Origin of the sequence: Brevundimonas sp. P7753 (assembly GCF_013386595.1) — a bacterium.
Classification (GTDB): domain Bacteria; phylum Pseudomonadota; class Alphaproteobacteria; order Caulobacterales; family Caulobacteraceae; genus Brevundimonas; species Brevundimonas bullata.
Map to the genome: position 1 here is coordinate 1 of NZ_JACARP010000083.1, position 45,239 is coordinate 45,239.

38 protein-coding genes are annotated in these 45,239 nt (G+C 67.0%); 20 read left to right on the top strand and 18 right to left on the bottom strand.

The window, feature by feature from the left end; genetic code table 11:
* Positions 1–533 (top strand): TSUP family transporter (locus HX774_RS14545; RefSeq protein WP_178827866.1); only part of this gene is annotated, 533 nt, incomplete at its 5' end.
* 6 nt (positions 534–539) lie between these two features.
* Here HX774_RS14545 and HX774_RS14550 read toward each other — a convergent pair.
* The 11 genes from HX774_RS14550 to HX774_RS14600 all read right to left on the bottom strand — a co-directional run bounded on the left by HX774_RS14550 (position 540) and on the right by HX774_RS14600 (position 11,802).
* Positions 540–2,132 (bottom strand): ATP-binding protein, encoded by a 1,593-nt coding sequence (locus HX774_RS14550; RefSeq protein WP_178827868.1) that lies wholly within the window; start codon positions 2,130–2,132, stop codon positions 540–542.
* A gap of 90 nt (positions 2,133–2,222) precedes the next feature.
* Complete coding sequence (locus HX774_RS14555) at positions 2,223–3,584, bottom strand: glutamate--cysteine ligase (RefSeq protein WP_178827870.1); 1,362 nt, start codon at positions 3,582–3,584, stop codon at positions 2,223–2,225.
* A 70-nt stretch (positions 3,585–3,654) separates the two neighbouring features.
* Positions 3,655–4,374: a 16S rRNA (uracil(1498)-N(3))-methyltransferase gene (locus HX774_RS14560; RefSeq protein WP_178827872.1), complete on the bottom strand. Its 720-nt coding sequence runs from the start codon at positions 4,372–4,374 to the stop codon at positions 3,655–3,657.
* Between the two features lie 43 nt (positions 4,375–4,417).
* A complete protein-coding gene (locus HX774_RS14565) occupies positions 4,418–5,305 on the bottom strand; it encodes a bestrophin family protein (protein WP_178827874.1) in 888 nt (295 codons plus the stop codon).
* A 43-nt stretch (positions 5,306–5,348) separates the two neighbouring features.
* Positions 5,349–5,609 (bottom strand): Txe/YoeB family addiction module toxin, encoded by a 261-nt coding sequence (locus HX774_RS14570; RefSeq protein WP_178827876.1) that lies wholly within the window; start codon positions 5,607–5,609, stop codon positions 5,349–5,351.
* On the bottom strand, positions 5,606–5,851 hold the full coding sequence (locus HX774_RS14575; protein ID WP_255500470.1) for a type II toxin-antitoxin system Phd/YefM family antitoxin: 246 nt from the start codon (positions 5,849–5,851) through the stop codon (positions 5,606–5,608). The genes HX774_RS14570 and HX774_RS14575 overlap by 4 nt, the downstream gene beginning before the upstream one ends.
* Positions 5,852–5,899: 48 nt before the next feature.
* Complete coding sequence (locus HX774_RS14580; protein WP_178827880.1) at positions 5,900–7,063, bottom strand: acyl-CoA dehydrogenase family protein; 1,164 nt, start codon at positions 7,061–7,063, stop codon at positions 5,900–5,902.
* A gap of 179 nt (positions 7,064–7,242) precedes the next feature.
* On the bottom strand, positions 7,243–9,024 hold the full coding sequence (locus HX774_RS14585) for an acyl-CoA dehydrogenase C-terminal domain-containing protein (protein ID WP_178827882.1): 1,782 nt from the start codon (positions 9,022–9,024) through the stop codon (positions 7,243–7,245).
* A gap of 2 nt (positions 9,025–9,026) precedes the next feature.
* Positions 9,027–9,512 (bottom strand): MerR family DNA-binding transcriptional regulator, encoded by a 486-nt coding sequence (locus tag HX774_RS14590; protein ID WP_114815827.1) that lies wholly within the window; start codon positions 9,510–9,512, stop codon positions 9,027–9,029.
* A gap of 150 nt (positions 9,513–9,662) precedes the next feature.
* Positions 9,663–10,073, bottom strand: coding sequence for a DoxX family protein (locus tag HX774_RS14595; protein WP_178827884.1), 411 nt, complete (start codon positions 10,071–10,073; stop codon positions 9,663–9,665).
* A gap of 268 nt (positions 10,074–10,341) precedes the next feature.
* A complete protein-coding gene (locus HX774_RS14600) occupies positions 10,342–11,802 on the bottom strand; it encodes a protein adenylyltransferase SelO family protein (protein WP_178827901.1) in 1,461 nt (486 codons plus the stop codon).
* A 210-nt stretch (positions 11,803–12,012) separates the two neighbouring features.
* Between HX774_RS14600 and nhaA the strand changes: the two genes are divergently transcribed.
* The 3 genes from nhaA (at position 12,013) to HX774_RS14615 (ending at position 17,507) form a co-directional block, all read left to right on the top strand.
* On the top strand, positions 12,013–13,224 hold the full coding sequence (gene nhaA / locus HX774_RS14605; RefSeq protein WP_178827903.1) for a Na+/H+ antiporter NhaA: 1,212 nt from the start codon (positions 12,013–12,015) through the stop codon (positions 13,222–13,224).
* A 233-nt stretch (positions 13,225–13,457) separates the two neighbouring features.
* A complete protein-coding gene (locus HX774_RS14610; RefSeq protein WP_178827905.1) occupies positions 13,458–16,109 on the top strand; it encodes a TonB-dependent receptor in 2,652 nt (883 codons plus the stop codon).
* A 132-nt stretch (positions 16,110–16,241) separates the two neighbouring features.
* A complete protein-coding gene (locus HX774_RS14615; RefSeq protein WP_178827907.1) occupies positions 16,242–17,507 on the top strand; it encodes a dicarboxylate/amino acid:cation symporter in 1,266 nt (421 codons plus the stop codon).
* A gap of 40 nt (positions 17,508–17,547) precedes the next feature.
* Here HX774_RS14615 and HX774_RS14620 read toward each other — a convergent pair whose 3' ends face one another.
* The 3 genes from HX774_RS14620 to HX774_RS14630 form a co-directional block, all read right to left on the bottom strand.
* A complete protein-coding gene (locus HX774_RS14620; RefSeq protein ID WP_178827909.1) occupies positions 17,548–17,712 on the bottom strand; it encodes a hypothetical protein in 165 nt (54 codons plus the stop codon).
* A 114-nt stretch (positions 17,713–17,826) separates the two neighbouring features.
* Complete coding sequence (locus HX774_RS14625) at positions 17,827–20,475, bottom strand: M14 family metallopeptidase (protein WP_178827911.1); 2,649 nt, start codon at positions 20,473–20,475, stop codon at positions 17,827–17,829.
* A 105-nt stretch (positions 20,476–20,580) separates the two neighbouring features.
* Positions 20,581–21,576, bottom strand: coding sequence for a TerC family protein (locus HX774_RS14630; RefSeq protein WP_178827913.1), 996 nt, complete (start codon positions 21,574–21,576; stop codon positions 20,581–20,583).
* A 572-nt stretch (positions 21,577–22,148) separates the two neighbouring features.
* On the opposite strand from HX774_RS14630, the gene HX774_RS14635 reads away from it, so the two are divergent.
* The 6 genes from HX774_RS14635 to HX774_RS14660 all read left to right on the top strand — a co-directional run bounded on the left by HX774_RS14635 (position 22,149) and on the right by HX774_RS14660 (position 30,369).
* Positions 22,149–22,706, top strand: coding sequence for an RNA polymerase sigma factor (locus HX774_RS14635; protein ID WP_255500471.1), 558 nt, complete (start codon positions 22,149–22,151; stop codon positions 22,704–22,706).
* On the top strand, positions 22,703–23,668 hold the full coding sequence (locus HX774_RS14640; RefSeq protein ID WP_178827917.1) for a FecR family protein: 966 nt from the start codon (positions 22,703–22,705) through the stop codon (positions 23,666–23,668). Before HX774_RS14635 ends, HX774_RS14640 begins: the two co-directional genes overlap by 4 nt.
* A gap of 72 nt (positions 23,669–23,740) precedes the next feature.
* A complete protein-coding gene (locus HX774_RS14645; RefSeq protein ID WP_178827919.1) occupies positions 23,741–26,821 on the top strand; it encodes a TonB-dependent receptor in 3,081 nt (1,026 codons plus the stop codon).
* Between the two features lie 195 nt (positions 26,822–27,016).
* The gene (locus HX774_RS14650) at positions 27,017–28,537 is read left to right on the top strand and encodes an alkaline phosphatase family protein (RefSeq protein ID WP_370523689.1); all 1,521 of its coding nucleotides are present in this window, start codon (positions 27,017–27,019) and stop codon (positions 28,535–28,537) included.
* Between the two features lie 735 nt (positions 28,538–29,272).
* On the top strand, positions 29,273–30,076 hold the full coding sequence (locus HX774_RS14655; protein WP_178827924.1) for a TnsA endonuclease N-terminal domain-containing protein: 804 nt from the start codon (positions 29,273–29,275) through the stop codon (positions 30,074–30,076).
* Positions 30,073–30,369 (top strand): hypothetical protein, encoded by a 297-nt coding sequence (locus tag HX774_RS14660; protein ID WP_178827926.1) that lies wholly within the window; start codon positions 30,073–30,075, stop codon positions 30,367–30,369. The genes HX774_RS14655 and HX774_RS14660 overlap by 4 nt, the downstream gene beginning before the upstream one ends.
* Here the strand turns inward: HX774_RS14660 and HX774_RS14665 are convergent.
* The 3 genes from HX774_RS14665 to HX774_RS14675 form a co-directional block, all read right to left on the bottom strand.
* Positions 30,366–31,538, bottom strand: a complete 1,173-nt coding sequence (locus tag HX774_RS14665; protein WP_178827928.1) for a hypothetical protein — start codon at positions 31,536–31,538, stop codon at positions 30,366–30,368. The genes HX774_RS14660 and HX774_RS14665 overlap by 4 nt on opposite strands.
* A 45-nt stretch (positions 31,539–31,583) precedes the next feature.
* Positions 31,584–32,081: a hypothetical protein gene (locus HX774_RS14670; RefSeq protein ID WP_178827930.1), complete on the bottom strand. Its 498-nt coding sequence runs from the start codon at positions 32,079–32,081 to the stop codon at positions 31,584–31,586.
* Positions 32,082–32,339: 258 nt separating this feature from the next.
* Entirely contained in the window at positions 32,340–32,609 is a 270-nt protein-coding gene (locus HX774_RS14675; RefSeq protein WP_178827932.1) for a hypothetical protein, read from the bottom strand.
* 187 nt (positions 32,610–32,796) lie between these two features.
* Here HX774_RS14675 and HX774_RS14680 point away from each other — a divergent pair, with 187 nt between their 5' ends.
* The 6 genes from HX774_RS14680 to HX774_RS14705 all read left to right on the top strand — a co-directional run bounded on the left by HX774_RS14680 (position 32,797) and on the right by HX774_RS14705 (position 40,719).
* Positions 32,797–36,717 (top strand): ATP-binding protein, encoded by a 3,921-nt coding sequence (locus HX774_RS14680; protein ID WP_178827934.1) that lies wholly within the window; start codon positions 32,797–32,799, stop codon positions 36,715–36,717.
* A gap of 347 nt (positions 36,718–37,064) precedes the next feature.
* Positions 37,065–37,412 (top strand): PadR family transcriptional regulator, encoded by a 348-nt coding sequence (locus HX774_RS14685; RefSeq protein ID WP_178827936.1) that lies wholly within the window; start codon positions 37,065–37,067, stop codon positions 37,410–37,412.
* A 23-nt stretch (positions 37,413–37,435) separates the two neighbouring features.
* Entirely contained in the window at positions 37,436–38,563 is a 1,128-nt protein-coding gene (locus tag HX774_RS14690; protein WP_178827938.1) for a hypothetical protein, read from the top strand.
* A gap of 66 nt (positions 38,564–38,629) precedes the next feature.
* Entirely contained in the window at positions 38,630–39,748 is a 1,119-nt protein-coding gene (locus HX774_RS14695; protein WP_178827940.1) for a bifunctional transcriptional activator/DNA repair enzyme AdaA, read from the top strand.
* A complete protein-coding gene (locus HX774_RS14700; protein WP_178827942.1) occupies positions 39,729–40,280 on the top strand; it encodes a methylated-DNA--[protein]-cysteine S-methyltransferase in 552 nt (183 codons plus the stop codon). The genes HX774_RS14695 and HX774_RS14700 overlap by 20 nt, the downstream gene beginning before the upstream one ends.
* A gap of 37 nt (positions 40,281–40,317) precedes the next feature.
* Positions 40,318–40,719, top strand: coding sequence for a host attachment protein (locus tag HX774_RS14705; RefSeq protein WP_178827952.1), 402 nt, complete (start codon positions 40,318–40,320; stop codon positions 40,717–40,719).
* 2 nt (positions 40,720–40,721) lie between these two features.
* Here HX774_RS14705 and ilvA read toward each other — a convergent pair whose 3' ends face one another.
* On the bottom strand, positions 40,722–42,239 hold the full coding sequence (ilvA, locus tag HX774_RS14710; protein WP_178827954.1) for a threonine ammonia-lyase, biosynthetic: 1,518 nt from the start codon (positions 42,237–42,239) through the stop codon (positions 40,722–40,724).
* A 175-nt stretch (positions 42,240–42,414) separates the two neighbouring features.
* Between ilvA and HX774_RS14715 the strand changes: the two genes are divergently transcribed.
* The 4 genes from HX774_RS14715 to HX774_RS14730 all read left to right on the top strand — a co-directional run.
* Positions 42,415–42,750 carry a GIY-YIG nuclease family protein gene (locus HX774_RS14715; protein WP_178827956.1) on the top strand — a complete coding sequence of 112 codons (336 nt, stop codon included), beginning with the start codon at positions 42,415–42,417 and terminating at the stop codon, positions 42,748–42,750.
* A gap of 110 nt (positions 42,751–42,860) precedes the next feature.
* Positions 42,861–43,946 (top strand): quinolinate synthase NadA, encoded by a 1,086-nt coding sequence (gene nadA / locus HX774_RS14720; RefSeq protein ID WP_255500472.1) that lies wholly within the window; start codon positions 42,861–42,863, stop codon positions 43,944–43,946.
* Between the two features lie 12 nt (positions 43,947–43,958).
* A complete protein-coding gene (locus HX774_RS14725; protein ID WP_255500473.1) occupies positions 43,959–44,852 on the top strand; it encodes a metalloprotease in 894 nt (297 codons plus the stop codon).
* A gap of 4 nt (positions 44,853–44,856) precedes the next feature.
* Positions 44,857–45,239 (top strand): FAD-dependent oxidoreductase (locus HX774_RS14730; protein ID WP_178827960.1); only part of this gene is annotated, 383 nt, incomplete at its 3' end.

Below are 45,239 nucleotides of genomic sequence, written 5' to 3' on the forward strand. Positions count from 1 at the left end.
GGGCGGGGCTGGGGGCCTTCGCCGTGACCCTGGTGGACTCGCGCTGGCTGATGATTCTGCTGCCGGTGCTGCTGATCGGCATCGCTCTGTATTTCCTGTTCGGTCCCAAGGCCTCGGACGAGGACGCCCATGCCCGGCTGACGCCGCTGGCCTATGCCTTTGTGGCGGGCGGGATCGGCTTCTACGACGGCTTCTTCGGGCCGGGGACGGGGTCGTTCTTTGCGCTCAGCCTGGTCATGCTGCTGGGCATGGGGCTGACGCGGGCCACGGCCCACACCAAGGCGCTGAACCTGATGAGCAATGTGGTCGGCATCGTGGTGCTGGCGGTCGGTGGACACGTGGTCTGGACCCTGGCCGGGATCATGGCCGTGGGCCAGTTCGTCGGCGGGCGGATGGGCTCGCACGCCGCCATGCGGTTCGGGCCGCGCCTGATCCGACCCCTGCTGGTGATCATCTCCCTGGCCATCACCGCGCGCCTCTTGTCCGACCCGGCCAATCCGCTGCGGGTCATGGTGACGGGCTGGCTCAGCTAGCGCGGCTCAGCTCGGCGTCAGCATGGCCAGGGTGGTCAGCAGGTCGCGGGCGGTGACGGGCTTGGCCAGGTGCAGGTCGGCGCCGGCGTCGCGGGCGGCGTCGCGATGCTCGGCCATGGCGTTGGCGCTCAGCATCAGGATCGGGGTGCGTGGCACGCCCGGTCGGGCGGCCTCCAGCGCACGAATGGCCCGCGTGGCGGTCAGGCCGTCCATGCAGGGCATCTGCATATCCATCAGCACCACGTCGAAGGTTCCGGCCTCAAAGGCGGCGACGGCCTGGGCGCCGTCATCGACGGTGACGATCTCCTGCACATGGCCGGCCAGGATCAACTGGACGACGCGCTGGTTGACCGGGTGGTCCTCGGCCAGAAGCACGCGCAACAGGCGCGACGGCTGCGGCCCGGCGGCGAGGGCGGCCACGTCGCGGGCGTCATAGTCCCGCAGGCTCTGGGCGCGGGGCAGGGGCAGTTCGACGCGGAAACGGCTTCCCACGCCCGGCGTCGAGGCGCCGGTGATGCGTCCGCCCATCATCTCGGTCAGCGAGCGGCAGATCGACAGGCCCAGGCCCGTGCCGCCGAAGCGCCGGGTGATCGAGGCGTCGGCCTGGCTGAAGCGCTGGAACAGCTGGGCGTCATGCTCGGCGTCGAAACCGACGCCGGTGTCCTCCACTTCGAAGCTCAGCAGGGTGGGGGCCCCGTCGTCCTCGGTCAGGGCGAAGCGGACGATGACCGATCCCTCGGCGGTGAACTTGACGGCGTTCGACAGCAGGTTGCCCAGGATCTGGCTGATGCGGACGCTGTCCCCGATGAAGACGCCGCGCGCATTGGGCGCCCGCTCGACATGGAAAGCCAACCCCTTGTCCTCGGCCCGCAGGCGCTGGGTGTCCAGGGGGGCGGTCAGGGCCTCATCCAGATCAAAGGGCCGCAGTTCCAGCTCCAGCTTGCCGGCCTCGATGCGCGACACGTCCAGCATGTCCGAGACCAGCCGTTCCAGCGTGACGCCCGAGGTGGCGATCAGCCCCACCATCTCCGCCTGCTCGGGGGCCAGAGGGGTGCGGGCCAGGGCGTCGATGATGCCGATGACGCCGTTCAGCGGGGTGCGGATTTCATGGCTCATGTTGGCGAGGAAGTCGGACTTGGCGCGGTTGGCGGTTTCGGCGGCGGCCTTGGCCTCGATCAGGGCCTGTTCGGCGGCGATCTTGGCGGTGACGTCGCGGGCCACGGCGTAGATGCGGTCGCCGAACTTCTGAGCCCGCCATTCCAGGGTGACGTAGTGGCCGTCGCGGTGACGATAGCGGTTGACGTGACCCCGGACCGGGGCGTCGGGACGGCGGTTTTCGACCTCGATCGCGCTGTCCAGGGTGGCGGGCAGGTCGTCGGGGTGGACCAGGCTGAGGATGGCCCGGCCGACCAGCTCATCCGGCTTGTAGCCCAGGGTCGAGGCCCAGGAGGCGCTGACCCGGACGATGACGCCTTCCAGATCGCGGATGACCAGCAGGTCCAGCGAGACGTCGAAGAAGGTCGCCAGATCGGCCGCCGGGTCGCGCTGCGGCTGCGGCTGTCCTGTCGAGGATGCGGCGGCGAACGCGACGGTGGTCATGGGGAATCCTCGAGAACTGGACGCCATGCTTAAACCCAGACGGTTAAGGCCGCCTTTGCGTCCGCCTTGCCGGGGCGGCCCGTGAAAACCCTAGTAGGCGAAGTCGCGGTAGATGCGGCTGACGTCGCCCTGCCAGTCGCCGTGGTACAGCTCCAGCAGGCGGTCGGCGGGGGTCACGCCGCTGTCGGCGATGTCTTCCAGTTCCGACAGATAGCCGCGCTCGTCGACCATGCCGCCGCTGAACCGAGCGCGGTTCTTCAGGCCCTGCTTGGCGATGTTCACAAGGTCGACGGCGATGTCGCGGACGCTGCGCCCCGCCACCTCGGCCTTGAGGCCCAGGCGGGTCACGTCGCGGCGCAGGCGCTCGTGGTCGGCGATGTCCCAATCCTTGCACAGGTCCCAGGCCGCAGCCAGCGACGGCGCGTCGTAAAGGACGCCGGCCCACAGGGCGGGCAGGGCGCAGATGCGGCTCCACGGCCCGCCGTCGGCGCCGCGCATCTCCAGATACTGTTTCAGGCGCACTTCTGGGAAGAGGGTGGTCAGGTGGTCGGCCCAGTCCTTGGCCGTGGCGCGCTCGCCGGGCAGGGCGTCCAGACCCTCGGTCATGAACGTGCGGAACGACTGGCCCGACAGGTCGACATAGGTCTCGCCGCGCTTGGCGAAATACATGGGGGTGTCCAGGGCGTAGTCGGCGTAGCGCTCGTAGCCGAAGCCGTCGGCGAAGACGAAGTCCAGCATGCCGGTGCGGTCGGGATCGGTGTCGGTCCAGACATTGGCGCGCGCCGACAGGAAGCCGTTGGGCTTGCCCTCGGTGAAGGGCGAACAGGCGAACAGGGCCGTGGCGATGGGCTGAAGCGCCAGCGAGGTGCGGAACTTCATGATCATGTCGGCTTCGGAATCGAAGTCGAGGTTGGCCTGGATGGTGCAGGTGCGCAGCATCATGTCGAGGCCCAGCGACCCCTTCTTGGGCATGTAGGCGCGCATGATGCCGTAACGGCCCTTGGGCATGACCGGCACGTCCTCGCGCCGCCACAGGGGGTCGAAACCGGCGCCGAGGAAGCCGAGGTTCAACTGGTCCGCGACCTGCTTGACCTCCATCAGGTGTTGGCCGGTCTCGTTGCAGATGTCGTGGATGTCCTTCAGCGGCGCGCCCGACAGTTCGAACTGGCCGCCCGGCTCCAGGCTGATCGAGGCGGTGAAGCCCTCGGCGTTCTTGCGCTCCAGGGCGATGACATAGCCGGCCTCTTCCACCGGCGACCAGCCGAAGCGCTGAAGGCCCGTCAGCATGGCCAGGATGCCGTTGTCGCCCTCATAGGCGGGGCGGCGCAGGGTGGACTTGTCGAAGCCGAACTTCTCGTGCTCGGCGCCGATGCGCCACTGATCCTTGGGCTTCTCGCCCTTCGACATGGCGTGGATCAGGTCGTCTCTGGAAAGCGGCGCCGTGTCGGTCATCTGTAACCCCTGCTGTCGCGGCTAGATGGGCGAGGATACGGCCCCGCTCAAGAGGGGAGGCGATAAACTTCTATCGGTCCCAGTCGCCGATGGCCGCCTGCCACAGGGTCAGGGCGGCGATGGCGGCGGTGTCGGCGCGCAGGATGCGCGGGCCCAGAGAGACGGCGGTGGTGAAGGGCAGGGCCCGCAGCCGGGCGCCTTCTTCGGGCGAAAAACCGCCCTCGGGGCCGATCAGAATCGCCCATTTATCGCCGCCCGCCGAGGTCAGGGCCGAGACGGCGGGCGCCCCGCCGGTTTCGTCGCAGAACATCAGGCGGCGTGAGGCGTCCCAACCGTCCAGCAGCGTCTCCAGCTTCACCGGATCATCGACCAGGGGCACGTCCAGACGCCCGGTCTGCTCGGCGGCCTCCTCGGCGATGGCGTCCAGCCGGTCGAGGCGAAGGCGATCGGCGTTGGTGCGGTGAGTCAGGGCCAGACGCACGCGCGCGGCCCCCAGTTCGGTCGCCTTTTCGACGATGGTTTCGACGCGGGCCTTCTTCACCACGGCGACGATCAGCTCCAGATCGGGGCCGTGGGTCTGTTCGCGCACCTGTTCCCCGGCGCGCAGGACGACGCCCTTCTTCAGCACCTCGGCGACGCTGACGCGCCATTCGCCGTGGCGGCCGTTGAAGGCCAGCAGGTCATCGCCCGCCTTCAGCCGCATCACCTGGGTCAGGTAGCGCGACTGGTCGAGGGTCGGAGCGACAGCGAGGTCGGGGGCGAGGTCGGAGGCGACGTGAAGACGTATCATGGCAGGGATCTAGCGGGCGCGCGGGCGCGCGTCACGCATTGAGCTATGTCAGCCGGTCGCGCTGGGCGGGCCAGACGGGGGGCAGGTCGGTCCAGCCCTGGGCGTGGCGCAGTTCGCGTTCCAGCATCCGGCTCATGGCGTCCAGCGGCAGGTCGTTGGGATCGTCCCCGAAGGGATCTTCCAGTTCGTCGCCCAGGGCATCCAGACCGAAGAAGGTGTAGGCGACCAGCAGGGACACCGCCAAGGTCCACCACCCCAGGGCTGGGGCCAGGGCAAAGGGCAGCATCAGGCAAAAGGCATGGGCCGTCCGGTGCAGCAGCAGGGCGTAGGCGAAGGGCAGGGGCGTGGTCTTGATCCGCTCGCACCCGGCCAAGACATGGCTCATCTCGGTCAGGCGGGCTTCCAGCACCGAGTAGCGGATCGGGTCGATCAGGCCGTCGCGCAGCAGTTCGGCGCACTGGCGACCCACGGAGGTCAGGGCGGCGTCGACAGCATGGGGCGCGGGCTCGACCGGCGTCCAGCGCGCGATTTCGCCCGCCTCGTCGCGACCCCGCAGCCGGGCGGCCAGGCCGAAGACGAAGCCGCCGACCCCGTTCAGCATGGGCGTGCGGCGGTCCTCGGGCAGCAGAACCGTTTGGCGAATGAAGGAGCGGACGGCGATGATCAACTCGCCCCACAGCTTTCGCGCCTCCCACCAGCGGTCGTAGCAGGCGTTGTTGCGGAAGCTCATGAAGATGGACAGCGCCAGCCCGATCAGGGCGAAGGGCGCCGCCGCCAGATGCACAGGCAGGTCAGGGCGCGTCCGATGCAGCAGCACCGCCGCCACTGTGATGGCGACCGTCAGGGCCAGACGCCCGACCACGCGCGGCAGGATCGACCCGTTGACGGCGAACAGGATTTGCAGCGGGCCGGGGCGGGAGCGGACGATCATGCGGCTTCCTTACCGCCCGGCCTTGCCTCGACCAAGGTCATGATCACCGACTGTAATGATACCGGCACTGGGCGATCAGCAGACTGTCTTCTGTCGCGCGATAGACCAGCCGATGTTCCTGGTCGATGCGGCGGGACCACCACCCTGCAAATTCGCCCTTCAGCGGTTCGGGCTTTCCTGTGCCCGCGAAGGGAGTGCGCAGGCATTCGCGAAGCAGGGCGTTGATCTTCTTGAGCTGTTTCCGATCCGAAGATTGCCAGTAGAGGTAATCCTCCCAGGCCTCCTCATGAAACGTCAGCTTCATTCGCTCAGATCGCGAACCTGGCCGTGCCCGGCGTCCAGTTCGGCGACGGCTTTGCGCAGGCGTTCCGCATTGGCCGGGCTGCGCAGCAGGTATTCCGTCTCCTGCCAGGAGGCGAAATCCTCAAGCGACATCAGCACGGCCGCCGGCTTGCCGCCTTCGCGAGTGATGATGGTGTAGTCATGATCCGCCGTCACCCGGTCGATGGTCGCGGCCAGGTTCTTGCGGAGCTCGGTGACGGACATGGCGTTCATGGCGACAATGTACGGATTTCCGTACATTGTCGCAAGAGGTCACAGCGTGCGCGCGATCAGCAGCTTCATGATCTCGTTGGTGCCGCCGTAGATGCGCTGGACGCGGGCGTCCTTGTAGAGCTGGGCGATCGGGTACTCGTTCATGTAGCCGTAGCCGCCGAAGAGCTGCAGCATCTCGTCGATGGTTTCACCCTGGATGTCTGTCACCCAGTATTTGGCCATGGAGGCGGTGGCGGCGTCCAGCTGGCCCTTGAGGTGCAGACCGATGCAGTGGTCGACGAAGACCTTGGCCACGGTCAGCTTGGTCTTGACCTCGGCCAGCTTGAACTGGGTGTTCTGGAAGTCGATCACCCGCTTGCCGAAGGCCTTGCGCTGCTTGACGTAGTCCAGCGTCGCCTCAAGGCCGCGCTCGGCGGCGGCCACGCCCTGGACGGCGATGTTCAGGCGTTCCTGCGGCAGTTGCTGCATCAGCTGGACGAAGCCCCGGCCCTCGCCGCCGCCGATGATGTTGTCCAGCGGGATCTTCACATCGTTGAAGAAGAGCTCGGAGGTGTCGTTGGCCTCCATGCCGATCTTGTGCAGGTTGCGGCCGCGCTCGAAGCCTTCGGCCCCGTCGGTTTCGACCACGATCAGGCTGGTGCCCTTGGCGCCCTCGGCCGGGTCGGTCTTGGCGACGACGATGATGAAGTTGGCCAGCTGGCCGTTGGTGATGAAGGTCTTGGAGCCGTTCAGGACGTAGTGGTCGCCCGACTTGATGGCGGTGGTCTTGATGCCCTGAAGGTCGGAGCCGGCGCCCGGCTCGGTCATGGCGATGGCGCCGACCAGTTCGCCCGAGGCCAGACGCGGCAGCCAGCGCGCCTTCTGCTCGGCCGTGCCGTAGTGCCAGATGTAGGGCATGACGATGGCGTTGTGCAGCGAGACGCCGAAGTGGTCCGCGCCCTTCCAGCCCAGCTGGCGCATCAGCACGACCTCGTGGCGATAGTCGCCGCCGAAGCCGCCGTCTTCCTCGGGCATGGACAGGCCCAGCAGGCCGGCGTCCCCGGCGTCGTTCCAAAGCTGGCGCGGCACGCTGGAGTTGGCGATCCACTGCTGGAACTTCTCGGGCGGGGCGTGGTCGTCGACCCATTTTCCGACGCTGTCGGAGAAGAGGACGATGTCTTCGTCCTGCATGAAGTCGGGTTCGGGCGTGTTGAGCACGTTCATGGTTTTCCTCTCCTCCCCATCCCTGATGGGGAGGGGGACCGCGAAGCGGTGGAGGGGGCTACTCCGCCGCAAAGTGTTGGAGCGCGCCGATCTTGAACGTCGGCGTCGCCCCCTCCGTCACGGCGCTGCGCGCCGCGCCACCTCCCCATTCGCAAAGCGAACAGGGAGGAAAGACAAGATCAGAAGGCCTCGGCGGGCATCTGCATCAGCAGCTCGGCGCCCGTCTTCATCTTCACCAGATGGGCGGCGGCGTCGGGCAGGATGCGCTCGACGAAGTAGCGGCCGGTCTGCAGCTTGGCAGCATAGTAGGGATCGGCGTCGCCGGCGGCGATTTTCGCCTGGGCCGACTTGGCCATCTGCGCCCACATATAGGCGAGCGCCGTCAGGCCGAAGATGTGCAGATAGTCGGTCGAGGCGGCGCCGGCGTTGTCCGGGTTGGCCATGCCGTTCTGCATCAGCCACATGGTGCCGTCCTGCAGCTTCTTCTTGGTGTCGGCCAGGCCGTCGACGAAGGGCTTGATGGCCTCGTCTTCGCCATTCTCGGCCACGAAGGCGTCGATGTCGGCGAACCAGCTCATGATGGCGCGGCCGCCGTTGGACGGCAGCTTGCGGCCCACCAGGTCCAGGGCCTGGATGCCGTTGGTGCCCTCGTAGATCATGGTGATCCGCGCATCGCGCAGATACTGCGAGGCGGGGAAGTGCTCGGTGTAGCCCGAGCCGCCGTGGACCTGCATGGCCAAGCTGGCGACATGGAAGCCCTTGTCGGTCAGATAGGCTTTCAGAACGGGCGTGATCAGGCCCATGTAGTCCTTGGCCTTGGTCGCCGTGGCCTCGTCCGAGGACTTCTGCAGGTCGGCCTGCAGGGCGGTCCACAGGATGAAGGCGCGGCCGCCTTCGACGAAGGCCTTGGACTCCATCAGCATCCGGCGCACGTCGGGGTGGACCATGATGGGGTCGGCGGGGCCGTCCGGGTTCTTGGCGCCGGTCAGGGCGCGGCCTTGCAGGCGGTCGTTGGCGAACTCGACGGCGGCCTGATAGGCGGCGTCGCCGATGGCCAGGCCTTGCAGGCCGGTGCCGAGGCGGGCCTCGTTCATGACCACGAACATGTTGTTCATGCCCCGGCCTTCTTCGCCGATCAGCCAGCCCTTGGCGTTCTCATAGGCCATGACGCAGGTGGCGTTGCCGTGGATGCCCATCTTGTGTTCCAGGCCGGCGCACTGGACGCCGTTGCGTTCGCCGACGGAGCCGTCTTCGTTCACCAGGAACTTCGGCACCACGAAGAGCGACAGGCCCTTGATGCCCGGAACCGCGCCTTCGACGCGGGCCAGGACGGTGTGGATGATGTTGTCGGCGAAGTCGTGCTCGCCGGCCGAGATCCAGATCTTCTGCCCGGTAATCGAGTAGGAGCCGTCGCCGTTGGGCACGGCCTTGGTGCGGACCATGCCCAGATCGGTGCCGCACTGCGGCTCGGTCAGGTTCATGGTGCCGGTCCATTCGCCGGTCGCCATCCTGGGCAGGTAGATCTGCTTCAGCTCGTCCGAGGCCGAGGCTTCGATGCCGTGATAGGCGCCCGCTGTCAGGCCCGGATACATGGAAAACGCCGCCGAGGCCGCCGCCGTGAACTGGCCCACGGCCATGGACACGATCGCGGGCAGGCCCTGACCGCCGTATTCCGTGCCGAAGGACAGGCTGGTCCAGCCGGCCTCGACCATCTGATGATAGGCTTCCTTCCAGCCCTTGGGCGTCGTCACGACGTCGCCTTCGATGTGGCAGCCTTCCTGATCGCCCGGACGGTTGATCGGGGCGATGACCTCCTCGGCGAACTTGCCGCCTTCAGCGACGATCTGGTCGATCAGGTCGCGCGACAGGTCGGCGTCGGCGAAGTGGTTGGCGTAGCGTTCGACCTCCAGCACGTCGTGCAGGACGAAGGACAGGTCGCGGACAGGCGCCTTGTAGGCCATGTTCAGGCTCTCGCTTTGAAGGGCTGGAAGTGGGTGTCGGGGTTGAGCCGTTCGCTCAGCAGGTTGGCGTATTCGTCCGCCCCCGGCAAAAGGTCGGGGCGGTGTTCGCCCAGCTTGGACTCCATCCAGGCGCAGGCCTCCTCGGCCGTCTGGATGGCGCCCTCGATGTCTTCGAGTTGTTGTTTCAGCGCCTCGACCTGGGCGCGGTGACGGCGCAGGGCCACGGCCATCTGATGGACGTTGTGATCCTTGCGGTCATACAGATCCAGCATCTCCTGGATCTCCTGCAAGGTGAACCCGATGCGGCGGCCCCTCAGGATCAGCTTCAGTCGGGCGCGGTCGCGGCTGTCATAGACCCGCGTCTGGCCCTTGCGGGCCGGGGTCAGCAGGCCCTTGTCCTCATAGAAGCGCAGGGCGCGCGCGGTCGCCCCGAACTCGCGGCACAGGTGCCGGATGGAATAGGTGCGGTGATCGTCAGCGGTCGCCATGCGTCATCCATAACTTGACGCGGACGTAAAGGGAAGCTTCTCGGCGCATCCCTCGACAAGTTGTGAACAGCGGGAGGCTTAAACGCAAATCGGCCGCGGAGAGCTTGCGCCCGCCGCGGCCGATCCGGGGAGGAAACCTGTGTCAGGCGATCAGTGGCGGCGGAACCAGAGCACCGGCGCCGTGATGGCGATCAGGAAGAGGTTGGTCAGGGCCAGGCCGAGGTTCATCTCCATGGCGTGCAGGATCAGCATGATGCTCTGCAGGGCCAGCAGGCCGACGCTCGACGTCAGCAGTAGGGGCCGGCCGAAGCGCCAGGAGATCAAGGGCGCCAGCATCATGACCGCCAGCACGATCTCGACCACGCCCAGGCCGCGGACGAAGCTGACGCTGGCCAGGGCGGGCCAGTGCATCAGCACGGTTAGGTTCTCCATCGACTCCGTCAGCTTGGCGTAGCCGGCGGCGATGAAGAACATCGCGATCCAGCCCTGGAAGGTCCACAGCGTCAGGTTCAGATAGTCGGATTTTGCGCGGGAATGGGGCGTCAAGGTCGTCGAGGTCATGGCCGAAACCGTTGGGGTTTAATTGGTAACAGTCGCTAGATCAGATTGCGGGGCGTGATCGTCAAGGAAGTGTAACAATCTGTGAACCGGGGTAGGCGCGACCTGCGGCGACGGCGTGGCTGAAACCACAATTCCTCGTAACCCGACGCTGATCGTCAAACGGCATTAGGCCGCGCAAAACGAGCTGTCAACGCCTGATGACATCAGTTGATGACATGAGCTGAATGTGTAGCAAATACCGCTCAGCTTGGGGGCTGAATCCGGGTTTTTAAAGCGCCCAGGCGCCGCGCGCGGAGGCGAGGCGGGCCAGCTTGGCGTGCAAGGGCGCCCAGTCGTCGCCCTGTGCGATGGCCGACCACAGGGCCTCGACCTCTTCGATCAGCATTTCCTCGGGCTCGGGCCGGGCGAACATCGGATGCTCCAGCCGCTCGGGCCGGTCCGGCTCATGCTCCAGAAGGGCGAAGCGGAAGGCGTCGAAGGCCTCGCCTTGATAGGTCTTGCCGCGCACCCCGCCCAGGGCGCGGGCCGAGGAACTGAAGCCGCCGAACCAGTCGAAGAAGAGCGGTTCCCAGCGCAGGGCCTCGCCCTTGTCGCGCAACAGGGCCAGGGTCGCGTCCAGCAGCCGCTGGTCGGCGGCTTCGCCCAGGCTCTGGACGCCCAGCCGGTTCAGGAAGGCGGCGCGCAGGTGGCGGATATAGGCGGGGCCGAAGCCGTTCAGCGCCTCGGTCAGGGCCGCGACCTGATGCTCGGCGATCAGCTTCAGGCAGCCGGCCAACTGGGTCAGGTTCCAGAACACGGCCTCGGGCTGACGCGCGAAGGCGTAGAGGCCCTGACTGTCGAAATAGGCGGCGGTGAAGGCCGGATCATAGTGGGGCAGGAAGCGCCACGGACCGTAGTCGAAGCTCTCGCCGGTCACGTTCAGATTGTCGGTGTTCAGAACCCCGTGGACGAAGCCGGCGGAAATCCATTTGGCCGTCAGTCGCGCCGAGGCTTCGACCACGGCGGCGAGGAAGCCGGGCGCGTCGCCCGGCGCGACGGACGGATGATACAGGCTGCGAGCGTGCTCCAGCAGGACTTCGATCTGATCCTTGCGGCCATGATAGGCGGCGCGCTGGAAGGTCCCGAAGCGCACGTGGCTGTGCGACAGCCGCACCATGACGGCGGAACGGGTGGGCGAGGGCTCGTCGCCACGCGTCAGCGCCTCGCCGGTCTCGACCAGGGACAGGATGCGGCAGGTCGGCACGCCCAGGCTTTCCAGCATGGCGGCGGCCAGCACCTCGCGCACCCCGCCCTTCAGCGTCAGGCGCCCGTCGGCGTGGCGTGACCAAGGCGTCTGGCCGGAGCCTTTGGTGCCGAGGTCAAGAAGGCGAGGGGGAGGGGCGTTATCGCTCGCCGCGCGTTCGCTCGCGGCTTGAGCGCCGGCTCCCTCCCGCAGTTGCGCCGCCAGAAATCCACGTCCGTCGCCGATGTCGGGGTTGTAGGCGCGGAACTGGTGGCCGTGATAGCGCATGGCGATCGGGCCGGGCTGGCCGGGCAGGGGCTGGAAGCGGCCAAGGTGGCTTAGCCACTCGTCGTCGCTCAGCGTCTCCAGCCCGACGGTCGCCGCCGCGCGGTCATTGCGGACGCGCAGGAGGGTCTGGGGAAAGTCCGCCGCCTGCACCGGATCGCCGAACTCGGGGCCGAGATCGAAGAAGCGTGGATCGGGGCGATAGGCGGGGGAGACGGGCATGAAGCGGCAGATGCGCGTTCGCCTGGAGTTTCGCAACCGCGAAGGCGGGGTTGAACCTCGGGGCGGCTTGAGTATTTTCACGCGCAGAGATCAGGTCCTGCGTCGCCATGGGCGCATCAGGGCCAGGCTGGCGCTCCGTCGGAGCGAATCCGGTCAGGCGTCCGTCGATAACCTGACGCCACGACAGTCCTTTTGATTTCGGAGACCGCCGTGGCGAGAAAATCCACCCTCGAATTCCTCAAGACCGAGGCCGGCTCGGGCGCCGCCCTGGGCGTCGCCGCCGTCGCGGCCCTCATTGTCGCCAACTCGCCCTGGGCCGGCGACTACTTCGCCTGGCTGAAGAGCGTCCACGTGCTCCAGGTCGGCCCGCTGCGGCTGGAGGAGACGACCTCCAACTGGATCAAGGAAGGCCTGATGGCGGTCTTCTTCCTCGTGGTCGGGCTGGAGATCAAATACGAGATCCTCAAGGGCGAACTGAGCAATCCCAAGAAGCTGGCCCTGCCGATCATCGCCGCCGTGGGCGGCATGGCGGTTCCCGGCCTGGTCTATCTGGCGGTCGCGGGTCTGCTGGGCGGGCCGTCGCAGGGCTGGCCCATTCCCCTGGCCACCGACATCGCCTTCGCCCTGGCCGTCTTCGCGGTGGTGGGCAAGAAGCTGCCGTCGTCGCTGCGGGTCTTCCTGCTGACCCTGGCCATCGTCGACGACCTGGGGGCCATCGCCCTGATCGCCGTCCTGTTCAGCCAGGGAGTGCAGTGGCTGCCGCTGCTGGGCGTGGCCGGTCTGCTGGCCGCCTTCGCCCTGCTGGGCCGCCGTCGTCTGGCCGGCCCCTTCTGGGTGTTGGGCTTCGGCGCGGTCTGGTATCTGACGGTGATGTCGGGCCTGTCGACCTCGCTGACGGCGGTCGCCTTCGCCATGATCGTGCCGGTCGAGCCGCGCCGCGAGACGTCGCAGAGCCCGCTGAAGGAGGCGATGCACGACCTGCACCCCTACGTGGCCTTCCTCGTCCTGCCCCTGTTCGCCTTCGCCAAGGCGGGCGTGTCCTTCGCCGGCCTGTCGCTGGAGCAGGCCTTCGCCCCCCTGGTGATCGCCATCGCCCTAGGCCTGTTCGTCGGCAAGCAGGTCGGGGTCTTCGGCGCCGCCTGGCTGGCCGCCAAGCTGGGTCTCGGCGACAAGCCCTCGGGTTCCAGCTGGCTGCAGCTCTACGGCGTCAGCCTGCTGTGCGGCATCGGCTTCACCATGAGTCTTTTCATCGGCGTTCTGGCCTTCCCCGGCGCGGTGGATTCGCCCGAGCAGATCGAGGTCAAGCTGGGCGTGATCGGCGGTTCGGTGCTTTCGGCCCTGGCCGCGGCGGTGATTCTGAACCTGGCGGCGCGGCGTCAGCAGCAAAGAGAAGACGCCGCTTCCGCCAGGTTATCTCAGTAAACGCTGGTAATATTGACCTAGCGGAACCGTTTTTTGTCGCTTTCCTGCCACATATAGAGCGATGTTGGACGAAATCGCCGTTCCGGCGTCTCACGCCTGCTTGTCGCTGTGCTGACCCTGGCTTACGCCTAGGGAATGCGAATTCACGACGTTCAATGAGCGTGGATCGACAGGGACAGGAATCGCCACGGTCGCCGCGGGCGACCGGGCCACAGAGCCGGGGAGCCGCCATTATGCGTTTCAACACTATCCTTCGCTGCACAGCGTCCGTCGCCGTTGTCGGCGCCGTCGCCTTTGGCTTCGCCGGGGCCGCCGCGGCCCAGGACGGGCCGACCACGATCGACGACATCATCGTCACCGCCCAGAAGCGTGAACAGAACCTGCAGGACGTGCCGATCGTGGTCACGACCCTGTCGCAGGAAGCGCTGAACGGCGCCGGGGTGCGCGACATCAAGGATCTGCAGATCCTGACGCCGGGCATGACCGTCACCTCGACCCAGTCGGAGGCCTCAACCACCGCCCGTATCCGCGGCGTCGGCACGGTCGGCGACAACCCCGGTCTGGAAAGCTCGGTCGGCGTGGTCATCGACGGCGTCTATCGCTCGCGCAACGGCGTCGGCTTCGGCGACCTGGGCGAACTGAGCCGCATCGAGGTGCTGAAGGGGCCGCAGGGCACCCTGTTCGGCAAGAACACCTCGGCCGGCGTCATCAACATCATCTCCGAGGCCCCGTCCTTCACCCCCGGCTTCAACGCCGAGGCCACCTACGGCAACTTCAACGCCTGGGGCGTCGCCGGCTCGGTCACGGGCCCGATCACCGACCAGATCGCCGGTCGCCTGTATGTGGCCAAGCGCGAGCGTGACGGCTTCTACGACGTCGTCACCGGCGCCGGTCCGCGCGCCGAAAAAGACGATCAGAACCAGAACTTCTGGACCGCGCGCGGCCAGCTGCTGATCCTGCCTTCGGACGAGGTGTCGATCCGCCTGATCGCCGACTATTCCAAGCGCGACGAATACTGCTGCGTCTCGACCCAGATCCGCACCGGCCCGACCTATGGCGCCGTCACCGCCGTCGGCGGCCAGCAGACGCCCCCCGCGCCCGGCTTCGGGGCTCTGCCCTTCTCGCGCACGGCCTACGCCAACCGCAGCACGGCCCAGACCATGGAAGACATGGGCTTCTCGGCCGAGGCCAACATCGACATCCCCTCGTGGAACGCCACCCTGACCTCGGTCAGCTCCTGGCGGAACTGGGAGGGGATCAACGCCATGGACCTCGACTATACGACGGCGGACCTGCTGTATCGTGTCGATGACGGCGGTTACGGCTTCGAGCTGAACAACCTGACCCAGGAGTTCCGCCTGGCCGGGTCGACCGACAAGCTGGACTGGCTGGTCGGCGTCTTCGCGACGCGTGAGAACATCAGCCGTGACGACAGCTACTGGTACGGCGCCGGCTACACGCCCTTCCTGTCCCTGCTGATCTCGTCGCAGCTGAACGCCGGCACCGGCGGCGCCATTCCGCAAAGCGGCGCCATCATCGGCTGCCTGACGCGGCCCGGCACTACGGCACAGTTCCTGGCCGGTTGCCTGCTGAACGGCGGCACGTCGACCTCGGGACCTCTGGCGCCTTCGGGACCGGGCTTCGGCGTCGGTCATGGGGTGCAGGACCACTACAGCCAGCGTTCGGAATCACTGGCCCTGTTCACCAACAACACCTGGCACGTCACCGACAAGTTCGATGTCACCCTCGGCCTGCGCTATACGCAGGACAAGAAGCGTCTGCTGGCGGTGCAGGACAATCTGGGCACGAACGGCGCGGCCTGCGGCGGTGTTCTGGGGAATGTCACCAACCTGACCAATGCCTTCATCGGCGCCGGTCTGTCGCCGGCGGCTGCGGCGGCCAGCGCGGGCGGCGTCGCCGGCAACATCTGCCTGCCCTGGGCCAACCCCCTGTTCGACAACCGCCGCATCTCGGAAGAGACCGACGACGGCGAACTGAGCGGCACGATCAAGGCCGCCTATCGTCTCAACGACTCGGTCATGGCCTACGGCTCCTACGCCCGCGGCTACAAGTCGTTTGGTTACAACCTGGACCGTGTCCAAGGGGCGACGGCGACCAACCCGCTGCCGATCACCCCGAACGCTTCGCTCCTGTTCCCGTCGGAAACCGTCGACAGCTATGAGCTGGGTCTGAAGAACACCCTGTTCGACCGCACGGTCCTGTTGAACCTGACCTACTTCCATCAGACCTTCGAGGACTTCCAGCTCAACACCTTCCTGGGCACGGCCTTCGTGGTCGAATCCATCCCTGAGCTGAAATCGCAGGGCTTCGACGCCGACTTCGTCTGGTTCACCCCGGTCGAAGGCCTGTCGCTCACCACCGGCCTGACCTACACCGACACCAAGTACGGCGACTTCACCGCCGCCGATCTGACCAATCCGAGCAACTTCCGTCAGCTGTCGCTGCTGCCGGGGGCGCGGGCCTCGTTCGCGCCGGAATGGTCGGCCACGGGTTCGGTCGCCTTCGACCGCTCGATCGGCGCGGGCTTGAAGGTCGGCTTCAACCTGTCGGCCAAGTATTCGACCGAATACAACACCGGCTCCGACCTCCTGCCCTACAAGATGCAGGACGCCTTCACCCTGGTGAACGGCCGCATCACCCTGGGTTCGGACGACGACCGCTGGGCTCTGGACATCTGGGCTCAGAACCTGACGGACGAGGAATACAAGCAGGTGGCCATCAACGCCCCGCTGCAAGGTTCCGCCTTCCAGAACACGGTTCAGCCGAACGGGACCTTCTTCAACCCGGCGCTGGACACCCAGACCTACAACGCCTTCATGGGCCAGCCGCGCACCTACGGGGCGACCCTGCGCGTCAAATACTGATCGACCCGCCTTCGGGCGGACCGACATGAAGGGGCGGGCCGGAGCGATCCGGCCCGCCTTTTTGCTGGACGGCGAACCGGGCGTCGCCGATTTCCTCTGGCGTGTTCCACGGGCGCTGATAGCGTCGCCGTTATGAAAACGGCGCGTTCCTTCCTGACCTCTCTCAGCACCCTGGTGCTGCTGTCGCTTGTGCTGGGTCTGGTCGTCGGGGCGGCGGCGCAGACGTGGGGCCTGCCGGGCGGCCACGTCACGGCGGACTTTATCCAGGCCCTGGGCCAGCTGTGGCTCAACGCCCTGCGCATGACCATCATCCCCCTGGTGTTCAGCCTTCTGGTGACGGGCATCGCCTCAATCGCCGACGCGGCGCGGACCGGGCGGCTGGCGATGCGGGCGGTGGCCTGGTTCGGCGGGCTGATCGTCTTCGCCACCGTCTATGCCGTGGGCGCAGCCTACGGCCTGCACGCCCTGTGGCCCATCGATCCCGAAGGCGCGCGCCTGCTGCTGGCCATCAAGCCCGAGGGCGCGGAAGGGTTGAGCGCCGGGGCGCCCTTCAGCGAGTTCCTGAAAACCATCGCCCCCGCCAACCCGATCCGCGCGGCGGCCGAGGACGCCATCCTGGGCATGGTGGTCTTCGCCGTCTTCTTCGGCTTCGCGGCCTCGAGTCTGCCCGACCGTTTGCGCGTGCCGCTGATCACCTTCTTCGAGGCGGTCGGCGAGACCATGATCACCATCGTCCGTTGGGTGCTGCTGGCGGCGCCGCTGGGCGTCTTCGCCCTGTCGATCGGGGTGGGGCTGATGGCGGGGGCCAGCGCGGCGGGCGTGCTGCTGCACTATGTGGCCCTGATCTCCATCGCCTGCATCGGCATCGGCCTGATCTTCTATCCGCTGGCGGTGATCTTCGGCCGGGTCAGCCTGGGCCGGTTCGCGCGCGCCGCGGCCCCGGCCCAGGTGGTGGCCTTCTCGACCCAGTCGTCGCTGGCCAGCCTGCCGGTCATGGTCGAGCGCTCCGTGGACATGCTGGGGGTCAGGCGGGCGACGGCGGGCCTGGTCCTGCCGTTGGCGGTGGCGGTCTTCCGCATCACCAGCCCGGTCGCCAACCTGGGCGTGGCCATCTACTGCGCCCACCTGTTCGGCATCGAGCCCTCGGCGGGTCAGCTGTTCGCCGCCATGCTGACGGCGGTGTTGATCTCGATCGGCACCGTGGGCCTGCCCGGTCAGGCCAGCTTCTTCGCCTCCATCGCCCCCATCTGCATCGCCATGGGCGTGCCGCTGGAGATGCTGCCCCTGCTGCTGGCGGTCGAGGTCATTCCCGACATCTTCCGCACCCTGGGCAATGTCACCGCCGACATGGCCGTGACGCGGATGGTGCAGGGCGGCGAGGCCGTCGAGGCCGACTGAGCGCCGAGCCCTTTCTCGCGAGGGCTGTCTTGCGGGGCGTCTAGCCCTCGTCCATCGCCTCAAACATGGCCTCGGCCTCGTCGAAGGTGTCGTAGTCGAGGCGCTCGGGCGGTCGCAGGATGACGAAACGGGTCAGGACGTCGGCGCCAGCCTCAAGGTCGCGGTCCCATTGCCAGAAACTGCGATCAATGCGTTGTTGCAGCATGGTCCACCGCCCAGGTTCGCCGGGCGGACGCGGCGCGTGCGGGTTTGGCGTCATAGATATTCCCTTTCCTTGTTTCCTTGTTTCCTTGGCTGAGGGCTAAGGGCGATGTCTGGATCAGTCCTCGTCGTTGCCGCCCGAGGTGTGGGCGGGGCCGCGGAAGACGGCGTTGAGGAAGAGGGGCTTCAGGCCTTCGAGGAAGGCGCGCATGGTCACATCCTGGGTGAAGGCCACGACCTGTCCGCGGCCCATTTCCGTGGCCATGGCCACCGGCTTGTAGGCCAGCTGACGCCGGTTCTCGGCCCAGAGCTGACCCGAGGCCAGGACCTGATCCGGCCCGGCCAGACGCACCACATTGGTCCCCTGGCCACGGGTCAGGGGCGCATAGATGTCCGCGCCGCGCACCATGACGCTGAGGTCGCGCGCAACGCCGGCGCCCAGCCAGTGCTCCTGATCCACGACGGCGTGGGCCAGAACCCCGGCCACGGAGTCGGGCGAGCCGTGGTGGTTGGTGCGGTCCAGATAGTCGGCCTCGGACGGGATTTCGACGCCGGGAACGGTGGCGCCTTCGCCCGCGTCCTTCTTGTCGCCCTCGGGGGCCACGGCGGTCTCGCGGCGGCTGTCGAGCAGCTTGGCGTCGGGGTCCGTCAGCAGACGGCTGGCCGAGCCGACGCCGATCAGGACGCCGCCGCCCTCGACCCAGGCGCGCAAGCTGGCCACGCCGTCTGCGCCCAGTATCTTCTTATAATTGCCGCCCGAGGGCAGGATCAGCACCTCAAAGTGCGACAGGTCGGCGCTGCCGAGGCGGCGGGTGCGGACCGCCGTGACCGGCCAACCGTATTCGCGTTCCAGCACATGGCGGATCGACCCGGCGGACTCGGCGTCGGTGGGGTCGTCCCAGGCCATGGCGACGCGCGGGGCCTTGATGGTGAAGGCGTAGTCCGAGCCGACGTTGGGGCCGCTGGACACCCATGACGTCGCCAGGGCCGTAATCTCGGCCCCGCTGTCGGCGGCGATGCGGCGCACCCGGTCGTCAAGGTCGGCGGGGCTGCCGCTGCGCGGCACGATGAAGGCGCCGCCCCCATAGGCCTTGCCGTCCAGGGTGAAGGCCTCCTCGATCGACCGGACCGGCAGCTTCTCCTTCAGGGCGGCGGTCAGGAAGCGCATCCCCGCCGTGCCGGGGTTGATCGCATAGCCATAGGTCGCGTCCGACCCGGCGATGGCGACAGGGCGGATCAGTTCGGGGCCGACCGCCGTGGTCTGGACCGACGGCGCGCCCGCGCACTTCTGGCTGGGCACGTTGAACAACAGGGGCATGGACCAGCCGGTCAGGTCATAGATTTCGTCGCCCAGACCCCGCGCGCGGCGGGCTTCCTGTTCCGCCACGAACTTCGGGTCCAGCGGCACCTCCTTGGCCAGCAGGACCTCGGCCATACGGCGCTGGGGCTGGGACAGGTTCACCACATAGTCGCCGGCGCGATAATTCTGACCACAGGCCGAGAAGGAGGCCGTGGCGCGCCCGACCTCTAGCCCGGAGCGCACCAGCAGGCCGGCCAGCTTGTCGGCGGCGGCCGGATCGACGGCGGCGGACCGCGAGAGGACATAGGCGCCGCGTCCCGCCACCCCGTCCCGGTGGAAGGCGTAGAAGTCGTTCAGCAGCTTCTCGCGGTCTCGGGCGGCGGTCTCGATGGTCGACAGGCTGGCGGTCAGGTGGCCCTTGACCGTGTCGGCGTAGGTGATGACCTCGCCGGTGCGCCTGCGCGCCATCAGGCCGCGCGACGAACCCTGCTCATAGGTCATGGAGACGGCGCCGAAATAGGCGGGCCAGCCGTCGCCATAGCCGGGATAGAAGGCGTCGTAGGTCTCACGCGTGAAATAGGCCAGACCGGCCTGATCGAAGCGCGCCCCGTTGTTGCGGCCGAAGCGTTCGCGGGCGTCGAGGATCTGCGGATAGATCCAGGGGTTCAGCGGATTGGCCTCGGGCGGGAAGAAGAAGCTCGAGTCCGTGCCCATCTCATGGGAATCGACCAGCACCTGGGGCCGCCAGTCGCGGATCAGGGCGGCGTGGCCCTGGGTTTCCGGCTGGGACTGGATGAACCAGTCGCGGTTCAGGTCGAACAGGTTGTGGTTATAGCGGCCCGAGGGCCAGGGCTCTGAGCGTTCCGCCGACAGGGGATCGGGGTTGGGCTGGGCGCCCAGGCCCGCCTCGAAGGTGGTGATGAAGCGGTCGCGCCCGTCCGGGTTCTGGGTCGGGACGAAGACGACCACGGCGTTCTGCATCCAGCCCTGGGCTTCGGTGTCGGCGGCGTCCATCAGGCGGCGCGCGGCGGCCATGGCGGCGTCGGCGGGGCTGATCTCGTTGCCGTGCACCGAATAGGCCATCCAGACGATGACCGGGGTGTCAGCGATCAGGGCGCGGGCCTGATCCGGCGAGGTGCGGCGCGGATCGCCCAGCGCCCGCGTCGCGGCCTTGATCGCATCCAGCCGGGCGATGTTGGCGGGCGAGCCGACGGCGGCCCAGAACAGGGGGCGGCCTTCCCAGGTGGCGCCGTAGTCGCCCATGACCATGCGGTCGGGAGCGGCGGCGCGCAGGGCCTCGAAATAGCGGCGCACCTCGGCGGGCCGGGTGATGCGCGTGCCTGGCGCATGGCCCAAAACCGCCTCCTGCGTCGGCGGGCTCTGCTGAGCCAGGGCCGGCGAGGCCGCGGCGGCCAGAACCAAACTGAGCGCCAGCAACGGACGCGCGGCGATACGACGACGTGACATGGAAACTTCCCCCTACTGGCCGCCAGCTTAGCCGCCGTTTCGCGGGGAAGGGAAGGCGGGGTGTGAGGATCAGGGCCCGCCTCTCCGAAGCGGGCCCTTCGTCAGTCAAAAGGGCGGCGCCTTGGCGGACTGACCGCGCGTCTTCCAAAGCGACCAAATCACCCCCGCCGCCAAGATGAGGGCCGTGATCGCCAGCGACCATTCGGCGGGGAACTTCTCCCAGCCCAGCAGGTCGGCCACGAAGATCTTGCCGCCGATGAATACCAGCAGCACAGCCAGCGCCTGCTTCAAGTAGGCGAAGCGATGGATGATGGCCGCCAGCGCGAAATAGAGTGCTCGCAGTCCCAGAATGGCGAAGATGTTCGAGGTGTAGACGATGTAGGGATCGGTCGTGATGGCGAAGATCGCCGGCACCGAGTCCACCGCGAAGATCACGTCTGCGATCTCAATCATCACCAGCGCCAGGAACAACGGCGTGGCCCATAGCGTCATGCGGCCCGTCTTCGCGTGCGGCGCCCGCACAAAGAACTTCTGCCCGTGCAGATGGTCGGTGATGCGAAGATGTCCCCGCATCCACTTCACCAGCGGATTGGCGCCCACGTCGGCGTGACCATCGCCGGCGAAGAACATCTTGATCCCGGTGAATATCAGGAAGGCGGCGAAGATGTAGAGCACCCAGCCGTACTGACTGACCAGGGCCGCCCCCGCGCCAATCATGATGGCCCTGAGCACGATCACGCCGAGGATGCCCCAGAACAGCACGCGGTGCTGAAGCGCGCGCGGAATGGCGAAGTAGCCGAAGATCATGGCGATGACGAAGACATTGTCCATCGCCAGCGACTTCTCGATCGCGAAGCCGGTCAGGTACTCGATGCCGGACTGGCTGCCGAGCTCCCACCAGACCCAGCCCCCGAACAATAGAGCGACGGCGATATACATGCCGGACAAAAGCAGGCTCTCGCGCACGCCGATCTCATGCTGATCCTTGTGCAGGACGCCCAGGTCCAGCACCAGGAGCGCCACGACGACGCTCATGAAGGCCAGCCACATCCAGGCCGGCTTGCCCAGCCATTCGACCAGGAAGAAAGTCATCAGGTCCATTGGACTCCCCTTTTCTAGGGAGCGACCACGGCGTGCGCTTGAAAAGAGGATCGACCGTAAGAGGCCGTCGCGCACCGAGCTCGCTCGATGCGGTCCGACATCACGCCTGCCATCAGACGTCAGAGGGGCCCGGTCCGCTGCCTCGCAGTTTAACCAATCCGGCTCTTTCCGGCAAGTTTGAGACGCGGCTGTCAGGACCAGTTAGGAGCGGCGCATTTTATGGCGACTCTCATTGGTCTGGAAACATTCGACCATTTAGCCAGACCAGCTAAAATCGGCTCAAAATCGCACGGGACCACCTAAGAACGGCGCAATGTGCGCAGCCAAGGGCACATGCCGATCTGAGCCGCATTTGCTCTCTAGATAAAGCGAAGCTCTAATGGCTCCTGAGCGCCATGAGCTGACATTGGCCTAGATGTGCAAAGCGGACTTCCTGTCCGACTGCCTCTCGGATTTCTTCTCGTTTTCGGGGCCTGTCATGTAGGGGGATTATGGAACTGAAGTGTCTGATGAATCGCCCTGGGTGCAGCCCGGCGTAGCGGAATGGAACGTGCATGGTTGAGGACGGGGAGTTGAAAGCGTGGTTCTTCAGGGAGGTGTTTCCTCTCGAAGCCGCCCTGACTCGCTATATCCGTCGCAACTGGCGCAACGAGAATGACGTGGCCGACTTGAGGCAGGACATCTACGCCAAGGTCTACACAGCGGCGCAGCGACAGCTGCCGCTGAACGCCCGCGCCTTCCTGTTCACCACGGCCCGGAACCATCTCATCAATACCGCCAAGCGCGCCAAGATCGTGTCCTTTGATCTGGTGGCCGACCTTGAGGCGTCCTTCCCCGAGGCGGCCTCGGCCGACCTCGACAGACAATTGACCGCGCGAGATGAGCTGCGACGGGTCCAGGCGGGTCTGGAGCGGCTGCCGACGCGGTGCCGCCAGGTGATGACCTTGCGTCGCGTCGAAGGTCTCTCCACCAAGGAGGTGGCCGCTCATCTCAACATCAGCGTCAGCACCGTCGAGCAGCAGGTGGTTCACGGTCTGCGGGCGCTCACCGACTACATGATGGGCGGCCAGGGACGGATCAGACGATCGCCGTCCAAGACGCCCGCCGCCAAAAGCGAGTCTCAATCATGAGCGCCCGCAACGCAATTGAAGAGACAGCCGCCTATTGGCTGGTGCGCCAGGGCGACGGGCTTTCAGGCGAGGAGCAGGCTCAACTCGACGCCTGGCTGAACGCCGCCGCCGAACATAAAACCGCTTTCTGGCGTCTTGAGTACAGCTGGGAGAAGGCTGGACGCCTGAGCGCTCTGCGTGGGCCCGACACCCTGGTCGAAGCCATGGCCGAAACCGCGCCCTCCGCTTCGTTGCGTCGGGGTCAGCCCCGTTGGGCCGTGGGTCTGGCGGCTACCCTGGCCCTGGCGGTGCTGACATCGACCGCCCTCCTCTGGCCCCGGCCGGCTCATTATGCGACCGACACCGGAGAACGGCGCCTCGTGGCCTTGTCTGACGGGTCGCGTGTCGAGTTGAACACGGAAACCCGCCTGCGGGCCTCTATGTCGCCGGACAGCCGCGAAGCCTGGCTGGACGAGGGCGAGGCCTATTTCGACGTCGCCCACGACGCATCACGCCCCTTCACTGTTCACATGGGCGATCGGACCGTGCGCGTTCTGGGCACGCGGTTCAGCGTACGACGCGACGGCGACAAGGTGCAGGTGCTCGTCGCCGAGGGACGCGTCCGCCTCAGCGGCCCTAAAAGCGGCCCCGCCGCCAAGCCCGTCCTGCTGGTGCGCGGCGATGTCGCGACCGGCATGGGGGCCTCCGTCCTGCAAAGCCGGACATCGGACCAGCGCGTGGATGACCAGTTGGCTTGGCGTCGCGGTCTTCTGGTGTTCGACCAGATCACCCTGTCGGACGCCGCCGCCGAGTTTAATCGCTATAACCAGACCCAGCTGAAAGTGCTTGACCATCAGACCGCGGCCATCCGCATCGGCGGCAGCTTTGAAGCCACGAACGTAGAGGCTTTCGTCCGCCTGCTGCAGAGCGCCTACGGCTTGGAAATCGATCACGATGACGGAATTGTAAAAATATCCGAATAGGGATGTAGGGGGTTTCCGCCTTCGTCTTGTCACAATCCCAGAGACGTCCAATCCGGACGACAAGGGGGTTCTATGACTAAGGTTTCGTTCTTGCGGCATATGCTGACCGGCAGTGCCTGCGCCTTGATCCTGGCGGGAGCAGCGGCGGCGCAGACCCGCAATTTCGACGTTCCGTCGGGAGAGCTGAAAAACGCCCTGGACGCCTATGCGCGTCAGGCCGGCGTTCAGCTCGTCTACAAGACCGAAGACGTGCGCGGGGTCAGGACGCGCGGCGTTCAGGACGCCGTCGATGCTGAAACCGCCCTCCGTCGTCTACTGGAAGGCACAGGCCTGACCGTTCAGCGCGACAGTTCCGGCGCCCTGGCCATCGTGCGCCAGGCGGTTCAGAAGACGGCTTGGACCGACGACCAGACCTCGACGGTGGAAGAAGTCGTCGTCACCGGCTCACGCCTGAAGAACGTCTTCGACGCCGCCACGCCCGTGGTCAGCATGGAGCGCGAGGCCCTGCTCGAGGGCGGTTACATGGACCTGGCCGAAGCCCTGACCGACATTCCCGGGGTTGAGGAAGGCAGTTCTCTCGCCAACAATCAGAGCGCGACCCAGGCCAACGGCCTGTCGACCATCAGCCTGCGCAATCTAGGCGAGAACCGCACCCTGACGCTGATCGACGGTCATCGCACCGTCTCCAACGCAGGCAACCGCAACGCCGTCAGCCTCAGCTCCATCCCCGAGTTCTTCATCGACCGCGTTGAAGTGACGACCGGCGGCGGCTCGGCCGTCTATGGCTCCGACGCCATCGCCGGGGTGGTCAACATCATCACCGAGCGCAACCTGAACGGCTTGCGCGCCCGCATCGTCGGCGGCACGACCCACGACGGCGGCGGCGACTCGATCGAATACTCGGTCGGCGCCGGCGGCCGGTTTCTGGACGATCGCCTCTATGTCATGGCCGGCGCGACCTACGACCGTCAGTTCAAGCTGAAGGCGACGGATCGCGATCGCGCCCTGCAATCCATTTTGTACGTGCCCGCCAGCAACACGGTCACCACGCCGGATCGCTCGACCTACATCTCTGGCGGACGCTTCATCAGCGGCCGTTGGTTCTATGATGACAGCGGCCTGCGCCCCAACATGGTCACCGCCGTCGACGGCTATGAAGACCGTCCCGATGGCACGCTGATCACGCCGCGTGACAACCTGAACGGCGCCGCCAAATTCGACTATGCTGTGAGCGACAACCTCAAAGTCTGGGGCCAGCTCCTCTATTCCAACGTCGTGACGGATTCGACGCGGGCTCCCACAACCTTCAGCAACACGACCACTTTCGGCGTCAACGACGAGTTCACGATCGGGCGCATGTCGCGCACCCTGAACCCGTTCGCCCCCGCCGAGATCAAGGCGGCGGCCTCCAGCTCCGGCATCGACTTCCGTCGTCGTGTGACCGAGGTCGGCCCCAATCTGATCCACAATGAGCGCGAGACCATCCGCAGCTGGGTCGGCATCGAAGGCAGCCTGCCCAAAGACTGGGACTGGAAGCTGACCTACGGCTACGGCAAGTTCTCCGGCGAACAGATCCGCGGCAACACGCTGAACCTGCAGCGCGTCAAGTGGGCCCTTGATTCCGAGCGGGTCAACGGCGTGGTGCAGTGCCGCGACGCCGCCGCGCGCGCCGACGGCTGTGTGCCGTTGAACCTCTTCGGGGTCGGTTCGATCACGCCCGAGATGGCGAACTATATCCGCGCCAACACCTACTATCGTCCGACCAATCGTCAGGACACGATCGAGGGCTATGTCTCGGGTTCCTTGTTCGAGCTGCCCGCAGGGCCGATCGAAGCCGCCTTCGGCTTCGAAAGCCGCCGCGACCACACCCAGACGCGCACCGATCCGCTGATCCAAAGCGGCGTGGCCAGCTCCTCCTTCCTCCCGGAATACGAGGGGACCATCAAGGCCAACGAGGTCTTCGCCGAAGCCTCCGTGCCCCTGCTGGCCGACCTGCCGTTCGCCCATCGTCTGACGTTCAACGGCGCCGTACGGGTCGCGGACTACAATCTCGACGCTGTCGGCACGACGGTCAGCTATCGCGCCGGCCTGCAATGGTCGCCGATCTCGGACCTGCGCATCCGCACCGAGTACGCCCGCGCCCAGCGTGCGCCCGACACCAGCGAACTGTTCTCGCCGCGGCGCGATGACGCCGACAACGTCGTCGACGTCTGTAGCGGCGTGACGGCCAACACGGCCGGCATCGTGGCCCAGAACTGCCGCGCCGACAGCCGCATCGCCGCCGCCATCGCCGCCGCGTCCGACGGTACGTTCCGCCAGCTGACGACCCAGATCAAGGCGCCGAACGCCGGCAACCCGGACCTGTTCGAGGAAACGGCGGACACCTGGACCCTCGGTCTGGTCTATCGTCCCAGCCGTGCGCCGGGCCTGGAACTCAGCGTCGATTACTATGACATCAAGATCACTGACGTAATCTCGTCGCTGAGCAACTCGGCCCTGCTGCTGGGCTGCTACTCCGACGCAAACGGCGCCGACAACGTCTTCTGCGACACCATCACCCGCGACGAAAACGGGCAGTTGGTGCGCATTCTGAACCAGGAGCAGAACCTCAACGAAACCCGCGCCCGCGGTGTGGACCTGGCCGCATCGTACCGCTTCGACCTGGAGCACTTGAACGTGCCCGGCAAGTTCCGCGCCAGCATGAACTACAGCCGCCGCCTGGAGTTGAGCACCGAATACGACAGCATCGACAAGGTCGAACTGGTCGACTCGGTCGGCGAGGTGGGCACAGCCAAGAACGAGGCCCGTTACGGCCTGTCCTGGTATGATGATGTCTGGAGCCTGCGCTGGTCCTCGCGCTTCATCGGCGAGGTGGTCGATAGCCTCGAACGCAAACAGCAGGCCGTCGCCGCCGGTTGGTCCGACCCGCTGTTCCTCAATGTCGACGCCTACTGGCGCCACGATCTGAGCGTCAGCTTCAAGCCTGACCGCAGCAACCCGCAGCTGAAGGTGTTCGGCACCGTCAAGAACATCTTCAACAACTACGGCCCCTTCCTGCCGGACGGCACCGATAGCGGCAACGCCTACAACTACAGCTCGGCCTACGGCATCACCGGCCGCGCCTTCACCCTGGGCGTCCAGGTCGAGTTCTAAGACGACCCAAAGGACCCGGCGACGTTCTGTCGAGCGTCGCCGGTCTCCGGGACCAATCAGGTCCCATCCGATTCATTTCAGGATCAAGCCATGTCAAAACGCTTCGCTGTCGCGATGGCGGCGCTTCTCTGCGCCTCATCAACCCTCGTCCAGGCGCAGGACACGGCCTCTTCCCCCTCTTCGCCGAAGTTGGTCGTGACCATTGTGGTCGATCAGTTCAGCGCCAACCTGTTCAACCAGTACCGTAGCCGCTGGACGGGCGGCCTGCGTCGCCTGTCCGATGAAGGCCTGGTCTCAAGCAACGGCTATCAGACCCACGGCCTGACCGAGACCTGCCCCGGACATTCCACGGTCCTGACCGGCGTCCACCCCGCGCAAACCGGCATCCCTTCCAACGACTGGATCGACCCGACGACGGGCGAGGAAGTCTATTGCCTGGCCGCGCCCGGCAACACGCTGGCCCATGGCCGCAACAGCGACAACGGCCCGGTGGGCCCCGACAATATCCGCGCCTCCAGCCTGGGTGACTGGCTCAAGGATCAACGCCCTGGCTCGCGCGTCTTCGCCGTGTCCGGCAAGGACCGGGGGGCGATCAATCTGGCGGGCCATCGTCCCGACGGCGCCTACTGGTTCACCGACGATTTCGGCCTGACCACCTTTGTCGAGCCGGGTCAGAGCGCACCGGCGCGTCTGGCTGCTGTCGACGCCTTCAACGCCGAGTTTCGTCGCCGCCAGGCCACGACGCCTCACGCCTGGACCTATAGCCAGCCCCAGTGCCGCGCGCTGGAAGCCCGTTGGGAAATCAACGGCAAGACGCTGCATTCCAAGCTTCCTCCAGCCAAAGACGACTTCGATTCCTCGCCGGAACTGGACGAGGAGACGCTCAAGGCCGCCATCTACCTGATCGACACCCAGAACCTGGGCCAGGGGCAGACAACCGACCTGCTCGGCGTCAGCTTGTCGGCGACCGATCGCATCGGCCACGCCTATGGCACGCAGGGGCCAGAGATGTGCGAACAGATGCACCGTCTCGATCAGGCCCTGGGCCAGTTCCTCTCTCGGCTGGACACCATCTCCGGCGGCGCCGTCGTGGTCCTGACCGCCGACCACGGCGGTTCCGATTTTGTCGAGCGTCTGGCGCAGCGCGGCTCCCCTCATGCCCACCGGATCGATTCCGCCCCGCTCGCCGCCGTCAACGCCTCCCTGCGTCAACGCTTCGGCCTGGACGCCTCACCGCTTCAATCGGGCTCCAGCGGCCTGATCGTGGCGGACAAGGCCCGCAAGACCCTGCCGGAGCCGCTGCGAAGCCAGATCATCGAGGCCGCCCTGCCCATGCTGCAGACCCTGCCCGACATCGTCTTCGTCGAAGCTCGCGACCGCCTTCTGACCGATCCCCTGCCTGACAGCGAGCAACCTGAAATCCTAACCCTTCGCGAACGCATGCGCCTGTCAGCCGTGGCCGAACGCTCGCCTGACATCATCATGGTCCGCGCAGCGAACGTCACGGGCGGCGGACGAGTCGGCGGCAATATCGCCGGCCACGGCACGCCCTGGGACTATGACCGCCGCGTGCCCATCCTGTTCTGGAAGCCCGGCGCGTCAGCCCAGGAGCGCTTCCTGCCCATCCGCACCGTCGACATCGCCCCCACCCTGGCGACCGTCATCGGCATCCATGCGCCGCCAGTCTCAGGACGCTCCCTCCCTCTCTGGGACTGATGGGACGCCTTGAGGCAATCGACGGTGGATCGATCCCCGGTCGCCTCCCGAGAAGCATGATCCGACGATGGCCATCAGATCCGGCCCCAGCGCCCGAAAGCAGGCATTTCGAACCGCCGCCTTGAGCCATTGCCGGTCATTGCCTGGGCGCGCTGTACGACAGCCAAAGCAATCTCACTCGCAGCGCTAGGCGGAAAGCCAACGCCTTTAAATAAAATCGGTTCATAACCTTGGCAGCGAAACCTAGCGTCTGGCGTCGAAGCCTCGACGGGGCTGCCGATGAAGGCGCATCCTCTTTATTGGGTGTTTTCCAATTTAAAAGTAAAACTTTGAGTTAGCTTTCTAATAAAGATTATAGCAGATAGTTTATAAGAACGCCTACGCGCATCGTTTTTTGACTTCGCAAAAACTAATTCTTTTACCTTGCTTTGGATGCCTGTCAAAATCCTCAAACCGTGAGACGAGTCTTAAACCCGTTGGGTTTCTCGTCGTAGGTTGGAGGGGTGACAATGCAACCACCTTAAAGCGCAATAAAAACTGGACCTTAGGTCCAGAAACAACTCGAGCCCTAGGCTGCCAGGCCCGGGCTCGGTTGGGGACGCATACGATCCCATCGCTTGATGTCGATGTGACGATCTTCTCCCCACCAGACTGAGGAGTCAACTGCGTCTACACAGGCGCAGATCCCCAACGCTCGAGTTGAATGCAACCTCATGCAAATCAAAGGAGATCACGATGGACCACGTCCGTCGATGCGGCCGCTCGGCCGAAATCGCTCGAGCCTCGACCTTAGATGGCGCCTTGCGCGAGGTCGCACATGAAGGGCTGAGCCCCTTGTCGTGGGAAAGCCTTTCGGCCGCGGCCACCTTGGTTGTCACGCCAACCGGAGGGCCCATCCGGACGATCGTCACGGGTCGACGACATATCACGACGGGGGTTTACGCCAGCCGAAAGGCAGGCAGAGCGCTACCTTATGAAAGCATGAACGAACGGGCCTTCTTCATGCATAGCGAGGTCGACACAGAGGTCGTTGATTATCGCGCTCAGATGTTTCGGCTGGAGTTTGTTCTAGGCGGTCAAAAGCGGGCCTACATCGTCGACTGCGTCAGGCAGCTTGCAAATGGTCTGGTCGAGTTGGTCGAGATCAAGAACGATCGTCGAGCCCTTCGGGAACCGGATTACGCACTGAAGTTGGAGGCGGTTCGAACGATCTGCGAGCGCATCGGCTGGCGTTTTCGGATCATCTTCAAGTCAAGTTTGTTCGAACCCGCTCAAGTCTATCGAAACATCTGCGACGCCCAGTCCTGGCGCTTTACGGAGTACACGAAGGCGGACGTATTCAAGGTCGCCCACCGACTGCAGGGAGGCGCTTCAATGCCGTTGGCCGAGCTCTCAGAGCATCTCGGCAATCCCGCTGTCGGTGCGGCCAAGCTGAAGGCGATGATGGTGGGGCGGATCGTCCGTCTCGACCTCTCGCGCTCCCTCAATCCGAACACCCCCGTCTCGCTGCTCAGCGATCCGATGGAGAACCAGCAATGACCGACATCCAGTTGAAGGCTGGCGAGCTTTGGGAGCTTGGCGGTAAGCGCCATTACCTCGAACAGGTGATGGGCGGCGGATTTCTCCTGTTTCGTTCCGAGCGCACCTCGGCCCCATTTCAGATCGAGCTTGATAGTGGCGAGAAGGTCTCGCCGACATTAGGCTGGCTCAAGGAGGAGTTCCTTGAAGGCAAGGTTCGGCGGCTGGACCGCCCGCTTGCGAGGAGCCAGCTCACGCGTCTGACCATGGATCGAGAAGACGACTACGACGCCATAATCGGGCGAGATCCTTAGCCATGTCCGGCTTTGACGAACTGGTCGGCGACCTCGACGATGCCGTTGAAGAAGAACTGTTGGACCCCGGCTGGCATCTGCCCGCCGGCGTCGATGGCGCCGCCGTTCCCGTTCAGATGGCGGTCGATCTTCCACGCATGATCGACCGCCTGGAAGCCGCCGCCTTCAACCTGGCGGACTCCCTCAGGGCCATGGCGGATCGGTCGACCGCCCCCACCGAGGCCGAGTGGGAGACCCGCTGCGGCAAGGGGGTCGAAAGGATCTTGGCCGCGGTGCGCGCCGCGCTTCCGACCGGCGTGTCCGCCTTCGCGCTTTTCCGCCTCATCGACGTGCGCGTCTCGACCCATGAGGACCTCGCCGCCGACTTCCGGCGCCTGGAGCTCGGTACGGCCTCGCCGTTGCCGGACGCCCTGCAGTCCAACCTCAGGGACCTGGTGGGCGGGGCGTCGCGCCGCCGCGGCGCGTTTCGGGCGCCCGCTCTGCGTCGCACCCTGCAGGACGATTTCGGGGCGGACCTGTTCGAGCCGAGGGAGTGGGGCCTCGGAGCCTATCGGGAGACGCTCGGCCGATCCCTCCGCATCGAGATCCCGGGTCGGGGGATCAGCGCGCCCGTCGAGAAGGTCGTCGTCTGGCCGAAAGCGCGCCTCCAGACGGCGACGCCCGAGCGCGACTTCGAGGATGAACTGCCGCGATGGAACGCCGATCAGCCCAAGGGCGACGTCGAGATCCGCAGCTTCCCGGCGGAAGGGCTGCAGCAGTGCATCCTCATCGCCGGGCCCGGGTTCGGGAAGTCCACCCTCATCAAGGCCCTCAGTGCCCAGCTCCTGGAGACGCCGATCACCCCCGTCGAGATCTCGCTGGGCGCGTTCGCCGAGGTGGACATGGCCGTCGTGGAGTTCCTCGAAGCCAAGGTGACCCGCGCCGTCGATGCCGCTTCGGAGCCCGCCGACCGGGTGCTGAGCCAGCTGATCGCCTGCGGCGTCCTGCGTCGCGGTCCCGATCGTCGCTATCAGTTTCCCTATCCGATCGTTCAGGAATACTTGGCCGCGGTCCACCTCGTGGACGCGCGGCCGGACGACGTGGCGGGGCGGATCGAGGACGTGGTCAAACGCCCTTGGGCCCAGGTCATCCAGTTCGCGCTCGAGTTGCTGCCGGATCCGTCGCCCCATGTGCGCGCCATGCTCGAGCGACCGGACGACGCCTTCTCGACGGGGCTACGCCTGATCGGACGTTGCGTCGCGAACGGCGCGGATGTCGAGCCGGCGCTGCGCCACGACATCGGGGCCCGGTTGGCCGCGCTCTGGCGCGACACCGAATACCGGCTTCGAGAACGGGTCGGCCGGGTGCTCGCCGACGCCTATTCCCGCCCGCTTCATCCGGAGGTTCGAAAACTCCTGGGGACCCGCTGGCTCCTGGGGACCGGCGGGGTGGAGATCATCGTGGCGCAGGAGGATCCCGACCTCACCCTGGAGGTGGTCGACGCCCTGCTCGAGGACGGTCTGGAGACCTTCATGAGCCTGCGCGGCCTCGAACTGTCGCTCAGGGCGCTTGGCCTGGAGGTGGCGGGCAGGGTCGCCCAGCGCGCACGCCGACAGGGGACGACGTCCGAGGAGTACGAGGGGCTGTCCGTCTTCCTCGACGCGCTCGAGCCCTTGCCCGATCCGCCTCAGAGCCTGATCGATCTGGCGTCCGACCTCTCCATCCCGCTGCACCTTCGCCTGTCCGCCCGCGCCGTCCTTCCCGACGCCCTAGACGCCGCGGCGGCCGCTACGGCGCTGTCCGCCCTGGCGAACGGCTACTGGAGGGACCGTTCGGCGGCCTTGAACCTTCTGGCCCGTGCGTCGGATCTGCCGGGCCTGATCGGCGACAGCCTGATCGATCCGGACGTCCCGAACCGGGCGAAGGCGCATCTGATCGAACAGCTCTCCTTCCTGGAGCGGAAGAAGGAGGAACGCGGCCGGATCGCGGGGCTACTGCTCCAGCGGGAGGGGCTCTCCCAGCGTCATCAGGATATTCTGCGGGTCTATCAGATGCGAACCGGCGATCGGGACGCATTGACGGTCCTGATCGACCGCATCGAGACGGCGCGGCACGACGTGGTCACCAACATCCTGGCGAGCCTGAACAGCGTGCCGGATCGCGCTCTCGGCGAAGCGGTCCTGGCGAAGGTGCGGTTGCGGCACGATCCGCCGTCCACCGTTCCCGGGCTTGCGGGCTCCGCGCTCACGGGGCTCACCCATGTCGTGGTTTCGGACGGCTGGAACAGCTACGCACTGGACGAGGCTCCCCGGCATCCCGCGTGGGCGGCGTGGCAGCCGATGTTCGACGACTGGATCGCGACCGAGGGCATGTCGGTCATGGGGCGGCTGCGACTCATCGAGCGCATGCTCGAGATACGACCCGCGAGGCTATGTCTATCAGGCCTGGGTGTCCGCCATCGCCTGGACCAGGCTGCGTCCGGGCGAAACCCTGCTCCTGGAGGTCGCCGACGACTACGCCACCCTGTCGGCCGGCGCGCTCGATCTCAGCCAGGTCAAGGATACGGCGGCCTCGGGCTCGGTCACCCTGCGCGATCCGGGCGTGGTCGCCGCGATCAACCGGCTCTGGCGTTTCCGGCAGGCCAACCCCGGCTTGGAGGTGTCTCTCGCATTTCTGACGACGGCGTCGCCGGGGCGGGAGCGCGGCCTGCCGTTCCCGGGCAGCGTGCCCGGCTTGGTCTATTGGCGCACAGCCGCGCGGGACGGGACGGACCTTGGGCCGCTGCGGGGCGCGCTGGCGCAGCTTCCGCTCGCGGAGGACCTCAAGGCCTGGCTCGAACAGGCCGACGATGCGGCGCTGCGCGCGACCCTGCTGCGTCCCCTCCGGTTCGCCTGCGCCGAACCGGCCCTGCCGGAGCTCGAGGTTCTGCTGGAGGATTCGCTCGCCCATCTCTGCTCCACGGCCGGCGCGCGCGGCGCGGATGTCCGAAGCCTGCGCAACGGGCTGCTGATCGAGGTGCTGCGCACCGCGGTCTTGCCGGACGCCGAGATGCGGCGGCTCGACCGCGATCAGTTGATTACGCGGATACTGGAGGCGGCGACGCCGGGGTTTCCGGACCTCGGGGGCGGATCGCTGTCCGGCGTGCTGGATCCGATCGACGGCCCGGCGGGCGATCGCAACCTCATCGGTCGGCAGGAGGCGACGCAGGCGCTGGCGGATCGCCTGGCGAACGGGCGCGGCTGGCTCTATGGACCGTCCGGCATTGGCAAGTCCGCCCTGGCGCGCACCCTCGCCGTCGGGGCGAACCGGCCCTGGTATTCGCTGGATCTGCGCGATCTGACCGGCCGAGCCGTCGCGACCCGCCTTCGGGCTGCGCGCCAGACGCTGTTCGCGACGGACGTCTGGGGCGGCCTGGTCGTCGAGGACCTCAACACAATCCCCGGCGGAAGCGTCAAACGTGAACTGGCGCTGCTGTTTGAACAGGCGCGCCTTGAGGACGCCCGCGTTCTGGTGACGGCCTATGCGCCCCCGCCGCCGAGCGTGACGGCGGAACTGGACCTAAGTCAGGACGCCGTCGCGGCGTCGCCGCGCTTCACGGAGGCCGAAACCGCGGCGCTGGTCGTCAGGGCGGGCGGCGATCCGGAAACTTGGGCTCGCCCGATCCACCTGTTCAGCGGCGTCGGCTATCCCCAGCTGACCGCCGCTCGAATATCCGCCCTCGGGGCCGCGGCCTGGCCGCGGGAGGAGCTCGGCCGAATGCTCGAGCCGGGCGCCGGGGTCGGGGTCGAGGCGGAGATGGATGGTCTGCGCCGGCAGCTTATCGCGGACCTGCCCCCGGGGGCATCCAGCCTGCTGTTCCGCGTGAGCCTGCTCGTCGGCGCGTTCGACCGGGACATGGCGGTGCGGCTGGGCGAGGCGACCCCCGCGATCGCGGAACCCGGGGCGGCGCTCGATCTTCTGACGGGCCCCTGGCTGGAGCCGGCGGCCGACGGCAGGCTGCGAATATCGCCGGTGCTCTCGGGCGCGGGGCTCAAGGTGCTGTCCGAAAGCGAGCAGACGCGGTTCCATGAGGCGATCGCCGAGTTCCTGGCCGCGCGCCGACCCGTCAGGACCGGAGACCTGCCTCAGCTCGTCCTCTCCGGCCTGCGGACGGGGTCGCAGAAGGCGCTCGGTCTGGTGGCGCGGCTCGCCCTGGGGGGGCAGCTGCCGGATTCGGTCCTCGGCCGCGGCCTCTATCCGCTCGCCTTCATGAAGACCGACGCGCCCCTGTCCGACCAGTTGATGATCAATGCGCCCCTGCGGGCCGCCCAGGTCAAGGTCGCGGCGCTCAACGGCATGGCCCGGCCCGCGATCGAGGCGTTCAGGGCGCTCGAGCGCGAGACGCCCGACGATGAGGTCGGAGGCGTCTTTCGGTTGGTTACGGTGTTCAGCCTGCTGACGGGACCGCTCGAGCTGTCGGCGTCCGATTGGCTCCCGCTGGTTCTGAACATTCCCGTCGATGCGGTCGACCGCACCGCGGCCCTGCTGGCGAAGGCGGAGGCTGAACTCGCCCACCAAGCCGGAGGCGCAAGTCCCGAGGACGCCGGCGGGAGCCGGGTGCCGGGTTTCGACGCGCTCGTTCGGCCCGTGACGGATTTCGGCGCCTTCCTCTTCACCTTCCGCGCCCACAAGATGCTGGGCCTGGAGGATCTGGAGAGCCTGATCGACCAACTCGAGGTCGTCGAACCCGCGCGGCGCAACGTCCTCCTGGCGGGGGAGGGGCTGAACCGACACTCGGACAATCGCCAGACCCTCGTCCAGAACGCCTGGCTGGCTGAAACCCGGCGTGAGGACTTCAACGCCCGGTCGGCGGCGGACCGTCTAGACCGTCTGGGCCAACGCTTGGCGGCCTGGCCTGACCCCGTGTTCGCGCGTGAAGCCCACTGTGCGCGGATCGTCATGCTGTCGGAATACGCCGACGCGCCGCTCGAGGCGCTGGCAATGGTGGAGGCGGCGCTGGAGGGGGCTCCGACCGACGCGCGGATGCGTCGCGAGCGGGTCAAGATCCTGATCCAGCTCAAGCGGTTCGACGAGGTCGCCGCCGACTCGGTGCGCCTGCTCGAGGACATGGCGAGCGGCGACCGGGTCGAGCAGGTCTTCGCGGCCCGGGACGTCGCGATCGCGATCGCGGAGACCGGGAACCTCGCGGCGGCTGCCGACCAGTTCGAGGCGGCGGCGACGATCGCCATGGAAGGCGTGTCGCTCGGCGCCCTCGCGCTGAGGCTCGAGGCCGATGCAATTCTCCTGCGGTGGCGTCTAGGCGCGCGCGGCGCGGCGCTCGACACGGCGCGAAACCTGCTCGAGAGAGCCGATGCGACCATGCCGGACCTCACCGACGAAAGCCGCGCGGACCTCGGGCGAGGCCTGTATGCGATGGCCGAGGTCTTCCATCAGGACATGACCGCGCCCGGATGGGACAAGGGTTTGTCCATGGTCGGGGTCGCCAGCCGCGGCGGGGCGAAGGACGGCGACGCGCTCGCCCCGGTCCCGATGATCGCCTGGTATCGCCTCGCGGAGGTCGAAAGCGCGCTGGGCCTCGACGTGGGTCTGGAGCGCGGCCTCCAGGCGCGACGCGCCGGTGGCGTTCTGACGGCGTTCGAGATCGTCAGGCTGGGACGCGGGAGCTGGGACGGGATCGGGTCGGCCGACCCCGAGATCGCGGCGGCCGCCGTCGTCGAGCGCGGATGCGGCTGGGCCTGGCTGAGAACCATGCCGGCCTCCGAGCGGGACACCGCCGCGCAGATGTCGACGCTCGTCCCGGCGGTCCCCTGGGCCGGCGATCTGGACCTCACCGACGCCAACCAGCGGGTCTACGCCGCCCAGGCCCTGACGGTCGCGCTGGCCCTCGCCCTCGCGCGTGGGGAGGCGGACGGAGAAACCCGGCTGGCGGCCTCGTCGAACGCGGAGACCTCCGGCCTCGCCGCCTTGATCGCCGGACTTCCCGAGGTTTCGGCGAGCGTCGAGGCCTATGGGTCCGATCTCTCCGCCCTCTGGGCGATCCGGCGTCTCGCCGCCGACGACTATGATGTTGGCGAGCTGTTCGTGATCACGGCCCATCTGACTCACTGGGTGTCGCAGATCGGCGGGGGCGGGGCGGTGGCGGCGGCGGTCGGGCCCGTGCTGGCGCGGTGTTGGCGGCAGGTCGCCACCGAGCGATCCTTCAGCCTGACGGCACCTGCCCTAGCCCGCCCCGCCATCCTGCAGGCGACCCTGGAGGTCCGCACCCTGGGCGGCCTGGCGCGGCTCCTGGTGGCCGCGCACCCCTGGGTCTCTGTCAGGGTCGCGCCGGACACTGTGGGGGTCTGGCGCGAGCAGGCCCTTACGGGATGAGGTCGGGCGGCTGAACCGAAGTCGCTAGAGCGCACCCTCGCGGGCGAGTTCGCGGACCCGGCTCAGGGTAGCCTTGATCGCGGCGACATAGCTTTCGCATGGTTTCGGCCTGCAGGCGTACCGCTGCTGACGCTTCCAATGTCTCGTTTGTGCAGGATCACCAACGGCTGCTGATGGCGCACCGCAGACCCTGGGTGAGTGCCGCCTAGTAGCTAGTTGCGAACGATTCTCGCATTGCGCCGTTCTTAAGTGGTTTTGCGCCGGTGCTAACTGGTCCTGACAGCGGCGAGAACCCAGGTCGTTGACAACCTCATACAGTATGTCGCATACACTGTGCGTCACACACTATGTGGCGGCAAGTGAGGCGCGGCGTGGACAAGGACCTGTTCGAGACGATGCGGCTGGAGCTGCGGCGCGGGTCGCTGGTGCTGGCGGTGCTCGCCTGCCTGCGGACCGAACGCTACGGCTACACCCTGCGTCAGGCTCTGGCGGCGGACGGGCTGGAGATGGAGGAATCCACCCTCTACCCCCTGCTGCGTCGCCTGGAGGGGCAGGGGCTGCTGACCAGCGAGTGGCGCGAGGAGGAGAAGCGCAAGAAGCGCTTCTACGTCCTGTCGTCCGGCGGCGAAGCCATGCTGGCCGCCCTGACCGACGAATGGCGCGGCATCAACGCATCGCTGGACCGAATGCTGTGAAATCCCGGGGGAGGAAGACCGAAATGGACGTGATCGAACGCTATCTGGAAGCCGTGGCGGCCCAGCTGTCGACCGAGGACCGCGAGGACATCGTCGCCGAGCTGCGCGACCTGATCCTGAGCCGGGTCGAGGCGCGCGAGGAGGAACTGGGCCGGGCGCTGAGCGACGAGGAGAAGGAGGCGATCCTGCACGAGATCGGCCATCCGCTGGTGGTCGCCGCCCGTTATCGCAAGGGACCGGATTCGCTGATCGGGCCGGAGCTGTTTCCATATTGGCTGTTCGGGGCCAAGGCGGGGCTGATCGTGATCGCAGCGGTGCAGGCGCTGGGCCTGCTGGTCCATGTGCTGGGCGATACGGCCAATTTCGGCCAATCGATCGGTCAGGCCTTCAACGGCTTCTTCTCCGGCGCCCTGACCCTGCTGGGGGCGCTGACCCTCGCCGGGGCGATCATGGAGCGCTACGACATCAAGCCGACCTGGCTGACGAAATGGCGGGTGCGCGACCTGTCGGCCTTTGGTCTGGCCGACCCGGCGAAATGGGGGGCGTCGATGGCTGGAAGCGATAAGGCCAAGGCCGAATGGCTGCCCAAGGGCGCCAAGGTCTGGGGCGTGCGCGCCGAGACGCCGCGCGCCGCCGAGGCCCTGTGGTCCTTCATCGCCAGCGCCGTCTTCATCCTGTGGTGGATCGGCGCGATCCGCTTCACCGGCATCGGCGACTTCGCCCTGCGCGGCGGCGACGTCAGCGTGGCGGCGGCGCCGATCTGGTCGCTGCTGTTCGGACTGATCCTGGCCTGGGCCGTGGCGGGCATGGCGGTGGACGGCGTCACCCTGTGGCGACCGGAGGCGCGGCGGTTGCAGGCCCTGCTGAAGATCCCGGTGGCGGCGGCGGGACTGTGGATCGGCTGGCGGCTGTTCCAGGCCGGTCACTGGGCCACCCTGACGCAAGGCGATCAGACGGCGCGGGTCATGGGCGCCTCGCCGATCCACATGGACTTCGACGCCATCCACGCCATTCCCGAGGCCCAGCGCGGCCTGGCCGAGACGGCTTTGACCCTGGGCACGGTGCTCAACTGGGTGCTGGCGATCATCATGCTGTGCCTGGCGGTGGACATCCTGAAGGCCTTGTGGCGACTGGTGACAACGCGGGACTGATGGACGCGGCGCCGCCATGTCCGAAAACCGCGAGACAGGGCGACGGCGAGGGATCATGTTGCGGGCATGGAAATCGCCCGCGACAGTCTGGATCAGGAGGCCTGCTACCGGGCCGTCCTGACGCGCGATCCGCGCTTTGACGGGCGGTTCTTCACCTGCGTGAAGACGACGGGAATCTATTGCCGTCCGGTCTGTCCGGCGCGGACGCCCAAGCGGGAGAACATGAACTTCGTCGCCAGTGCGGCGGCGGCTGAGGAGGCGGGGTTTCGCGCCTGTCTGCGCTGTCGACCCGAAACCGCCCCGGATATGGGGGCATGGCGCGGCACCTCGAATACGGTCAGCCGAGCTCTGGGTCTGATCGAGGCGGGGGCTCTCGATGAAGGCGACGTTGATGCTCTGGCCGCGCGGCTGGGCGTCGGTGAACGCCACCTGCGCCGCCTGTTCCGACAGCATCTGGGCGCCGCCCCGGTCAGCGTGGCCCAGACGCGGCGCGTGCTGCTGGCCAAGGCCCTGATCCACCAGACCGATCTGGCCATGGCCGAGGTGGCTCTGGCCTCCGGCTTCGGCAGCGTGCGGCGCTTCAACGAGACGTTTCAGTCGCTCTATGGGCGGCCGCCGTCGATGCTGCGGCGACGGGCGGAGAAGGCGGGCGACGGAGGCGTGCGGCTGAGCCTGCCCTACCGTCCGCCCTATGAAATAGACGCGATGCTGGCGGATCTGGCCGCGCGCGGCGAGACGGTCGAGGATGGGATCTGGCGACGCGCGCTGACGCCCGATGTGGATGGCGCGACCGGCGAGGTCTCGGCCCGGTTCGAGAGCGGGAACCGGCTGGCGGTCACGGTGGCGGCCTCGGACCTGAAGGCTCTGCCCGGTATTCTGGCGCGGGTGCGGCGGGTGTTCGACCTGTCGGCGGACCCCGAGGCGATCCAGCGCGATCTGTCGGTTGATTCCTTGTTGGCGCCGCTGGTGCGGGCGCGGCCCGGCCTGCGGCTGCCGGGCGACTGGATCGACACCTCGCCGAATGGGGCCACGGATATGGCCAGCGACCGGCTGGATGACGAACGGCTGAAAGCGAGAGCCGAGCAATGGCGGCCCTGGCGGGCCTATGGCGAGCTGCACCTGCGGGAAGCGGGGATCGACAGTGTGCGGATCATGGAGAGCGACGATGAAAAAGACGCAGCCTGAAACCTTTACGCTGGACCGCCTCGGCTCGCCGGTGGGCGAGGTCTTGCTGGTGACGGACGCCGAGGGCGCGGTGCGGGCCTTCGACTTTGTGGACTATGAGGCGCGGATGCGAAAACTGCTGACCCGCCACTATGGCGAGGTCGTGCTGACGTCGGGCCGGGCGCCCGAGACGGTGCGCGCCGCCATCGCGGCCTATTTTGGCGGCGACGCGAAGGCCCTTGACGGGATCGCGGTCAGGACGGGAGGCACCGACTTCCAGCGGTCGGTCTGGGCCGCGCTGCGCACCATTCCGGCGGGCGAAACCTGGTCCTATGGCCAACTGGCCAGCGCCATCGGCAAACCCAGCGCCGTGCGCGCCGTGGGCCTGGCCAACGGGGCCAATCCGGTCGGCGTCATCGTGCCCTGTCACCGCGTCGTCGGGGCCAACGGAACCCTGACCGGCTATGCGGGCGGGCTGGAGCGCAAGCGCTGGCTGCTGGCCCATGAAAAGGCCGGGGCGGGAACAGAGCAGGGCGCTTTTGCGCTAGACTAGGGCGCCTCTTCTCCGGCGCGCTCCCGGAGCCATTATAATGAACCTGCCCAATGGGGCTTTCGTCGCTGTCGTTGACGGCGAGAAGCTGAACCTGTTCCGCAACACCGGACACCTTCTCGACATCCAGTTGCAGTCGGTCGAGGCGCCTGAAATCCCCGAACGCCTGTCGGGCGCGCCGGGCCGCCGCTCCAGCGAGGCCAACCCCGACAACGACACCCAGGCCGAGGACGGCTTCGCCATGGGCGTGGCCGAGGCGCTGAACCACATGGCCCTGACTAACAAGCTGGAGGCCCTGATGGTGGTCGCCGCGCCCAAGACCCTGGGTCAATTGCGCAAGCACTGGCACAAGGCGTTAGAGGAAAAACTGGTCGGCGAAATCGCCAAGGACCTGACCGGCCGCCCGCCGGAAGCCGTGGCCGAGGCCATCAGCAAGGCCTGAGCCTAGGCCGCCCCGTCCAGGAACAGGCGGCAGGCCGGATTGTCGGTCTCGTCCACGTAAGGATAGCCCAGACCGTCCAGCGCGGCGGTCAGGGCCGTCGCCTGATCCGGCGGGACGCTGATCCCGGCCAGCACCCGGCCCACGTCGTCGCCGTGATTGCGGTAGTGGAACAGGGTCAGGGCCCAGGCGGGCTGCAAACTGTTGAGGAAACGCAGGAAGGCGCCGGGGCGCTCGGGGAACTCAAAGCGCAGCAGCCGCTCGTGCGGCAGGCCAATGGTGCGCCCGCCGACCATGTAGCGGACGTGCAGTTTGGCCGTCTCGTTGTCGCTCATGTCCTCGACGGCGTAACCGTCGGATTTGAGGCGGGCGATCAGGTTCTCGCGCTCGGCGGCGCCGTCGCGCAGGCCGACCCCGACGAAGATCTGCGCCCGGCCGTCGCCGGACCAGCGGTAGTTGAACTCCGTGACGGAGCGGCCGTCCAGCGCTTGCAGGAAGCGGTGATAGTCGTCGCGGCGGTCGGGCATGGCCACGGCCAGCAGGGCCTCGGCGCCCTCGCCGATCTCGGCCCGTTCGGCGACGTGACGCAGGCGGTCGAAGTTGACGTTGGCGCCCGAGTTGATCGCCACCAGGGCGCCCGCGCCCGGATGGCGCGCGGCCCAGACCTTCATCCCCGCCAGGGCCACGGCGCCCGAGGGCTCGGCCACGGCGCGGACGTCGTCGAAGATGTCCTTCACCGCCGCGCAGATCGCATCTGTGTCGACCAGGACGATGTCGTCCAGCAGGTCGCGGCACAGGCGGAAGGTCTCGTCGCCTGCGCGGCGCACCGCCACCCCGTCGGCGAACAGGCCGACCTGGTCCAGGGTGACGACATGGCCGGCGTCGATGGCGCTTTTCATCGTGGGCGCGTCGGCGGGTTCGACGCCGATGATCTTCGTCTCGGGGCGCAGGAAGCGGACGATGGCGGCCACTCCCGCCGCCAGACCGCCGCCGCCGATGGGGATGAAGACGGCGTCGATGGGGTCCGGGTGCTGGCGCAGGATTTCCAGTCCCACGGTGCCTTGGCCGGCGATGACGTCCGGGTCGTCGAAGGGGTGGACGAAGGCGGCGCCGGTGTCTTTCTCAAGCGCGCGGGCATGGGCGTAGGCGTCGTCGAAGCTGTCGCCGTGCAGGACCACGTTTCCACCCAGCGCCTTGACCGCCGCCACCTTGATGCCCGGCGTCGTGGTCGGCATGACGATGGTCGAGACCGCGCCGCGCCTGGCCGCCGCCAAGGCCACGCCCTGAGCATGATTGCCTGCCGAGGCGCAGATGACGCCGCGCGCCAACTCGGCTTCGCTCAGGGCGGCGATCTTGTTGTAGGCGCCGCGAATCTTGAACGAGAAGACCGGCTGCAGGTCTTCGCGCTTCAGCAGGGCGGGGCGGTCCAGCCGCGCCGACAGCCGCTTCAGCGGGTCCAGAGGGGTTTCCTCGGCCACGTCATAGACGCGGGCGGTCAGGATGCGGCGGACGGTATCTTGCACGAAATTCTCGGAGCGACGCGAGGGGGAGGATCAATCGACCTCTCGTCTAGGGCAGAAGTCGTTGTCAGGGGAAGACCCTTGCGTATCTGAGCGGCGGCGCTGCCGACGGCGCATGGTATTTACCCGGGTAATAATTTCCGCTAATTAAATCCGGGTAAAACAAAGGGAGGCGTCCATGACGTCCGCAGATCGCAAGGCGCTTATCAACGACTATAAGGACCGTGAAACCATCGCCGGGGTGTTCGCCGTCATCTGTTCCGCCACCGGCCGCGCCTGGGTGGGCCAGAGCCGCCACATCGACACCCAGCAGAACGGCCTGTGGTTTTCCTTGAAGATGGGCGGCAGCCCCTTCCGGTCGTTGCAGGCCGAATGGACCGCCCACGGCGCCGACAGCTTCCGCTTCGAGCAACTGGACCGGCTGTCGCCCGACCTGTCCGACATGGCGCGCAAGGATGAGCTGAAGAGGCGGGCCGCCCTGTGGATCGCGCGGCTGGAGGCGGAGGCGCTGTAGGCGGCGTTCGTGCCCTTTTTCCTTGCGCCCTGTGCGGAACGGCCTACATTGCGCCTGCTTATGCTAACTTTGAGCATAAGTCGGAGCGGCGCAAACAGCCGCAGGGAGCGATGAAGATGGCGGACGGCGCTTTCGGCCTGTCAGAGGAACTGGCGCGCGAGACCGCTCCCGTGTGGGAGAAGGTCAAGGGTCTGGTGACGCCGCTGGAGTGGCCGGAACAGGCGAAGCTGATCAGCGAGATCAATGCGCTGAAAAAAGAGCGCGACGCCGTCATCCTGGCCCACAACTATATGACGCCCGAGATCTTCCACGGGGTCGGCGACTATGTCGGCGACAGCTTGGGGCTGGCCAAGGAGGCCGCGAAGTCGAAGGCGAAGGTGATCGTCCAGGCGGGCGTGCACTTCATGGCCGAGACGTCGAAAATCCTGTCGCCGGAAAAGACCGTCCTGATCCCCGATCTGCGCGCGGGCTGTTCGCTGGCCTCGTCGATCACGGGGGGCGACGTGCGCCTGATCAAGCAGCGCTATCCGGGCCTGCCGGTCGTCACCTATGTCAACACCACCGCCGACGTGAAGGCCGAGACTGATATCTGCTGCACCAGCGCCAACGCCGTCCAGGTGGTGGAATGGGCGGCCAGGGAGTGGGGCGTCGACAAGGTCATCCTGATCCCCGACGAGTTTCTGGCGCGTAACGTCGCGGCCCAGACGAATGTCGGCATCATCGCCTGGAAGGGCCGCTGCGAGGTGCATGAGCGCTTCACCGCCGACGACATCGCCGAGATGCGCGTCGCCTATCCGGGCGCCGAAATCTTGGCCCACCCGGAATGCCCGGAAGAGGTGCTGGCGGCGTCGGACTTCGCCGGATCGACGGCGGCGATGATCGACTATGTGACGGATCGCAAGCCCAAGCAGGTGGTGATGATCACCGAGTGCTCGATGGCCTCGAACGTCAAGGGCGACGTGCCCGGCGTGGATTTCATCGGCCCGTGCAACCTGTGCCCGCACATGAAGCGCATCACGCTGGAGAACATCCGCGACTGCCTGAAATACATGCAGTTCGAGGTGACGGTTGAGCCCGAGATGGCCGAGCGCGGGCGTCTGGCCGTGCAGCGGATGATCGACCTGCCGCCGCCCGCCATCCCGGCGCGCTATGACCTGATCAAGGCCAAGCACCATGTCGATGTGGAGCTGATCTGAGGTGCTGCGGCGATGCGGCCCGTTGCGGGCCGGTCGCTGCAAGCCCAGTTCGACGCCATGAGCGACATCGACAACACCACACGCCGTCCCGGTCCCTGGGACCTGCCGCCGGAACAGGCGGCGCCCGAGCCGGTGCGCGCGCGCCCGTCCGCGCCGCTGGAGGACAAGGGCCAGCATCCGGGCTGGGCCATCGCCTCGACCCTGCTGATGGCGGGCTTCCTGTGGTGGATCACGGACAGCGTCATCGTGGCGGGAGCGGTGCTGTTCGGCCTGTTCGTGCATGAATACGGGCATGTGCTGGCGATGAACAAGCTCGGCATGGGGCCGGCGCGCATCTACATCATTCCCTTTCTAGGCGGGCTGGCCAAGGCGCAGCGCAATCCGAAGACTGAGTGGCACGGTGTGCTGGTGTCGCTGGCGGGACCGGCCTTTGGTCTGATCGCCATGATCCCCTTCGTGGCCGTCGGGCTGGCGTTGAAGTCGCCCGAGTGGCTGATGGGGGCCTTCTTCATCGCCATGATCAATCTGGTGAACCTGCTGCCCGCCCCGCCGCTGGACGGGTCCAAGGCGCTCGGTCCGGTGCTGACGCGGGTGCATCCGCGCCTGGAACAGGTGGCGCTGCTGGCTGTCGGCGGTCTGGCCGTCTGGTGGGGTCTGTCGACCGGGCGGTTCATTCTGGCGGTCTTCCTCGGCATCGCCGTGTTCAGCCACCTGAAGCGCGGCGTCTGGCGTGCGGCCTGGGGTCAGTTGAGCTGGCCTGAGGCGGGGCGAAGCCTGGCTCTCTATCTGGCGACGGCGGCGGTCTGCGCAGCGGCGGCGATCGGCGCCCTGCTGCCCCTGACCGGCGGGGCGGTCGAGCCGGCCTTCGACATGGGCTTGCGATTCATCGGCGTGGGAGGCCGCTAAAGCCATGGCGCGCATCCGGCATGACGGGCCGCTGATCATCGGCGGCGGACTGGCGGGGCTGTCCGCCGCGCTGGAGGCCGGGCCGGCGAAAGCTCTGGTGGTCACGCCGGAGCCCCTGCTGAACGCCTGTTCCTCGGCCTGGGCCCAGGGCGGGCTCGCGGCGGCGCTGTCGCCGAAGGACAGCGCGGTCCTGCACGCGAAAGACACTGAAGGGGCGGGCGCCGGTCTGGTGGAGCCGGAGGCCGCGCGCGCCCTGACCGAGCGCGGGCGCGAGACGGTGGAATGGCTGGCCTCGCTGGGCGCGCCGTTTGATCGGGACGAGACGGGCGGATTCTCCGTCAGCCTAGAGGCGGCGCACAGCCTGCCGCGCGTGGCGCGGGTCGGGGG

Coding starts and splice junctions, on each gene's coding strand:
- HX774_RS14555 (WP_178827870.1), bottom strand. CDS start 3,584: ATGACCGACACGGCGCCGCTTTCCAGAGACGACCTGATCCACGCCATG.
- HX774_RS14560 (WP_178827872.1), bottom strand. CDS start 4,374: ATGATACGTCTTCACGTCGCCTCCGACCTCGCCCCCGACCTCGCTGTC.
- HX774_RS14685 (WP_178827936.1), top strand. CDS start 37,065: ATGTGGCGGCAAGTGAGGCGCGGCGTGGACAAGGACCTGTTCGAGACG.
- HX774_RS14660 (WP_178827926.1), top strand. CDS start 30,073: ATGACCGACATCCAGTTGAAGGCTGGCGAGCTTTGGGAGCTTGGCGGT.
- HX774_RS14695 (WP_178827940.1), top strand. CDS start 38,630: ATGGAAATCGCCCGCGACAGTCTGGATCAGGAGGCCTGCTACCGGGCC.
- HX774_RS14715 (WP_178827956.1), top strand. CDS start 42,415: ATGACGTCCGCAGATCGCAAGGCGCTTATCAACGACTATAAGGACCGT.
- HX774_RS14705 (WP_178827952.1), top strand. CDS start 40,318: ATGAACCTGCCCAATGGGGCTTTCGTCGCTGTCGTTGACGGCGAGAAG.
- HX774_RS14675 (WP_178827932.1), bottom strand. CDS start 32,609: ATGGGTGAGCCCCGTGAGCGCGGAGCCCGCAAGCCCGGGAACGGTGGA.
- HX774_RS14620 (WP_178827909.1), bottom strand. CDS start 17,712: ATGCTGCAACAACGCATTGATCGCAGTTTCTGGCAATGGGACCGCGAC.
- HX774_RS14580 (WP_178827880.1), bottom strand. CDS start 7,063: ATGAACGTGCTCAACACGCCCGAACCCGACTTCATGCAGGACGAAGAC.
- HX774_RS14570 (WP_178827876.1), bottom strand. CDS start 5,609: ATGAAGCTGACGTTTCATGAGGAGGCCTGGGAGGATTACCTCTACTGG.
- HX774_RS14725 (WP_255500473.1), top strand. CDS start 43,959: ATGCGGCCCGTTGCGGGCCGGTCGCTGCAAGCCCAGTTCGACGCCATG.
- HX774_RS14645 (WP_178827919.1), top strand. CDS start 23,741: ATGACTAAGGTTTCGTTCTTGCGGCATATGCTGACCGGCAGTGCCTGC.
- HX774_RS14690 (WP_178827938.1), top strand. CDS start 37,436: ATGGACGTGATCGAACGCTATCTGGAAGCCGTGGCGGCCCAGCTGTCG.
- HX774_RS14640 (WP_178827917.1), top strand. CDS start 22,703: ATGAGCGCCCGCAACGCAATTGAAGAGACAGCCGCCTATTGGCTGGTG.
- HX774_RS14700 (WP_178827942.1), top strand. CDS start 39,729: ATGAAAAAGACGCAGCCTGAAACCTTTACGCTGGACCGCCTCGGCTCG.
- HX774_RS14550 (WP_178827868.1), bottom strand. CDS start 2,132: ATGACCACCGTCGCGTTCGCCGCCGCATCCTCGACAGGACAGCCGCAG.
- HX774_RS14625 (WP_178827911.1), bottom strand. CDS start 20,475: ATGTCACGTCGTCGTATCGCCGCGCGTCCGTTGCTGGCGCTCAGTTTG.
- HX774_RS14590 (WP_114815827.1), bottom strand. CDS start 9,512: ATGGCGACCGCTGACGATCACCGCACCTATTCCATCCGGCACCTGTGC.
- HX774_RS14585 (WP_178827882.1), bottom strand. CDS start 9,024: ATGGCCTACAAGGCGCCTGTCCGCGACCTGTCCTTCGTCCTGCACGAC.
- HX774_RS14615 (WP_178827907.1), top strand. CDS start 16,242: ATGAAAACGGCGCGTTCCTTCCTGACCTCTCTCAGCACCCTGGTGCTG.
- HX774_RS14665 (WP_178827928.1), bottom strand. CDS start 31,538: ATGGGGCGACGGATCCGGCAGCAACTCGAGCGCGAACTGGATGACCTG.
- nadA (WP_255500472.1), top strand. CDS start 42,861: ATGAAGATGGCGGACGGCGCTTTCGGCCTGTCAGAGGAACTGGCGCGC.
- HX774_RS14630 (WP_178827913.1), bottom strand. CDS start 21,576: ATGGACCTGATGACTTTCTTCCTGGTCGAATGGCTGGGCAAGCCGGCC.
- HX774_RS14655 (WP_178827924.1), top strand. CDS start 29,273: ATGGACCACGTCCGTCGATGCGGCCGCTCGGCCGAAATCGCTCGAGCC.
- HX774_RS14595 (WP_178827884.1), bottom strand. CDS start 10,073: ATGACCTCGACGACCTTGACGCCCCATTCCCGCGCAAAATCCGACTAT.
- HX774_RS14565 (WP_178827874.1), bottom strand. CDS start 5,305: ATGATCGTCCGCTCCCGCCCCGGCCCGCTGCAAATCCTGTTCGCCGTC.
- HX774_RS14600 (WP_178827901.1), bottom strand. CDS start 11,802: ATGCCCGTCTCCCCCGCCTATCGCCCCGATCCACGCTTCTTCGATCTC.
- HX774_RS14610 (WP_178827905.1), top strand. CDS start 13,458: ATGCGTTTCAACACTATCCTTCGCTGCACAGCGTCCGTCGCCGTTGTC.
- HX774_RS14575 (WP_255500470.1), bottom strand. CDS start 5,851: ATGTCCGTCACCGAGCTCCGCAAGAACCTGGCCGCGACCATCGACCGG.